The sequence below is a fragment of the Leptospira borgpetersenii serovar Javanica genome (genome assembly GCF_003046425.1).
Taxonomy (GTDB): domain Bacteria; phylum Spirochaetota; class Leptospiria; order Leptospirales; family Leptospiraceae; genus Leptospira; species Leptospira borgpetersenii.
The window spans coordinates 1-57,671 of record NZ_QAJG01000010.1 but is presented as its reverse complement, the minus strand read 5'-3'; the positions used below and the strand labels follow the sequence as shown (position 1 = coordinate 57,671).

The following is a 57,671-nucleotide window of genomic DNA, read 5'->3' as shown; positions in this document are numbered from 1 at the left end:
ATCCACATTTCAAGAAAAGATAAGGTATTTTTGAAATAGGCTATAAAGTAGAAAACATCTTACTGTAATCTGATTTTGAAAATAATTCATAATCTTATAAAAAGTGCATTTCAAAATAAAGGTTTTGGAAACAAATTCTAAAAAGATGAAATATTAACTTTGAACTTATCCCAAGATCTCAGATGCGGGGCTATTACGAGAGTGTCCCAACGATAGAATCCGTTAGAAAATCCATAAATCACCGATCTGTAGGAATTTCCACACTCTATTACAAATTTATGAAATGATTGTACTGATTTCTTTTAAGGTTTTGGGACAAATTCTTTGTTTAAAAGTACATATTTTACTGGAGCTTGTACTTCGAACTAATTCGTTCCACTAGAAAACGTATTTCCTTATTGTCAGAAAGAAGTTCTTCGGTTTTTCGAAGTCCATGAATTACTGTTGTATGTTGAGTTTGAAAGAGTCTTCCGACTTGGGATTTATTGACGTTAAAAACATTGTGTAACAAATAAAAACAAATATGACGTGGAATGATTAATTCTTTCTTTCTGCTTTTGCCCATAATCTCGGCGGCATCCAAATTGAATTCTTTAGCAACGGATTCAATAATCCGATCATGTGAAAATTCCACGTTTTTTTTACGATAAAGACGGTTTTTTACGATTTCCTTTACCTTATCTAAATTTAAAAAAAGAAGCGAATAGGATTTTTTATATAAGTAAATGTCGTTGAGTGCGCCGAGTAAAAGTCTCGTATCTTCTTCGATTTGATCTGCCAAAAAATCTAATACGTCTTCGCTTAAACCGAGATCCATGATTTTAGAATGGGACGTTACAATTCCTTTTCGAATCTCTTTGTTGGGATATTGGATGTCGGCTTGAACACCTGTGACAAATCTGGATTTCAATCTTTCATGAATCGTAAGTTCGGAACTTGGGCGATCCGATGCGATTACGATCTGTCTTTTTCTTTCGAAAAGAAAATTAAACAGTGCAAAAAATTCATCCTGAGTTTTTTCGGCATTTGTCGAAAGAAGTTGTATATCATCCACAAGAAGACAATTATAAGACTGATATTTTATCTTGAAACTTTCGATAAGTTCTCTGGATTGAAGAGCAAAACGAAACTCATTCATAAAAGAAGAAATATCAATATAACATACTGTTTTCCAAGGGTCTTTTTTAATAAGTTCGGATCCGATCGCATGAAGTAAGTGTGTTTTTCCCACTCCTACGCTACCAAACAAATAAAGGGGATTTATTTCCGCAGGTTTTCGAACGCATTCCTTTGCGGCCGTGTATGCTAAACGGTTGCAATCGCCTACGATAAAGGTTTCGAATGTATAATCCGGATTAAATTGAAAATCTTTTTGATCAAAGGATTTTTCGAGAAACGACTGAAGAGGGGAAGTCGCCTTGGTTTCGATCAGAATTTCAACGGGAATTTTATCGCCGCAGGCTTCTAAGATTGCATTTTCGATTATACTCTGATATTTTCTTTCAACATGAGTTTTGATCGTAGCAGAAGGAGCAATAATTGTACATTTTTCGGAGTTAAGGGTTTCTAATTTCAAAGTATCAATGAACCGTTCATAGTATTGAGGGGATATTTTTTTAGATACTTCCTCCAAGATTTTGTTCCAAACTAGGTTCAACACATCCTCCAAAAATAAAAAAACATAAAATTTTCTCCCGAAAAGACTAGTACGAATTTAAATTGAAGATATTTTCCCAATTCAATCAAATAAAACGATCTTCTCACTTCGGATCTAAAACCCTGGATACCTTATGAATGAGAATACAGTGTTTTTTGATAATGCCTTGTACTCAAATGAAAATTCCAAAATCGAAATTCTCTCTCAAAAAAAGAGGATGTTTATGTTTTGAATAATTAATTATGTCTCAAATGTGAAACCCGCTTATTTTTGTGTTTCTGTTAACGTGTATCGATGTATTTTTATGAGAACATATATTCAATTTTTAGAATATATATTAAAGAGAAAGTTGAAAAAATAGTCTTGAAAGTGCGATTGCGTCGATGCCGACAATTCTTTTATGGAGTTCTGCCTTAAATTGAAAGATTGCCTCGATCTTTGAGAGATTATTTTCATAATCGGTTCTCGTATACTCGTAAACTAAAGTAAGACTTACCAACTCTAAAAATTCCTTGTAAGAGAAATTTTCTTTCCACTCTGGATGTTCGTTTTTGTAAGAAGAAATCCACGACTCTAGTTTTAGAAGATCGAGTTTAGTTTCTAATTTATCCTTAATTTTTTCCTGAACCAGATCGATTACTTCTTTCGGACATTCGAACGGTGCGAGGCTTCCTCCTTGAAATGGAAGAGTGGAAAGTCCTAAGTTCGTATTGATTTTTTTCAAGTCATTTTGGTTTAAATATTGGAATGGAACACAAATTGCCCGACTTATGATTGTCTCTTTGAGTGTGTCTATGTTATTTACGATAAAAATGAATTTTGAAAATGATGGAGCTTCTTCCAGGGATTTTAATAAGGCTGTTTCTGCTTCGTTTCCGATGAGGGACGCGTCCGGGAAAACGATAAAACGAAACTTCGAAAGATGAGGGCGATAATTCAATCGCGAACGAATCAACCAACGGATTGTAAATTCTTCTGGATTATCCTCGCTTCCAATCGCTATAATTTTTCCGCGATCTTCCGGAAAACGTATGTAATCCGGATGAGAATTTCGCATGAAAGCTTTACAGGAAGCGCAAGTCCCGCATGAAGTTCCTTCAAAACATAATACATTTTTAATAAACCGCTCCGAAGTAGACTCTTTTCCGGTTCCGTCCGGGCCATGAAAGATAAGAAGAGAAGGAATTGTCTCCGGTTTTGACGTATACCTTTTTAAAAAAGTAAGAGCGACCTCTTGTCCTAAAATATCGTCGAGTTGAAACGCAGAGCGAAACATTCTTTTTCAATAAACCGGAGTCAACCAATGTCTGTATTTTTCTTCTTTGTTAATTACAAGATTGAAGAATAAACTTTGAATCTTTTTTGTAATTGGTCCCATCTTTGAATTGCCAATCTTTCTATGATCGATTTCAGAAACCCATGCGATTTGTACTCCTGTTCCCGAAAAGAAAACCTCATCCGATATGTAAAGTTCACTTCTGGAAATATCCCTTTCGATTACTTCGATTCCATTATCTTTTGCAATTTGAAGAACACTCCTTCTTGTAATTCCTTCGAGCAGAGAAGAATTAATACCTGGCGTAATGATCTTTCCGTCGCGAACTAAGAAAATGTTTTCCGCGGAACCTTCGCTTACAAATCCTCTCGAATCCAAAAAGATCGCCTCATCAAATCCGTTTTGAACCGCTTCCGATTTTGCAAGCGCCGAGTTCACGTAACCGCCGGAAACTTTCGACAAGGTCGGTATTACTGCATCATCGAATCTTCTCCAACTGGAAACCATAGTCTTTAATCCATGCTTGGTATCCAGGTAATCGTTCAACTGAAGAATATAAATTGCGAATTCGGTGGGAACGTCGTGAAAACGAGGTGAAAGTTGCAACGCCGACGTATAAACGAAAGGACGAAGATAAATGTTTTCTTTGTAACCGCACTGACGAATCAAATCAATAGTTATGTCTCTCAATTCTTCTTTTGTTTTGTCGAGTTTCAATTGCATGATTCGAGTCGAGTTTATCAGTCTTTGATAATGATCTAAGATACGAAAGAGATAGATATTATCCGTATCCTTGTCGTAATAACCGCGGAGTCCTCCGAAGACGGTGGTTCCGTACTGAAGTGCGTGAGTTTGAATGCTGATCTTCGCTTCTGATTCTGGAAGGATTTTTCCTTCAAAATAGGATAGTTTCTTGATGGATTCTGCCATAGAACAGGAACCTGATAAGTGATATAATTCCATGAATCAATATATCGGGTCTGTTGTCGATTCATCTTACGATCAAAGGCCAATACTTGTGAAACATCTCATTCTTAAATCAGTAATTTATTTTTAGGAAGTTGAATCTCGATGATCGAATCCAAAAACCAATCTTTTTTTCCGAATCGTTTTGATTGTGTCGTAGTAGGTGCGGGTCATGCAGGTTCGGAAGCGGCTTACATCGCTTCGAAAGGAGGAGCGAAAACTCTTCTTATCACGATGAATTTAGATACGATCGGTCAGATGTCTTGCAATCCAGCGATCGGTGGTATCGCTAAAGGGCATATGGTGAGGGAGGTAGACGCACTCGGCGGTATCATGGGCAAGGTGATTGATAATACCGGAATTCAATTTAAGATGCTCAACACTTCCAAAGGTCCAAGCGTTTGGGCGCCACGCGCTCAAGCGGAAAAAAAAGAATATCAACTGAAAGTAAAACATACTCTGGAAGCGGAAAAGAATCTTTCAATGCGACAGGACACGGTCGAAGAACTTCTCATTGAAAACGATCAAATGATTGGCGTGAAGACCGGTCGTGGTTTTGAGATTTATACGAACCATGTCATTTTAACCACCGGAACATTCTTATCTTCTCTCGTTCACATCGGAACATATCAAAATGAAAACGGAAGAATGTGCGAGCCAACGGTCAAAGGTCTTTCTAAGTCCTTGGCAAAATACAATTTAAAGTTAGGAAGACTGAAGACAGGAACTCCGCCTCGGATTCATAAGAACTCGGTCGACTTGAGTGTGCTTGCGATTCAGGACGGTGATGAGAATCCTTCTCCCTTTTCTTTTTCAACGGAGAAGATCACCCGCAGACAAATTCCTTGTTACATCACTTATACAAATGTTGAAACTCACAAACTCATTCACGAAAATCTAAGTTTGTCTCCAATATATTCGGGACAAATTCAAAGTACTGGGCCGCGCTATTGTCCTTCGATCGAAGACAAAGTGGTTCGTTTTGCTGATCGAGAAAGACATCAAGTCTTTCTCGAACCCGAAGGATATGAAACAACCGAGATCTATCTCAATGGAGTTTCCACAAGCCTTCCCGAAGAAGTTCAATGGAAGTTGGTGCGTTCTCTCAAGGGTTTAGAAAATGCGGAGATTGTGAGACCCGGTTATGCGATCGAATATGACTATGTTGATCCAACCGAACTCAAACCTACTCTCGAAACGAAGAAGATCAAAGGTCTTTATCACGCGGGGCAAATCAACGGAACTACCGGCTATGAAGAAGCGGCCGCGCAAGGTTTGGTTGCGGCTTATAGCGTTCTTCATTCTTTGAAGAATTTAGATCCGTTGTTGTTTAAGAGAAGCGAATCGTACATCGGAGTTTTGATCGACGATTTAGTTTATAAAGGTGTTGAAGATCCATATAGAATGTTTACTTCTCGCGCAGAACACAGACTTCTTCTCAGACAAGACAACGCCGATCAAAGACTGATGAAATATGGATACGAACTTGGTCTCGTCGATCAAGAAAGTTACGATCGTATGAAAGATAAATACGAAAGAGTGAACTCGGTTCGAGAAAAGATTTATCAGATCCCACTTAAACCTTCGAACGAATTTCAGAATCTTTTGGATCAAAAAGGGATCACGAACTACAAGTTCGGTATGAAGTTGGATTCGTTTTTGAAGCGTCCCGAGATTAAAATTGAAGACATAGAGTTCATGCTTCCTGAAGTCAGTTCTTGGTCGGAGTCGGAGAAAAATATTCTCGAGATGGAAATCAAATATGAAGGTTACATCAAACGAGAGCTCGAAACAATTCAATGGAAGAATAAATATTTGGATCTTGCGATTCCGGAAGATATAAACTATGAATCGATTGCCGGACTCAAGAAAGAAGCGATTCAAAAATTAAAAACTCATAAGCCAATGACTTTGGAAAAGGCCGGACAGATTTCCGGTGTGGATCCGAGCGACGTCGACTTGCTGTTGTATCACATTAAAGGAAAAAGAAAACAAGAAGCGGAAGCATCTTGAGCATGGTCTGTTTTTCACGAGGTGAATTGTAGGAACTCCTACTTCGGTTGGAGATTTTTCCTAAAAATTGCGGTCGGAATTCTGACAAGGTTCTGGTTTCTTATTCGCGTTTCACATGAAACGTTTTTCAAAAGCTCAGAATTGCACCGGGTTTTCTTAGAGAGCAAATGTAATGCGATCGAGTTGAATGTTGGCTCACATGTAGGAAGGCGATTGACTTGCTTAAGGTTTTGAGTGAGTCGAAGTAAATTGTCTCAGCCGGTTTACGTTGATTAACGGATCACGATCTTATTTTCTTTTGAATCAACAATGAGCACGTGCTTTATAATGATTTGATTTTTTCGAAACGTCCTAAAGACAAAATGAAGATATCGAGCATTTGAGTTTTAAAGTAACCTTTTGATCTTAGAACCTTCCTTTCGAATCAAAGTGCTTATTATTGGAAACTTTTTCTATATTTGTTAATTTCTTCGATCGTTGATTCATGAAACTTGCGTTTGTTTCGATCATCGACCTTTTGCTGATGACAGGTTAAAAATCTAAGAACAGCTTTGGATTTTTCAAATTGTATCTAAAATTGAAACGAGTGATTTACTTTCGAGTTTTTGCGTTTGGGGAAATTTCTTTTGCGAGGTTTAAGACTTTATACTCCAGTGTGGAATTGTAGATTTGTCCGTTTGATATGAATGTGGAAGATTCTTATTTGAAGATAGACTATCAAAGATTGTTCATAAGCAGAGTCATCGAGATAAGAATTCCGATTTTGAGTGTGAAGAATTTTTCCAAAGGATGTTTTCAAAAAAGATCACTCTTACTCATCGAGCCGTGGCTCTAATTCCAACTTAAAATTAAATCTTGATCTTATTTTTGGTTATAGAAAGCAACTTTTAGAAGGACTTTTAATTGTATGAAGTGTTTATTATCGTGATCAAAGATTTTTCTTCTGTGTATCTCTTTTATATTAATTTTGATTTAGCTTTAAGTAGTTCTGCCGAATGGATTGGCACTGCCGCGTAAAAGAAGAATGAAATGATTTGGAAACCGATGATTCACCAGATCCTGCCCAAAAACGGGATGGAATCTATCTCACGGTTCTAAACAGACCGAAGATTAAAAAACGGTGTGTGGTCTCCTACAGGCTACCCGTTTGGTAAAATAAGATTAAGTCTTAGGGAATATTATAAAATCTGAAATTTCCTAACAAGCCTTCCGTTTTGATTCTCTCTATAATATTGCTTGTGGGTTAATCTTTGAATCTGAAAATCATTAATTTCAACATAGAAAACAAATTACAACGGAAGAAAACCATATGAATCAATCGTTCAAGGAAGCTTTAAAAAAAGGAAATGTCGACTTAGTCAAGGATCTACTGAAAGAAATAGGGGATATAAATCTCAAAGATCGAGATAAAAACACTCCTCTGATACTTGCCTCCAAATGGAACAATTTGGAAGTAGCGGAGTTGCTGTTGGAACAAAATGGAGTGGATCTGGAGATAAAAGGTGAGTTGGAAAGAACCGCTTTGATGTGGGCAGTTTCACAAGGAAATTTGGAAATGGCTTCCTTACTCCTTGGAAAGGGCGCAAATCCAAATGCCAAAGGACTCGCTGGTATGTCTCTATTGATTTACGCGGTCGATGGCGACGAGCCGGATTATGAAATCGTAAAATTACTGATCGATTCTGGAGTCGATGTGAATGCGGCAGATCGCAACGGTGAAACGCCTCTTCGTTTTGCAATAGAAAATGGATTGTTCGAGATCGTTCAATTGTTAGTAGAAAGTGGAGCAGTGATTGAACATCCGGATGCCCGTCCTCATCGTTCTTACCACCATATGGGACATCTTTTCTTAGCGTCTCTATATGGTAGAGCAAACATATTGGATTTTTTTCTGAAAAGAGGATTAGATCCTAATGCAAAGAATGCGGAAGGTGTAACCCTTCTTATGACGGCCATACAAGAGAATAGACAAGGGCATTTGGAATGTGTAAAATTGTTAATAGAACTAGGAGTGGATCTCCAAGCGCAAAACAAAGACGGAGAGAGTGCAAAAATGATTTTAGAAAAACGTTTAAAAAAACAAAAAGAAGAATCAGGTATAGATCCCGATGAAATCAGTTATCAAATGCTACAAATGTTAACTTAGTCTTGTGAGTTTAAAACCCCGTTAATTAACTCAGAGTGAGAACCTTCTTTTGAGGCGTATTTTTAGCTCAGAACTTTCCCTAAGACCTTGGAATTATGGGAGTTTAACGATAATAAAGTCTATTCGAAAGCCGATAAATTGCCCAAGTGGCCTATTGTAAAAGCTCCTTCGCTTTATGAAGGATTCACGATGATATTTCTACCTAAGGTTTTAAAATTTTAAATGTAAAAATTCATACAAAGGAAGTCGTTTTAAAACACAATTTCACTCATTGGTTGAAGGATTTTGAGACAAGCAATAGAAAGTGAATTTTACCCTAATGCGAATGCTTTTGAAATTTTGTAAGTTAACATGGGATTGGAATAACAAATGCGAGAGCACTTCAGTTTGAAAAATTCAGCTGAAACACTTTTTACGAAAGCGTTTCAGTTATGAAATTTGCGAGCGATTCGCCCAAGCTTCTTTATCAAATTCACGTTAAGTAGGGCTGTACAAATTTTGGAGGATTGAAAGAAAAGGCCGGACTTGAAAATTAAGACGGTTATCAGAAACAAATTATTTGTAAATCAGCTCGTGAGTTTTTTGAAGTTCCCATTTGTTGTTTTGTTTCACGTGAAACGTAAAACTCTGGAGTTGGCTATTTGAGCCGTAGTTCAGTTGATTTTTCCTTTCTTGTTCACCTTGGACGTTGGTTCGAGTAAGCAATTTTCCTTTTCCATCATACTCAAACTTAGTGGAAGCAATTTGTTTCTTTTCTTCGTTATAAATATTCTGGATCAATGTTTTTGGGTTTTTTTCATCCTGAGTTAAAATAAACATCTCCATCTCTTTTGAATCTGACCAGTTGGTTTGTCCCGATTTCACGAAATCTTTGTCCCAAGAAGTGATATTTGATTTTAGAAGAAGTTTGTTCTCTTTATTGAAAACTTCTACGAGATTGATTTGCCCTTTGGGATTATATCGAAAAGTTTTTGTTTCAAGTAGGGTGTTATTCTTATCGAAGAGTTCTTCTTTAACCACTTTTCCGTCTTTATATTGAAAGACGGTAGAACCGTCCGCCTTCCCTTCCGCATCCAAATAATTTTCCTTAATCAGCTTTCCGGAAGAATCATATTCATACGATGCTGAATAAATAATTTTACCATTTGTATCCCTAACAATTTCTTTAACAGGTCCATTTGAATTGTTTCCAAAAATATATTTATCGATATGAGACCATTTTCCCGGGGTAATTCCCAAGACAAGACCCGGAAAGATTAGAAAAATAAGTAAAACACGAATCATAGTATAACCTCTACATTACAATCATCGGAAAACGATCCAAAAGGTTAACTCTGTAAATTAAAAGCGCAGCTAAAAAACAAACAAATCTTTTTGTCTAAATCCTTGAAAGGAAAATGGGGTTCAATACTTTCTTACGCACCGAGGAGAATTGCAAATGAGTTTGAAAAAGAGCATGTTGGTCTTTTTAATCGCTTTGGCTTTGTTTTTGCTCTATACGATTTTCGTTACAGAAAAAGGAATCCAAATTTCAACACCTATCACGAAATTTGAAGAACAAGACTATGGAAAACTCGCAGAAGAAGCTTCTAAAGATTTACAAGTTTATCTAAAAATAAAAACGATTCGAGGAAACGAAAGGGAAGCGGTTTTGTTTTTAAAAAGCCTTTTTGATAAACGTGGGATTAAAACTAAGATCTTTAACGTTCCAGGAAAACCGGAGAGAGCAAATATCATGGCCGAAATTAAAGGAACGGATTCCCAAGGTGGCTTAATTCTCACAAATCATATCGATGTAGTGGAAGTTGACTTAAATGAGTGGGATCAACTTCCGTTTTCGGGAGTGAGAAAAGGCGACCGCATTTATGGCCGTGGAGCAATGGATGTAAAAGGTCTAGGAATCATGGAACTCTATACGTTTTTTTTAATTCATGATTCTGGAATAAAACTTAAAAAGAACCTTATGTATCTTGCGGTGGCCGATGAAGAAAGTCGTTCCGAGTTCGGGATGAAATTTTTAATCGCAAAACATAGAGACATCTTTGATGGATATGAGTTTGTTCACAATGAAGGTGGTGTCGGAACTAAAGACATTGTCGTAAAGGGAAGTAAAATATTTAATATTCAACATGCTGAGAAAGGAGCTGTTTGGCTGGATTTGGAGTCCGATGACATCTCCGGTCATGGAAGTACTCCACCGAATCATTATGCGGCTTTGAATCTTGTGGATTTTCTTACGGAACTTAAAAAAATGAATGAAGTCGTAATCATCAAAGACGAGACGGCTTCCTTTTTTTATCAAATGGGCGAGATAAGTCCTTTTCCCAATTCTTTCGTATTAAAAAGATCTCGAAACCCGTTATTAGGGATCATTTTAGGGGGAGTAATCCGGTCCAACAAACATTTGAGAGCGATGACTGGCAATTCCGTGAGCATCACTGGAATTGATACTCACCGCACGGGGATTAACGTGATTACATCGAAAGTAGATGGAACTGTAGACATCAGAATTCTCCCCGGTTTCGACGAAAAAGAAATCTTTAATAAAGTAAAGAAGCTCGGAGAAAAGTATAATGTTAAGGTTGTTGCAAGACATTTGGAAGCGGGAACGATTTCACCGGTGGATTCAAAATATTTTAAGATTCTATCGAGTGTCGTTCAACAAGTCGTTCCGGGAGCGATAGTTGCTCCTTTTTTATCACCCGGAACGACGGATTCCTCTTATTTGCGAATGATCGGTTTCAAATGTTATGGTTTGATTCCCTCGTTAATGAGTTCGGAAGAGATTGATGGAATTCATGGTAAGAACGAAAGTATTACAGTTGAGCACTTAAAAACCGGGATTGAAATTCTTCATAAAACGGTGATAGAATTCAATAATTCTACTGAGTGAATTTTAACCGAATATTATTTAGACAAAATGGCGCCCTTCCGGGCTTAAAAACCGTGTGTTAAATGTGAGCATTAACCACAAAACAAGAAAACCAACAGAAAGAACTAAGAGCTGTCCCAAAACTGTCTTCTGTAGGAGCGGCTTTGCCGCGACATTGTCATTAGTCCCCGAATGTAGGAACTCCTACGGAAGTGTTCAAACAGTAGGCCTATTCAAAAACTGATAAAACTGTCAAAGGGTCCTCTGCAAGAATTCCTTAGTCTGTGAAAAGTTCACGATTCTATTTCTATCAAAGTTTTAAGACAAGTTCATGATAGACTATAGTGTTCTGACAAGTAAGGCTTGTTACTTGCAAAAAGTATGATTTTCTGATAGAGAAAACCACCAGCTTTCTTGACTCCGGTGATTCAAGAATATCTATCTACTCGGAACTACCTTATGTTTAAGAATTATACCAACCTAAGGATCGCGTTAACTCAGCAAACGCTCTCTAAGGATCGCGTTTAGGTAGCTGGTTACTCCTCCATCTAAACTCAGGCGGAGTCAATCTTTTCACGGAGGATTGTCGTAATTCCGACGAATATATCTTGCAACCCAAATATTTGTAGTAACGCAAGATATGCTGACATTTTACTCAAGAATCCCATAAAGTAATGTTTAGAATTCTGTTTTTAAAATTGAGATTCGTTTCAAAATTTATGGTACTCCATATAGCATCGGCAATAGCTTGATATGAAACGTACAATGTGATTACGTGCGATCATTTCGATAAAAAGAAAACCAATTTGTTTAAAAATAAAGACTTCCGAGTTTAGAAAAGAAATTCTTCGAATTGAAAAATAAATCCTCAAAAATGATTCCGAAATCGTATTTATTAAATTTCCAATTCCTAAAAAGAATCTATGACGACAGAATGGATAAAAATTCTATCCTAGCATCATGCAAGATCCCGAAAAGTTTTCAATCGAATCAATTAAAGAAAGATTAAAAGAGCGGTTCCCAAAGGAAATGGATGAAATAATTTATTTCTTTGATTTGGAATTGATTTGTAAGTTTACGTTATTCTTAAAAGAAAAAAACGAAGTCGGAGGATTTTTTTCAAAAAAAGATTCAAAAGAAATTTTAGATCGTCATGTTCTCGAATCGGTTTATCACGTTTATCGAATTACCAAAAAAATAGGATCTTGGAAAGGAACACAATTAGGAGACGCCGGAACCGGACCCGGAATTCCTGGATTTTTTTTTCGTTGTCTTAAAGAACATCCAGTTGTCGTTTTAATCGATTCGCAAAAAAGGAAACTTTCTCATACGGAAAGTTTTGTTCGTTCCAATCGAATTACCGACTTAAAGTTTCAATTTATTCGTACAGAAGAATCTAAATTGTCTTTAAATTATGTCGTATCACGAGGTTTTATTCCCTATCCCTACAGTGTGGAAGCGGTTTCTAATCTTATAAAAATCGGAGGAACTTATGTCCCATTTTTAGGAAAACATGATATTGATGTAAAATTGGAAGAGAAAGTTCTTTCTTATTCCGGTTTTCGTTTGGAATCTTCCGAAGATTTATCTTCTCTTGAATTTTTAGGCATGCGACATATTAAATTCTTGAAAAAGATTTCTAGTCCAAGGCATGGTTATCCAAGAACTTGGAAGGATATCAGCAAGGAGAGTAAGAGCGGTAATGGGAAAGATCGTATCGATTAGTAATCAAAAGGGTGGCGTCGGAAAAACGACAACTTCTATCAACCTTGCAGCCAATCTTGCTTCCATCGGAAAAAAGGTTTTGATCATTGATATGGATCCTCAAGGAAATTCCGGGTCCGGTCTTGGGATTGAAATCAATACTCTTGTAAAAACTTCTTATGAATTACTTTTGGGAGAATCTTCCACAAACGAATGTATTCAAAGAACAAATGTTTCCAATCTTCATATTATTCCTTCTAATATCAATTTGAGTGGTGCAGAGGCGGATCTTCTTGTAGAAGATCAAAGGGAATACAGATTAAAAAACGCCGTCTCCGAACTTCGCTCCGAATATGATTATATTTTGATCGATTGTCCTCCTTCATTGGGAGTTTTAACGATCAATGCACTCTGTGCTGCTGACAGCGTTATGATTACCCTCCAAACCGAATATTTCGCTTTGGAAGGTTTGACTCAGTTGATGAAAATTATTTCTCTCGTTCAAAATCAATTAAATCCTTCTTTAGAATTGGAAGGAGTTCTTCTGACTATGTTTGATAAAAGAACCAATCTTGCGAATCAAGTTGCCGAAGACGTTAAGTCTTATTTTAAAGATAAAGTTTATACTACGATCATTCCAAGAAATGTCAAGTTGAGCGAAGCTCCTTCTTTTGGACAAACAATTATGAGTTACGATCCTGAAGGAGTCGGTGCTCAGAGTTACAGAAGTCTCGCTTTGGAAGTTGCAGGGAAGAGTTAAAAATGGCAATCAAACCCAAAGCCCTCGGACGAGGTCTTGGAAATTTAATTCCGGTTAACGAAAGTAAAACCCCAATTAACTCTTCTGCGGAAGGGGCGCTTCGAGATATACGGATCAGTGAAATTCGTCCGAATCCAAGTCAACCTAGAAAAACTTTTTCGGAAGAATCTCTAAGGGAACTTTCGGAAACGATCAAAGCTCACGGTGTGATCCAACCAATCGTAGTAAAACAGTTAGACGTAGGCTACGAGATTATTTCGGGTGAACGTCGTTATCGTGCGTGCAAACTCGCGGGTTTCGTAAAGATTCCCGCGATCGTTAAAAACGTTTCCGAAAATCAGTCCATGGAAATGGCGATTATCGAAAACATTCAGAGAGAGGACTTAAATCCGATCGAGGAGGCGATCGCTTACAAAACTCTTTCCGAAAAATTGAATTTAAAAATCACCGATATTTCCACACGTGTTGGAAAGAATCGCTCCACGATCTCGAATTTGATTCGTCTTTTACAACTTCCGGATTCGGTTCAAGATTTAATCAAGAATGGAAGAATTTCCGAAGGTCATGCAAGACCTCTTTTATCTTTGGCTGATAAAAAGAAAATTGAACAACTTGCTTATCAAATCGCCGAAAAAGGACTGACAGCAAGACAAGTGGAGGATTTAGTTTCCAATCTTACGGAAGAACGTTCTTCGGTTCCGGAAAAAAAGAAATCAAGAAAAGACGTCAACATCGTCGAACTGGAAAACAAATTTAGAAAAAAATATTCTATGAAAATCGAAATTAGTCATAACCAAAGTTCTGGCAAAGGTAAAATGACGATTGCTTATCCGAATCTAGAAGCGATGGAAAAGATTTTGAATGCGTTGGGTTTGTAAGATACCCTATTTAACTGATAGATAAAAATATACGCAACGAAATAGAGTTTTTGCTTATAGTAGGGAGAAATATGTCATGTTCGACGAATGGAAACGCATTTTTAATTTTATTTTAGCACTTCTTATTGTAATATTCTTTCTCACTTTATATGTGAAATCACCGGTCGTAAAAAGAAATAACAAGAAGTTCTTACATTTCTTTCATAATTATTGGCTGGATTTATTGATTTTGATCCTAACGCCTTTTCTATTGTATATTCAATTGACCGATATTTATAATCCGTCGGGTAATGCGGAAACATTGGTCCGCCGTTACTGGGTTTTATTTTAAGTCTGATATTTATTTCTTATCTTCAATTGACTATGCGTTTTAAAAAAGTAAGAGTGTTTTATTTTTTTATCATTGTTTGTGTCTGTGCGGTTTTAATCAACTTTTCTTTCCTTCTAGAGAAAAATATCTTCTCTACTTGTACAAAACAAACAATTGCATAAACAAAGCAAAGAATGTTTAATAAAGAGGAACCTCTATAAAATAGATTTTAGAATTCTCGAATGTCGTAAAACAGTGGTTTCTCATAAGAATTCTTTATAACGCTCCGTTGTTTTTTGATTTTATAGAGGTTCCCAAAGAATAAAAAAAATTTTATAACAAACTAATTTTGAATAAAAAGGAAAAATTTTCTCCTTTAAAAATTGAAATCATTCCTAATCAAAATCTGGCAAAAGGAAAGATAAGATTGAGTCTCTAAAACTCGGGGTGGTAGAAAAAATCCTAAATATACTAGATTTATAGATTCGTTCGAGGATCGCAGTTTTGATCGCGGATATATTCGAAAAACTGAAAATCGATCCTATTCTTGAATATCCAAAAGAAGACCTCTGATATCGGTGAGAGACTTTAGAAGTTTAAATGCGGAATTTCCTTCGTTCATGATGAGTTCCGCTAAGATTTGGATTTTCTCGTCGATAATTTTCACTACGTGATAAATCTTCTTTGTTTCTCCTTTCATTCTTTTCGCGAGAGTTTCCACCCTCATGTTCTGATCGATGACCGCTTTTGTGATCGATTTGATATGTTTTTGATAAATTTCTAAATTGCCGATGGAAGGGAGATCTAAAAATTTCTTTTCTATGTGCGGAAGATCTCTCCAAAGGGAGTTTAAATCCTTTGTCGTTTCTGAGTCGGATGGAACGATTTCTTCCAAAATATCTAAAAAAGAAGATGAGGTTGCCGGTTCAATTACTTCGGCTTGATTTGAAAAATTACTTCCGTTTAAAGGAAAGATTCCATTTTTCTTACCTTTGGAAGTTTGTCTGGTTTCGGTTTCTTTATGCGGAGGTTGGTAAGGTGGTATGAATACTTTCAATGCACAACTGGGTTAATTTTACAATTGCCTTCAAATTGTACCCCTTCTTCCATTACGATTCTAGGAGATACAATATCTCCTTTCATTCTGCAGGAAGCAAGTAAAGTGACCCGTTCGCTTGCGTAAATATTCCCGTTGATTTCACCGCCGGCGACGACAATTCGAGCTTTGATATCCGTATCGACAATTCCGGATTTGCCGATTAGGACTTTTCCTTCGGTTTTTATGGAACCACGGAAAATTCCATCGATTCTCAAAAGCCCGGTGAGTTTGAAATCTCCGCTGAATTCGGCGCCTTCGCCAATGATACTATTTACGATTAAGTGTTCTTCTGTTGTTGCCATTCAGTCCTGAATTTGATTGAGGAAGGCAAACGGATTGATTGCTCTTGTTCCAACGTGGATTTCATAATGGAGCATATAATTCGGAGAAGCTTCCGTCTTTCCGACAAAACCGATCACTTCAGTCTTAGAGACTTGTTGACCTTGTTTCACTTTCAATCGATCCATGTTCGAATAAATTGTCTTCCATCCGTATTTATGAGAAACTTTTACAAAATGACCTGTGTTTTTTGTATAACCGATTTCATATACAGTTCCGGGTGCGGTCGCGAGAACTTCCGAGCCGGCAAAAGATCCGATATCAACTCCATTGTTATATTCTCTTCTTCCCGAGATGGGATTAAAATAGGAACCATAAGGATAAAGAACGTAACCTTTTACGGGCCAAATAGAGGGAGTTTGTTTGAGAATATTTTTTCTTTTTTTAAGTATTGAAATGATATCTTGTGTAAGCTCATTACTGATTTTTAGATTGTGAACATCTTCTTTCAGTCTGAAAACGGCTGCACCTTCCGGAAGATCATCCGTCTGAAAATTAATAGGCTTTGGTTCTATAATAGAAGGAGGTTGTGTGGAAAGTTGTTCCGCCCCTCCGATTCCTTTGGAAACTTTTGCGGGATCACCGCCTAATCTTATATAGAGTCTAGCTAATCTTCCATAATAGTATTCTACGTACTCGTGAAGAGAATTGATCTCTTCCTTCATTTTGGCCGATTGGCGAATAAAGTCCTTATTGGAAAGATTAAGTTCCGTAAGCTGATGAACAGAACCACTATGACTTAATACATTGATCGAACTGATGATAAGAAGAATAAAAACGGTTCCTATAAAGATTGAAATTGCCCTGTAAGAAATGTGAAAATTGATAGTCTTTTGCTCGGAATGGGGAATTACCATCACGGTAAGTCTTTCTTTTCCTTTTCTGTTGAGCTCGGAAAGTTTTAAATCCAATTTGAGCTTGTATTCTTGGTACTTGTAACGAAGTCTATAATAGATGAGTGCAGAAGTTGCTTTAATATCCACGGTTTATGTCCCGAAACTTGCTCTTTAACCGAATACTTTTTACTTGTCTGAAGAGATCTTAAAAAATCTCTTTTCAGTCAATCGAATTCACAAAAAGTGACTCACTAAAACCGGATTTCTAATGGTTTCTATCGTCGATACACATTGCCATCTTGATATTATACAATCCGAAGGTTTGAAAATTGCAGATTCTTTAAGGAATGCGGCCGAATCGGGAGTGAAAAAAATCATCCAAATCGGCATTGATCTTGAAAGCTCTTTGAGGGCTCGGTCCATTGCAAACGAATATTCGAATGATTTTTTAGAGATTCGGTATTCGATCGGTTGTCATCCTACGGAAACTCACGAATTTCCGAATAAAGGTGAAATTCTAGAATTTATCTATAAAAATTTAGATGATCCTAAACTCTCCGCGATCGGAGAAATAGGACTCGATTATTATCACACCGCAGATACCAAAAAACAGCAGGAAGAAATTCTGGAATCGTTTTTAGAATGTTCCTTTAAAACCGGATTACCGGTTGTTATTCACTCGCGCGATGCGAAAGAAGATACTGTTTCTATTTTAAGAAATTTCCGTGATCGGGCATTCGGAGTGATTCATTGTTTTACTTATGATTATCCTACGGCCAAAGCGCTCGTTGATATCGGCTATTATATTTCTTTTTCTGGGATCGTCGCCTTTAAGAACGCAACGGAAATTCAAGAGGCCGCCTCCAAACTTCCCCTTGAATGTATATTAATTGAAACCGATGCTCCATTTTTGGCCCCTCCCCCTTTTCGGGGAAAAAGGAACGAACCTGCTTATATGAAATTTATTTTGGATAAGATGTTCTCGCTCAGACCAGAGTCCAACATCGAAGTGGAAAATAAACTTTTTGAAAATAGTATTAAATTTATGAATCGTAAGGCGTATCATCACAATGCTTGATTTGCATTATATTACTGAAAACACAGAAGACTTGAAAAAAGTTTTAGAGCTGAGAGGATTTAAAGAGGTCGGAATTATAGATGAATTGAAGTCGATCATTCAAAGAAAACGTGAACTTCAAAGGGAAGTAGATCTTCTTAGAGAAGAAAGAAACAAAGTCAGCAAAGAAGTAGGAAGGATCAAACAATCCGGCGGAGACATTACCGAAATATCCGCATCCGTAAAACTCGTAGGAGAAAAAATCAAGGAAATAGAAGCCAAACTTGAACAGGAAGAAAACGTTCTCATCAATATTAATTTAGGACTTCCTAATATTCTTGATCCTAAAGTTCCCAATGGGAAATCTGAATATGATAACGTAGTTCAATACGAAGTCGGAAAAATTCCTTCTTTTTCTTTTCTTCCAAAACCTCATTTTGAAATCGGTGAAGCTCTGAATTGGATTAATTTTGAAAAAGGAGTAAAACTTTCCGGGGCAAGAGCTTATACATATTGGAAAGATGGGGCAAAATTAGAAAGAGCTTTGATGAATTTTATGTTGGATGTTCATACGAAAGAACACGGCTATACCGAAGTTTGGGTTCCTTCGATGGTGAACGACGAATCCATGACGGCGACGGGACAATATCCTAAATTTAAAGACGAATTTTATAGAATCGAAAAAGACGAACTCAATCTGATTCCTACCGCGGAAGTTCCTCTTACCAATTTATATCGGGATGAGATTATTCCCGAGGATCAGTTGCCAATTTCCGTAACAGCACATACTTCCTGTTTTAGAAGAGAGGCCGGATCTTATGGAAAAGATACTCGGGGGCTCGTTCGGGTACATCAGTTCCAAAAGGTGGAGCTTGTAAAATTTTGTAAGCCTGAAGATTCTGAGGAAGAACATAAAAAAATGCTTTCTCATGCGGAAAATATTCTCAAAAAGTTGAAACTTCCGTATCGAGTTATCATTCTTTGTTCGGGAGATATTTCCGCAAACTCTTCGATTACCTATGATATTGAAGTTTGGATGCCGGGTTTGAATCGTTTTATGGAAATTTCATCCGTATCGAATTTCAGGGACTTTCAGGCGAGACGGGGAAAAATTCGTTATAAATCCAAAGACGGAAAAAATCAGCTCGTTCATACAATCAACGGCTCTGGACTTGCCATTGGTAGAACCTATGCGGCAATTTTGGAAAACTTTCAAGATGCAAACGGAACAGTTCATATTCCGGAAGTGTTAAAATCTTATTTTTAGATTGGTTCGTTATTTTTCAATCTTATTAGTACAGTTGAATATATTGCATCGTATTTATTTTGTTCTGAGTTTTGCTTAGAACTTGTCCAAACCCGTCGAGCGCCAATAGAAGCGAGACGCTGAGTTACCCGAGCGCCAATAGAAGCGAGACGGCTTTAGTTTCCTCAAGCGTCAATATCAGTGTATAAATGTTAGGGTTTACAAACATACATAAGAACAAGGGATATGATCCGCGGGAATCCCTTGGTTTGCGAGAGGTTCACAATTCTATTTCTACCTAAGGTTTTGGGACAAGCTCTAAAGTAATTTTCGGATTTTCATTTTTCTGATTTTTAAACTCAGGTTTTTATCAAAAAAACGGATAATAAGCATAGGGATTTTTTTGAAATCTTTGGGGTTGTTATGTATTCTTTTTTTCTAACTTTGAATGGCGTGTCTAAAAATTTACGTTTACTATATCAAAAACATCGAGTTAAAAAATTTAGCTCCACGTTTATTTACAACACACCCAAAACCCGCGGCTGGACAGGTTTTTATGCCAATTTTCGTTCCTATTTTAGGATAGTTGTTAAATCTTTTTCCGGTTTTCGCGGTATAAAAAAATTATCGTATTTTCCTGCTTTTCATAGAGCTGAATTTCTTTATCGAAAAAAATGGAATACTGATATCTTTGACAAAATGCCGGAGTATGAAAAAAATTTGTCGTCTTATTTCGTAATAAAATCCGTTAAAAATGGGGCACTAAGTTCGAAAAAAGATATCGTCAAATTATTCTCGAATCAATTCGTTCTTTTGTTAATATATGCAGTTTTTTTAATTTTACTACCGATATTTTCCGTTGGCTCTCAGGAGTTGAATGAAATTAAGGGCTCCAGAAATCAAAAACCGGAAAAATTAAAAGGTTCTATCAATACAAATCTAAATGAGTTTGGAATTAGCCTTACGGATAGCGGAAATGTCCTCTATTTTTATTCTAAAAGGGAAAATTCAATTTATACCGATCTTTACAAATCGACTCGCGTAGGAGATAAATGGCAACAAGGGGAGGAAATTGAAAATCTCAATTCGAACTATGATGATCAAAGTCCTTTTATTTTAAATCAAGAAAAAGGGATTATTTTTTCATCCAATCGGGATGGATCGATTGAATTTCAACTTTCTAATGGGAAGACCGGAGTTTCCAGAGATTTGTATTTTTCTAAAAAAATAGATTCTTCCTGGATCAAACCTATAGCTCTTCCTAGAACGGTGAACACGGAAGAGATCGAAGAAAATCCGTTTTTATTTGGCAATCGATTGTATTTTACTCGCTATCCGTTCGGACAAGTTTCTGAAGCGGATATATTTGTTTCGGTTTATAGAAACAAAACTTGGGAAAAGGCGACAAGCCTTCCTGATCCGATCAACACGGTTTATTCCGAAATTGCGGCGACGATTAGCAGGGATGGTAAGACGATTTATTTTTCTTCCAATCGTCCTGGAGGCTTTGGTGGCTATGATTTGTACAAATCCACTTTGCTTGCAAATGGAGATTTTTCAGAACCGATCAATCTTGGACCCGACATTAATACGGCTGGCGATGAGGCTTTTTATTTGGAAGCTGCTGATGGATCTACTTTTTATTTTTGTAGAAGAAGCGGGCATGATTATGATATTTATTCTATTGTTTCTAATCCATTTCAGGAATTAGAAAAAGGTAAATCGATTTCTTTAGACAGTATTCATTTTGCTTTGGGATCTTATGAAATCCTCGAAGATTCTTTTCCAATTTTAGAAAATTTGAATTCTTATTTGAGGGAAAATCCAGGTATAAAAATTAGAATCATAGGACATACGGATCTCAATGGGGATTACCAAGACAATATAATTCTTAGTCATAATCGCGCAAATGCAGTAAAAGATTATCTGGTTAGAAAGGGAATCGATTCGGGCAGAATCGTAACCGATGGAAAGGGAAGTTCGGAACCGATCGTTCCTCGAAAAGATCCGAAAACGGATTATAAAAACAGAAGAACCGAATTTCAGATTGTAAGTCCCTAGAAATTATTTTTTTCTTTTAAAATCCTCTGGAAAAAAATAAGGATTAATCCAGCATTTGTTTCATGCTCGCGATAAGAATTCTATGTTTGTTTTTGGTTTTTCCGGCTGTGTTATTTTCTCAGTCGGAATATGCCGGTTCCAGATTAGAAAGAATTCTTTCTAAAAAGGAACTCGTTGTCGGTGTAAATAAATACTACGAACCCTTTTATATCGAAAATCCGAAAGATGGATATCCAGGTATCGATGCGGAATTGGCTAAGTTCTACGCGGATTATCTTGGAGTATCCTTAAAACTTGTACCTCTCAAAACGTTCAGACAGTTTGCGGAGGATATTCGTATCGGTAAAATCGATCTTGCATTTGCCGGAATATCCACCGATTTAAATCGAGGTAAACAAGTTACTTTTTCCGATCCTTATCTTGTTACGACTCCTGCGGGGCTTGTTAGCAAGAAAATTCTTCCACCGGAACCGGAAGGGAATATAGTTATTTCCAGAAGATTTATGAGCCTTTCGGATCTTGCAAACTTAAGCGGTCTTGTGAGTTTTTCGGTAAGGTCTAATACTACGAATCACATTTATCTTCAAAAAAAATTCTCTAAATTACCGATTTACAGTTATCTTTCGGATTCGATCGCGATCGATAATCTTATCAGCAACAATGTGACTTGTTTTGTGGCGGACAGTTTTTTTATTCTTACTTTACTTCAAAAAAATCCCTCTTTGAAGGCAAATTATCTTCCTCTTTTGGGTACAGTTCAGGAGGAAAATATCAGTGCGGCTCTTCCGTTGAATGATTTGATTTTTGCAGATAATTTAAATTTCTTCATCAAGGAATTGAAACGGACCGGTCTTTTGGAAGAATTAAAAAACCGATACTTTAATCAAAACAGCTGGGTAAAGTGATTCGTGTTCAACAACCTTTCAAAAAAGGCTTACTGCTTCTATTATCTTGCGGTAATTTTATCTCCATCTTTGATTTTTTCCCAAGAAGTTGAAGAGAAAACTAAATTCGATTTTCAGGGAAATTATAGGGTGCGTGGATTCAATCTTGCAAGAGATATATACACGTCTCGTCAAACTTCTGCCACTCCTTACGATAAAGGCGCATTTAAAACCGAACAACAACAACGAAATCAGAATATCGCCGAAACTGAAATTACAGAAAAATTGAAAGGTAATCCTAGCACCTTGTCTCCCCAAAAGGAAGACATTTCATATTTTGATACTAGAATGACGGTAAACATGAATTTTAATACTTCGAAATATTTTGAAGCGCTTTGGGGTGTTCAAGTCGGTGATATTACTTTCGGTGGAAAAGGTTTCGGTCAAAACTCAACAACCGGTCCGGGGCAAGGTGGAGAAGCGAACTCCACTTCTCCGGTAAACATACAGACTACATTTTTATATTTGAATTTTAAACTTCCAGAGGACGCTTTCAGTTTGAGGGTAGGTCAGCAACTCTTTTTTTCCCCAAGAGGGAGAGTGATCTTTGCTTCGGGTACCGGAATTACGATTAACAAAGACTTTCGATTGTGGAACACTACAATTGAATCCGGTTGGTTTGTGGCGCGACAAAACGCTCAACTCGACTTGGATAAAAACGCTTACGCCGATAAGAATTATGTAGGAACGAATATTTATTTTTACAGAATCAAAACGAGTTTCTTTAACAATGTAAAACATGAACTTTATTCCTACTTTTTAGATGATACGATTAAATCCATAGAAAAGACGACTAACGCAAAAGGAACTGTAATCGCTTTGGATAGCGAATTCGGCCAATTGTTTTGGCACGGCTTTATGAACGAGATCAATCTATCGAACTTCGGGTTTGTGGTTCATGGGATTTATAATCACGGAACCGTTCATGTTTTGGAACCGTATCGAGACAATACCGGAAATGTTTTATATAACCGATTTAGTAGGCACAATATATCCGGCGGAATGTTGGATCTTCAGTTTTCCTATCGTTATAGCGAAAATTTTACCTTCAACTTAATAGGAGTTGGCACTACGGGGCGTCCTGGATTTGATAAAGATGGGACAAGGGCGAATCTTCGAGGTGGAGGTTATAAAACTTTGATGCCCGGTTACTCTATATCGAATATTGGGCACGACTTTACGGGAGGGTACGCACTTTTTTCCGGAAAAGATTCGAGCGGTTTGTACGAATACGGAGTTAACGGAGATTTTGTAGTTTATGGTCCCTTGCTCCTAACATTAGGATATTATCGATTGTATGGAACAAAGTCACCTTATATTGAAAACAATCGTTACTTCAATTTTGATAATGGATACAAAACAAGCACTTTCTTCGGGCACGAAGTGAATATCAATTTAAGATGGAATGCATTTCGAGATATGCAAATTTTGATGAGATCCGGTTATTTTATAGCGGGGGATGGATTGAAGGCTTATTTAGATACGACTTACGGGAAAATTCTTAGGGAATTTTTTGTAACTGCAGAACATAGATTCTAAAGTTAAAGCTGAAGACGGGAACGAATGGCTCTCCCCAAAGTGTATTGGTCTGCAAGTTCAATCGAGCCTCCGACCGTAATCCCGTAAGCAATTCGAGTAACGTCGACAGAAAGGGGTTTTAACTGACTCGCTAAATAATCTGCGGTTGCATCTCCTTCAAGAGTTGGGTTCGTGGCGACCAAAACTTCTTTTATTTGTTCTGGTTCGATTCTTTCCAAAAGTTCTTTGATTCTAAGATCTTTCGGTCCAATTCCCTCCAAAGGGGAGATTACTCCGTTTAACACGTGATATTTGCCGTGAAATTCTCTTGTGTTTTCGATAAAAAAAATGTCTTCCGGTTGTTCCACGACACAGAATGTGTGGGTATCTCTTTTTTCCGAGGTACAGATGTTGCAAATTTCCGTTTCCGCATAAGAACCGCATCGTTTGCAAAATTTGATTTTGTTTTTCGTGTTCGTGAGTTGGTGAATGAAATGATTAAAATGACCCTGTTCAAGTCTTAAAAGATGAAAACTGATTCTAAAAGCACTCTTTCTTCCGATCCCCGGAAGCGAAGAGAGAGCATCCACCATTTCTTCAAGAAGATGATTAGCCAAAATTTCCGCCGAACATTTTGGAAATTTCGGAAAAGTCCAAACCACCGGATGCAGCTTGAAATTCGTAAGCGGTCGCTTCTTTTGCTTTTTTGAGGGCGTCATTTGTCGCGGCCATAACAAGATCTTCGAGCATTTTATTATCATCTGAGTCGAAGAGTTGTTTATTGATGAACACGTTTATGATTTGTCCTTCCCCTGTAGCCGTAACGGTTACCATTCCCGCACCCGCGTCTCCTACTACTCGAATGGAGGCGATGCGTTTTTTTACGTCTTCCATTTTTTCTCGGAGGGCTCCCATATTGGAGAGAAGTTCCGACAGGTTTTTTATTTTATCAAGCATAACGTTAAGAATCCAATTTAGGGATTTTACTTTGATCTACTTCGGTTCCGAGAAATTTTTTCTTTATTTCGGTACTCGTATCGAATTTTTGCAAATTTGGTTCGGAAGTTATGGTCGATTTTATTTCCAAGGAATCGTTTCTCAAAGAAGAATCCTGCTGATTAGACTCGAAGCGGGATCCTAAAGAGGTGTCGGAAAACGAATTATCTTTTTTTTTAGAAGATTCTTCTTGTGCCGCACTTTTGGATATAGGAAGTGATTTAGCGTGTTCCGTATCGAGAGTGGAATTTTTAGAACCTTGCATCATAAGAATCAGATGATTGATTCGATCGACCAAACCAGCCAAACTCGGATAGGTAAGTTCTTCCACGAGTTTTTTGATTTGAATTTCCGTGAATACTTTAATCTCAAAAGAGTTTCTCAAACGAATCGTTTTGATTTTTTCGTAAATTTCAAAAAGTTTTCCGGAAAGAAAATTCAATTTTGAAGAATCCACATTTTCAAAATCAGATTTCATTTTTGCCAGATCTTCTTTGGGAAAATTAACGGATTCGGAATCAGCAAGGGAATCGCGGATCAAGTTAAGAGTGTGAGTAAATTCTATGGAATCCCATAAAAATTTGTAGATATCTTGACCTTCTTGATAGAGGGATTCGATGATTTCCAAACTTTTTGAATGATTGTCGGGATCGATAAGACTTTTGATGAACGAAGTTAAAAATTCAATTCCGTGATAACCGATCATCTTGCGAATTCCGGTTCCTGACAATTTGGAATCCGTAAATACGATCGCCTGTTCCATAAAAGAAAGCATGTCTCTTACGGAACCGTCGCCTTTTTTCGCAATCCAGAAAAGTCCTTCTTGATCGTATTGGACATTTTCGATCTTACAAAGTTTTTCGGAATAATCCTGTAAAACGGACAAGGGTACTTTTTTAAAGATAAAATCCTGACATCTGGAAAGAATGGTCTCTGGAATTTTATGAAACTCAGTTGTGGCCAAAATAAAAACAATGTGAGCCGGGGGTTCTTCCAAAGTTTTTAGAAGAGCGTTGAAGGACTGATCCGTCAACATGTGGACTTCATCTATTATATAAACTTTATATTTTCCGCCCATGGGGGCGAATTTAACATTGTCTCTGAGTTCACGAATATTTTCGATTCCTCGATTGCTCGCGGCATCGATTTCAAGAACGTCGCTCGAAATCCCCTGAGTGATTTCGGTACAAGAACTACATTCGTTGCAAGGTTCATTATTGATCGGATTTCGGCAATTCAATCGTTTTGCAAGAATTCTCGCGATCGTCGTTTTACCGACTCCTCTAGGACCGAAGAAAATATATGCATGACCGATTTTTCCGGATTTAAGTGCGTTTTGAAGAGCGCCTATGGCAAGGTCTTGATGAATTACGTCCCGAAATATTTGCGGGCGGTATTTCCGAGAAAGGACTTCGTGAGTTCCTGCCATAATACGGAGTCGGAGAAGCCGGGATTCGAACCCGGGGTGCTTTTGGCACACATGCTTTCCAAGCATGCACAATAGACCACTCTGACACTTCTCCTGTAGCTTTCAGAAATTCCGTCTAGAGGTTGTATGTCAATTGAATTTCTTTCTTCTGATTTTGAAAAACGATTTGAATGCATTTTTAGAAATTTCAGCTGGAATACAAATCAGTTCGGGAAAAAAATTTCGTGAATAAATCATCTCCATACTGAGAGACGAAATTCCTTCTCCTTGTCGTGCAGGTAAAAGATAAATTATTTTCGGAATTCTTGAAAGAAGAATTGTACCTGTGCACATGAGGCAAGGTTCCAAGGAGGTAATGAGTGTACAATCTGTAAGATAGCGAGTTTTTAATTTTTTTTTCGCGTCACGAATGCAAAGAATTTCGCTGTGAAAGGAAGAATCCAAATGTTTCTCGACTTTGTTAAACGTTTCACTAATCAATTCTTCTTTTTGATAGATTCTCGTAAAACTGGGAACTTCTTCTCTTTCTTTTAAGAGTAAGTCTTTCATACTTTTAAAAAAATCGGAGAGAATCCTATCATTTAAAGATTTGTACATAAAGTTAATATTTTGAATTCTTCGATCTCTTTAAGTTGCCCATCTACCCATGAATATTGTTCTTCGGACATTTTCAAATATTCTAATTTTTATCGTAACAGCACGAAACGATTCGTTTCAAATGATCGTATTTTTTATCGTTAAAAAGCGGTTGGATTTGTTGATTCCTTAAATTCGGGAAAGTGCCGTATCTTTTATTCGCTTTACCTTATTTGGAAAATTAATATGAAAAAGCTTGTATCAAGCATGAAAGTGAATTTTAGCTTTTTACTTCGTTTTCGGCTTCGATAACTGCTTTTTTGATTTCGTCGTAGAGTTCTGGTGGAATTGCAATTCCTTTCTGAGTCGGCTTTTTTTCTCCGTCTTTATCTGTGTACCAAATTCGGAGATTGAGGTACTTAATCCCTTTGTATTCTGAAACTTCCACCCGAATCACTTCGCCTCTGCCTTTATCTACGTCACGAATAATGATTCCCATATTTAATTCTCCCGATAAAATTTATAATTATCTCAAAACTCAAATCTTCTATACAAAAGGACCAAAAGTTGTAAAGCTAATGCTCTCCTCTTGCTAAATTCAGAGCAATATCACCTATGGAACTAATTCTTTTACCAATATAAATAAGGGATACGAATTTCCTCGAATTTTTTTTATAATATTCTTTGGGATTATAAAATAAAAAAGCCGAAAGAAATCGAATTTCCTTGGCTTTTTTGAATTAGAGTTTTTGAAAAATTAACTCTCCATCCGTTTTTGTTTTATGAAAACGATGGATGGAAGCGGTTTTGTTGATCTGAACTATGGAATTTTCAACAACTCTATTGAATGCGATCAGTATGTTTCGACGAATAACTGATGGGCACCTTCCAGGTGATGTTTAAACTCTTCGTACGTTCCTGCATGTTCGGCGGTTTTTTGGATTTCTTCAATTACACCTTTTTCCATTCCTTTCGGTCCGCCGCAAATATAGAAACGCCCGCCACCGTTCAAAATCTTTTTTACTATTTCTGCTTGTTCACGAACTCGGTGGGAGATATACATTCTTCCGCCGTCGAAAGGATTTTTTTCTTCTCTGGAAATTGCAGTAATAAGTTTAAAATTCTTGTGTTTGGATTCTAAACCTCTAAGGTAATCCATCATTACAAGTTCATCGGAATAAGGCGCTCCATAGACAAGAGTAATATTTCCGGTGAATTTGATAAGTTTATGTTCTAAAAGTTCCTCACTCATTCCAATGAAAGGAGCGATTCCGGTTCCTGTTGCAAGAAACATAATATCTTTTTCGAAATCCGTGGCGGGAAGAAGAAATTTCTTTCCGGAAGGTCCGGTCATTATGACTTCGTCGCCGGGTTTCAGATCACACATATAGTTCGAACAAACACCTTTGAATTGAAGGTTTCCATTTTCATCGTATACGTTATCTCTTTTAATAATGAATTCGATATTGTCTTCTTTCATTCCAAAGGAATAACTTGGAGAAGCGATGGAATAAAGTCTTACTGTATAACTCGCATCGGCTAAACCTTTCGCTTTTTTTTCAGGATCTTCACCTGGAGGAATTACTCCGCCGCTTTGTCCGATTAAGTATGGATAAGCGGAATGATCGAGCGCTAAAGTTATTCTATGAACAAGCGCTTCTCCTTCTTTTTTGGGTCTTTTCCCGGTTCCGGCTTCTGGAGTTAATAGAACGTTGCTGATTACTTTGGCTTTGTAGGGATTGGATTTTTTAAATAAGTTAATCTGGGGTTCTCTAATCGGTTTCATAAGCGGATACAATTCCTAAAAATGAAAAATTTTTTGAATTTCCTACATGGTTTTCAGACAGACCATTTCGTCAAACGGGATATTTATATCGTATTTCCGACGAAATAGTAATTCTTATAAATCGATAATTTTCTATGTACAACCTTTCTTCTTTTTTGCGTGACGATCGGAATTGTCCATTTCTCCGTGTAATAACGAAATAAAACGAGGAAACATGTCCCAGATCAAATTATCAGAATTAACGAAAAAAATAAGCGGGTCTAAAATTATAAACACCCAGATACCGGACACGATCATTCTAGAGAAAATCGTCTCCATCTTTCCCGGAGCAAAAAATTCCGTAAGTTTTCTTTCCAATAAAAAAATGTTAAACGAAGCCAAAAAAACTATTTCCAGCGTGATATTAACTACCGAAGAACTTGCAAAGGAATTGTCTATTCCTTGCCTTGTGGTTTCTAATCCGGAACTAAGTCTTGCAGAAGTTCTTAACGTTCTTTATCCCTCTTACGTTCCTTCCGGAAAAATTTCTTCCACTGCTTCTATTCATCCGACTGCTAAACTAGGTTTTGGAGTTACGGTAGGAGAATTTGTGGTGATCGGAGAAAACTCTGTGATTGGAGCGAACACCTATCTTGAGGACGGAGTTAAGGTTTCCAGAAATGTAATCATTGGAGAAGATTCTCACATCGGTCTTAATTCTTCCATTCAACACGGAGTCCTGATTGGAAAGAGATTTATCTGTTCCGGAAATTGTTCGATCGGTGGAGATGGATTTAAATTTGTTACCGCAAATGGTAAACACCATAAAATTCCTCAAGTGGGCGGAGTAAAAATAGGAGACGACGTTGAAATAGGATCTTTGTGTACAATCGATCGAGGTGGTTTGGAGGACACGATTATTGGAGACGGATGCAAATTTGATAATATGGTTCACGTTGCTCACAATTGTGTATTGGGAAAAAACATCATCATCGCTGGACAAAGTGGTGTTGCTGGTAGTACGATTGTTGAAGACGACGTGATTATTGGAGGAGCTTGTGCGGTCGCGGATCATCTTCATGTTCCGGCGGGAACGATCCTTGCGGGTGGAACTTCTTTGAGAAATTCCCCGAAGAAAAAAGAAATTTTCGTAGGTTGGGATTACGGTTTAACTTTTCCCGAATTTCAAAAAGTTCGTGTAAATATTCACAATCTCGTGAATTTCCAGAAATGGGCCAAAAGAATCAAAGAGTTGGAAAAACACGCTGGAATTAAAGTAGAAGAAAAGGAATGAGCTTGACAGGACTTGAAATTGGAAAGCATTCTTTTTCTACATCTTATTTGGAGGATTTCCCTTGTATTCCCGAGCAAACGAAGATAACCCGGAAAATAAACCGGACAAAATCTCCCGTAAGCCGGATTTTTCCCAAAGTAAAAAAATAGGAAGGTTGCTGGAAGCTCTTGCCGATAACATTTTAGAAAACGATACAAAGAATATTGTTTTTTTGAATGAGATTCAAAATAATAGATCGAAGAGTTCAATTCAAAGATAGAATCCAATCTTGATCGGTTCCTCCTTATGGAACCGATTGTCTTACCTTCAAGGCCCCTCAAAACTCTAGAATCATAGGAACTTCTATGAAAACATTCCAACAATAGGCTTAGAACTTGTCCCAAAACCTCAGATGTTGGAACTCCTACTAGAGTGTTCCAACGATACAATTCGTTAGAAATCCATAAATCACCGATCTACCGGAATTTCCTGGCTCTATTACGAACTTATAAAATGGTTGTGCTGATTTCTTTTCAGGTTTTGGGACAAGTTCTTAAGTTTTGGGATAGTTCTTACGGACTGGATGATTTGTTTTAGGTAAATTTTTATATAAAGATACATCGACCGTTTTTAAGAATATTTGAGTATCACCGTATCAAAATCGCTTCAATTCAAATCAGTACTTAAAGTTTTGCAAAAACCGATTCCATTGACGACAAATATATTTTTGCTTTGCAAACTATCAAAATTATAAAATTTTTTAAAGTAATCGTATTTTCGTTTAACAAGCATTATATGAATTAGCTTATTACTTTTATTATCCATTTTTATAGGAAAATTGAAAAAATTCTCCGCCTTTTTTATCATGGCAACTTTACTTCAAAGCGGCTTCCTTTAACCTCTAGACACAACATTTGCTCGGGAATGCTTCACCAAGTTGGGTCGTTGTTTGGTTTTTTCGAATTTGTGTTCGAGTTATTCGTTAGGAATTATCTTAAAAATGTTTTAAGATAATTGAAATCGAGGGACTCCGCCCTCTTCGTAGTCTCGCATCCTTGCTCGACTAACTTCGAAGCACTTCGCTTTGTCCTCGGCACTTCGTGTGCTTCGGTCGCATTTGTGACGCTCCTACGGTCGCTACAAATGCTTTCCAAAGCTCGCGTTCGAGTCATCAAATAGTAATTTCAGAATTTTATTGTGTTTAAAGGAAGTTTTGCGGGCAGAGGGACTCGCCCTCTCCGTAGTCTCGCATCCTTGCTCGACTAACTTCGAGGCACTTCGCTTTGTCCTCGGCACTTCGTGTGCTTCGGTCGCATTTGTGACGCTCCTACGGTCGCTACAAATGCTTTCCAAAGCTCGCGTTCGAGTCATCAAATAGTAATTTCAGAATTTTATTGTGTTTAAGGGAAGTTTTGCGGGCAGAGGGACTCGAACCCTCACTGGAAGCTTGGAAGGCTACAGTGCTAGCCATTACACCATGCCCGCGATTCGTGCAAAAATCATTTTTTTGTGGTTAGGGTACTTGTCAATCTAAAAGAAGAATTTTTACTATCCACTGAGATGAAAGAGTATGAAAGCCTTTTTACCGAGCAGATTCGTAACGAGTTAAAGTATTTTACGGAATATAGAATCGCTTACCAGGAAATTTGGACCCTTAGGAATGTTCTTAATGTGCTTCAATGGGACTCGGAAATTATTTTGCCTGAAGGGGGAAGAGTGGAACGAGGTTTCCAGATCGGACTTCTTTCCGGGTTGATCCATTCGAAATATGCCGGTGAAAGTTTTTACAAACTTGCGGAAAGGGCGAGAGAAGAAAACGAACAAAAAAATCTTCCAGGTCGAGAGGAACGAAAAATCGAGTTTGAAAGATTATTTCAAGACTTGGATCGTTCTCGTCGTCTTTCCCAAGAACTTGTCGAAGAATTTTCTGTTACTACAAGTAAAGCGCATTCGATTTGGGCTAAAGCGAAAAGGGAAAATCGATTTGTGGATTTTGCACAAATTCTTTCTAAGATTGTTGAATTAAGTAAAAAACAAACCGAATGTTACGGCTATCAAACGGAGGCATACGACGCGTTACTTGAAAATTATGAGCCCGGTCAAACCGCAAAAGATTTAGATAAATTATTTTTCAATTTAAAGAATAGTTTAAAACCTTTAATTGCAAAAGGAAAAAAAGTCGCGAATCCGTTTTTAAAAGAAATTCCAATCCTTCTTCAAAAGAAATTAGGGGAAGCTCTTCCCGGTATTTTAGGGTTGTCTTCTCGTGTTTCACGTTTGGATGCAAGTGAGCATCCTTTTTCTGCTTCTCTTGGAAGTAAGGATAAAAGAATCACTACGCGTTATGATCTAAAAGATCCGCTTTCTTCTATATTCAGTATTTTGCATGAAACGGGACATTCTCTTTACGAAGTTGGAATATCCGAAATTGTCGGCGGCCCTTCCCCTTTACACGATTCCGTCTCTTTGGGCATTCACGAATCGCAGAGTAGACTTTGGGAAAATCAAGTGGGAAGATCTATGGAGTTTTGGGAGATGTATTATCCGATTTTACTTAACGTTTTAAACATTAAAGAATCTGAATTGTCTTTTTCCAAACTTTTTTCTTATATCAATCAGTCTTCTGCTTCCTTAATTCGGGTGGAGGCTGATCAAATTACGTATAATCTTCACATTATTCTCCGATTTGAGATCGAGAGAGAATTAATCAACGGTAAAATACAAGTTCCGGAACTTCCGGAAGTCTGGAATTCTAAAATGAAAGAACTGTTTGGAATTACGGTATCTTCCGATAAAGAAGGAATTTTGCAAGATGTTCATTGGAGTGCAGGGGCTTTTGGTTACTTTCCGACTTATACGCTGGGTAATATTTACTCGGCTCAACTCTTTCAGGCTTTTTCGAAAGAAAATTCGAATTTTCGATTGGAAGTGAAAGAGAAAGAGGATTTTTCTTCTCTCCTGAATTGGCTTAAAAGAAATATTCACTGGAAGGGAAAATTTTATTCCGCTAAAGATTTAATTCGTTCCGCTACGGGCTCCGATCCGGATTCTTTTTATCTGGTACAATATCTTGAGAAAAAACTTGTTGAACAGGAATCGATCCATCATGGATGAAAAAGAAGAGCTTACAGTCAAATCTTTTGGGGAATTTTCTTACTTTGATAATTTAGCTCTTTATTATCTTTGTAATGAAACTCCGCCCCAAACTCTCGCGTTAGCCTTTCTTATCGGCGATAACAAGGTTTGTGGTTCCATGCTTGGGGTTCTCGAAGGAAAAAGAAGGGAATATGTGCATCAACTTATGGCCGAACAAAAAGATACGGAAATCGCCAAAAAAGAATCCGCTGTCCAAGGTCTTTTGATTATTGCGGAGGGTTTGATTACGAGAAGATTAATCGAAAAAAAAGGTAAATTCTATTACGGAATTAAACGTTAGTTTTCTTCGATAGAACCGCGTAAAAACTAAGAAGTCCCCAAGCGATTAAAAATGCGATTCCTCCAATTGGAGTAATTGCTCCTAACGCTCTAATTCCTACGATTGCCAATGTGTATAAAGATCCTGAAAATACTAGAATTCCTATGAGAAATAGAATAGAAGAAAACCAGATAAGTCGACTGTTATTTATGTATCCCGTTATTGCTAAAATCAAAGGGGGAATGCTGTGAATTAGATGATATCGATTTCCTGTTTCATAAATTGCGAATAATTCGGGAGTTAAAATCGGTTTTAAAGCGTGAGCGCCAAATGCGCCTAAAGCGACTCCGAAAAATCCCGATAAGGATGAAAGTATAAGAATTGTTCTTTGTTTTCCTGTCATGTACTCAATGAACTCAATTCAAAATTCTTGAATAGCATAACTTTTAAATCGAATACATTTTTTCTGAATTAGCCAAAATAAATAAGCCGTTTGTTCTATGTCTAATTTGGAATCGAAAAGAGCTTTGATTTTATTTTTTTTCATTTCTTGCTTGAGCTCGTCGTAGAAACTCGTTTTTCCAAAAACGAAGGATACCGGAACTAAAGCTTCCCGTTCTCCTTGTCTTAAAGGAAGAATCAACGTTACTCCTCTTTGGCAACCTTGGCTTTGCCCTTCAAAACGAATAATCCTGTGTTTAGACCAGTCCCAATCATCCAATGAGCCGTGAAACATATCTTTATGCGGAAGAGAAGAGGTGGAATGTATAAATCCGTCGAATCCAAACAAACGCAATCGGGTAGAAGCATTTCCATAGTGAATTGAAGGATCTCTAAAATAAGTTCCCGTTATGGACACACGGTTTTCGGGCGATAGGATTGCATCTGTCGGGTAGGGCATTGGATTTCGTTTAACAAGAGTTCTACGATTTCCAATCGGTAACGCACATCCTAAGAATAAAATCCCACTTAAGTAAAATAAGAAAAAGATTTTGATTTGGGACTTCATCTTATTTTTTACTCTTTTTTCATCAGCCGTTGCGGAAGTTTAACGCCGATTCCCGTTACCCGCGTGCACTTATAAAAGTAGAGATTGAAAAATATTGATTTGACATAATAGTCAGTTTGCACGTCGAAAAGAAGATCTGCTTTGTCCTGAATTGCGTTTTGGACCGCGGCTTCATAACTTTCATCCCCTGTATAAACAAGCCAAAGCCAACCTTCGCCACAGGCCTGCCCGGAAAGTTTTCCGATAGGGTCCATTCCGCGAACATCAGTGTAACTTTGGGAATAAAACCAACCGGGCGTTTTAACGTTTGTGTAAAGGCAGTTCCCGATTGTAATCAGCGTAGTAAAAAAAATAAAATAAATTCTCATTGATAATAGCTTCATTTTGCATTCCTAAATCGTTTTGAAATTTTCAAAAAGTTTGAATTTAAGAAATCAAAAGTCAAGGTAAAAGAATCGATGACATATCTTCGAAGGGAAAAAATAAAATGCCGAAGGATTTCTTTCTGAATGAGTGGAATTTTTTCGAAAAAGAACGTATCTTCTTAAATCCAAGTACAAAACAAATAGTTTCATTGTATGGATTTAGAACCCTTTCCAAAATCTGCGGAAGCGATTCGTAGAGAGCGGTATTTTAGTTTCCTGTCTTATCGGGAAGATCAAGCTGGCAACTAAAACGTCTCGCTTCTATGGTTGCTCGACGGGTTCTTATATCAAATTCACGTTAGTTAAAATAAAAAACGAAAAATCCTTAACGAATGATATTTATAGAAAATTTTTAAGTTTAGGTATTCTTACAAATATTGTTTATAATTACACAATTCGATTTGTCGCCGATTATCATTTTTATCAATGAAATGAACGAGGTTTAGGAATATTATCGAGTTAACGATCCAGTTTTGTCTTGACTAAGAAAAGATTGTCATTATCCAAATGAGATATGCAAACTGACGATAAAAAATACGTCCGAGTTTGGAAGAAGTTAAGCGTCTCCCAGGTTTCTTCCCAATTGATGTTAATCGACGACTTGTATGGGACTTGCGGGAACTGCAAACATCTTGGTTTAAATTATACGAAAGATAAAAATTGTCCCGAATGTAAAACGAAGTTCCGTTATTTGGCAACCAACTCTAAATCTCAAACTGAAATCGCAAAAATTCTCAGTCGCCTTGAAAAGGAAAATCTTGATCTAATATTGATCGATCGGGATGATTTCAATCAGTCTAAGGCGAAAGATGCCATAAAGGATTTGTTTAAACCGACAGAATGAATTTTTGAAATCGACTTTTATTCTTTTTTAGAATCGAGAAAATTTTTCAGACCTTGAATCGTTCTTTCTAGGTCCCTAACTTGTTCTTTCAATACATTACCGTCTAGGTAGAGTTTTTTATCCGTGGAATGAAGTTCCTCGTAACCTTTTGCCATCAAATTGTGAAATGATTCTTGAATGTTCATCAGACCGTTTTCGAAATCCTTCGGACTCAGTTCCCGTCTTTTTTTGTAAAATCTTTTTAATGAGAAAAAAACAAAACGAAATAAAAGCACAGAATATGCAGGAATTAAAAGATAAATCGCGGTTAAAAATACAGGTCCGAGATTCCAAGTTTGAGAAATGGATTTATGGAAGAACACTCGGAGTGTTGAGACGACTAATACGCTTAAGGTATAATTCAGACGACTTGTGGTCGGTGAGATCGTGTTGAGTAAAAATACTAGAATCAAAGAAAAGATCAAGACCAGGAATAAATCCAAAGGAACGATGGAAAAAAGAATCTTTAAAAAAGAAGTGATCGTTCCGATAGTGTCGAGAAATGATTGGATCGACTGAGATAGGCTGTTAAAACTCGCTTTCAAATCTAAAAAAAAATCGGTAATCTGACTCATGAAATGGCTCCTAAAAATTCCAGCTTGGAAGAAATTCCAAGCTTTCCTCATGAAACTGCAAGAACTTTCCTTTTTGCGAAAGCTTTATCTGGTTTACTCCGTTATCGGAATTTCTTTTCTTATCTTGCACGAAAGTCATCTTCCTATTTTTTTTATTTTGCTTTTGGTCACCGGAACTTATTTAATTACAACGATTTTTTTCTTTGTGATTTCTTTTGCGTTTGGAAAGCTTCTTAAGCAAGAGCCTATTAAAAAATATAAAATAGGTCCTAACTCTGCGACGGCTTACGATACAGTTCGAATTTTTTTAAATCCGATCGTAGAAGGAACCGTATTCATTTTTTGTATATTATCGCTTTTCTTTACGGATTTTTATTCCAATCGATCCGGTATTATCTTTATCACGGTTTATTGTGTCATAGGCTTTATTCTTCGCTTTTTAGAAAGTACAGTCTTTTATAGAATTTCTTTGCTTGGCCTCATGGTTCTGACGGCCGGACTTTTAAGCTTTAAAGCGCTTCAACAAGCCGAGATATTAACCTCCTATCTGCTTTTTAAACCGACTTGGGAACAAAAAGAACTTACAAATTGGAATTACGATTCGGAATCCAAGATTCTGAAAAATTTAGATATTCAAGTCCAACTTTCTTTACCAGAGGATTTTTACTTTCACAATCCTAAGAATCTAACTTTAAAGGATCAGACCGGAACTGGACAAATCGCGGGAATTATTTCTTCCAGTGAAACTGATCCGAATCGTTATCCATCGATTCGGATTTTTTATTTTCCGGAACCATTTTTAGAAATCGATAAGGTCAAATCCGAGTTCATAAAATTTTTGAATTTATCTGTCAATCAAGGAGAAGTGATCGAAGTTCACGAGCTTGGCGAGGAAAATTTTGAAAGGAAAATGGATGGAGTTTTTTGGACTTATTACGATAACCTAAGACCCAGGTACGCTAAAACCGGTTTTTTTATAGCCTCAGGGGATAAACTTCCGGATTCTTTTTTATTTCATATTTCGGAAAGTTTGGTTAAAGGAAGAGTTCACGAGGAATCCGTGGAGAAAATTCTGCAAAGTTTTAAAAGAGAATAATTAAGGTTTTCCGATTTTTAAAAAAATTGAAATTTTAATATATGATTCTTGTCGGTTGATTTTTTGTTATGACTGTTATTGTGTTTAAGAACTTATTTTTTTGGAGAAAGTAAAACAACAATTTTGAAATTCAATGCGGATGACTCAGTAATTCTACTTTCATTGATATTATGTTATACGACCGAGATTTCAAATGGATAATCGTAGTTTGAGGCGATTATCAAGTGTCTAAAAATTATGGGGAATCAATCGTCTGCTCAATTTCATCAATTTTTTATAGAAATAAAAAAACACAAAAAGGTTTGGACTTTGCAGGATGAAAGTGGTTTTCCTAGTCCTATAACAGTTTCCGGAAAAAGAGCTATGCCTTTTTGGTCATCCCTAAATCGGGTGCAAACGGTTATCGATCATGTGGATGCATATTCTTTATTTAAAACTTATGAAATTTCCTTTCAGAATTTTATGGACCGTTGGCTTCCGGGTTTGAAAAACGACAATTTATTGGTGGGTATAATTGGACCGGATCCGAAGCGACCGGGTATGATCATAACGTTACCCACAAATACTTGGATCTGAAGATAAATCTGTCGGAATTACTACAAATCCTCTGTGAAACTTACACCCCACCCTGATTTTGGGTGGAGGGGAGAGGCGGTTGGGAAGACTCGGGAGGTTTTCTTTACCACAAAATCATACTTCTTGCAAGTAAAAAGCCTCATTCTTGTCGGAACACTTGAAAAAATGTGCGTTTTTGATCCTTATGATCCCAAAAGCCTTCTTAATTTGTGGGTAACGTTATGGGTATGATCTTGAGCTAGAAAAAGTATTAGAATATTTGAATGATTTAATTTTTAATATTTTTTGCTTATTCGTTTTTGTTTAGAAAACCATATAAAATGAATGTTTAACTGATGTAGAAACGGAGGTTTATATATAGGTTTAGTTTTATAGAGAATTCTTTTAGGCAAAGTTTTACTGAAACATGATATTCCTACAAACTATGTCGCACTGTGTAATTTACGTCTTTTGGGAATTCCTTTCTTGTTCTCGCTTTTATACGAGTTTCTACATTAGAGTTGTTGAAAAATTCCATGATTCGGATTAACAGAACCGCTTCAAGCATCCATTTCAACGAAGCAGAAACGGACAGAATTAATTTTTCAACAACTCTATTATCATAGCAGTTACTTTCTACTCATACTCTGAATAATTCATTAGGTGTAATAAATTTTAAAATCCGTCAGTCCCGGTCTTGAGCCCTATCCCTATTATACCGCCATAATACGAAGGGGGTGAAAAAAATATCGATTGCGATCGTAACCGGATACATCAAATAACTTGCTCCATAGACGACTACTTTCCCCAAGTCGAACGTTTTAGACTGGGGATTGAATTCTATTTGTAGGATTTGTGAAGTAGTCTGCGACGAGGTTTGGTCGGATAACCAAACCGCAATATTTTTACGGTAATCGTTATAGAAATAATACCCTATCGCATATACATTTTTAGAACTAATCATAAAATAAGTCGGAGAGGTTTTTGGAATTTCCGATAAAGTAAGCGAGCTTGTATTTGGTTGTTTCGAACAGTCGATTTCAGTTTGTGTGCAAGTATATCGCAAAAAAAAAGTCGTTGTCAATTTCTCCTTTAGAACAATCCAATGCAACAATTCTATTTTTCGAATCCGAAATACAAAGTTTACGATCAAAATAACTACTTTGTTTTAGGTCTACGGTCCAGGCTTCCCGAACATCGGAAATTTTTTTTCGAATTGGCTGTCCACGGTAGATAAAGAGCCCTCCGCTATCCTTATTCTTCCAATTTAAATGAATCGCCGTTCCAAGCTCATAAAGAAATAATTTTTTTTTCTGTATTTTCAATTCGAGCGTTGAGATTGGAATCTCCGGCCTTGAACTCACATTCTTGATTCAGTTTGCGATTTTGAACTTCATAGGAATATTCGTTACTTTGATTCCCATTTATTTCGGAAAGAGTCAAGCAATAATGACGGAACTTCTTTTCTTGTCTGATTAAATACGATAGTTTTAATATAGGACGGTTATTTTTTTGTAGAATTCTCATTCCATCGTAAAGAGGGCTTTCAAATTTATAAGGTGAGCTAATCTCCTTTTGATACTCCCTCAGATAGGTAGTAAGACAATTTATAAAAAACAGGGGAATAAGAAAAATACAAAAACGTTTATAAATATCTGTCATCAATTGATATAGTAACGTTTTATTAGGTACTTTTTCAAGTAGCATCTTCTTCAAATTGAACAGAACTCACAAATCCTAATGACAAATGAGATCTCTTTTCCTAGAACTAAAGAAGGATTGATTTTTTGTTGTCTACAAAAATTGTCTGTTGCAACAAAAAATCGACGTCAGTATTTATTTTATAAGGATTAGTAGTCGTATAAAAGCGTAGGAACTCCTACATTTGATTGAAGATTCAGAAATAATTCTTTCTAAGGTTTTGAGAAAGATTCTTTATAGTTCTGAGTAGTGATAGGAGTTTTTTAGATTGCAGAGTATTTTAAATTTTGCGTTTAATTGCGACTTCTTATTAAAATTGCTCGTCGATTTATCGTGTAATAATTTTAAAATACTCAAAAACTTTTAATCAAAAAATTTTTGACCAATTGCAGAAAGTGGATCAACCATCGTTCCTTGAACTCGTAGACCTAAATGAAGATGAGGGCCTGTGGACATTCCTGTGGAGCCCACTTTACCGATTTGACTTCCTTTTTTTACTTTGTCGCCTACTTTTACGTTTAATTCGGATTGATGCATATATAAAGAATAAACTTCTAAGCCGTGGTCGATTACAGTAAGATTTCCTTCGTAATACATCGGTCTGGACAAAATTACTGTTCCATCGTTGATCGCGTAAATTGGGGTTCCCACTGCACCTTTAAAGTCAACTCCGCCATGAGGTTTTCCTTTGGTTTTGTTATAAATACGTCTTTTATAAAATGGACTCGTAAAGTGAACTTCCTGAACTGGGTAAATGAAATCGGATACAATTTGTAAGTCGGTTTTTGACTGAAATGCTTCAGCCTTTGCTTGAGAGCAAGCGGCGATGAAATTCAAAGTTTCCTGAGAAAGTTCCTGTGAGGTATATTTTTTATCGATCATTAGAGAAGAAATTTTTGTTTCAGAAAAGTTCGTTTTATGGATGGGAATTTCATATTCTTTATAGTCGTTTTTTCTAAAAAGATTTTTATTATGAATTTCTAATATGCCACTTTTTTTATTAAATTCTGGAGAAACCGGAATCCATGCATATAGAATGAAATCACTCATTGTGTGAGGAATTTCTTTTTTTTCCCAAATAATTTTGATTCTATCCAATTTGGAAAGGACCGTTTTTTTAGGGATAAGCTTGAGAAATAGCAGTTCGCCTTGCGCGAACTTTCTGGTTTGAATGGAAAAGAAAAAGAGAGTTTCTTTCTTTTTGATGATTTCGAATTCGTAATTTTCTTTTTTTCGATTTTTTTTTGATTTTTCTTTCTTGGAGCTGTAATGGGCGGTGTCTATAAGGTTTACTTCTTTTGTTTTGGTTCCGGGCTTATCTTTGGGGGAGATCGTTCCAGTATTTAAAAACTGAGTTAGAAAAATAATATAAAAAATTCTAAAATATTTTTGCATCGTATCCTACTATAATTTTAGAAATGTTCAATAAGTACAATCTAAAAACGATTTGGAAATAAATTATGAACCTGCTTTTTAGCTTTCATATGGCTTATATTAAGCAACTTACTCTAAATGTTAAAATATAAAACTCCATAAAAATTTAATAACGAAAAAGATGCGTTTAAGGGTTTATGCTACTCAAGAGACGTAATTTGTGGGGGTGCAGTGTTTCAAATTATCAAAGTCAAAATGAATGTGCAACTGTAATATTCTACTCAGATCTTGAAGCATGGATTCTCTTATTTTGTTTTTATGAAAAAAATGAATGTATAAAAGAAAACTGCCGAACTCACGTTGGGCTTAAAGGCGGGCTTTGAGTGAAAAACGAATATTCGGTTCGGAAAAATTTTTTTATGATAACGTGAGTGACGTAACGAATGCAATTATGCTGCGATCTTTAGAGAGCAGAACTTTAGTTTCAGCTCGCGAACGATTCGCCCAAACTTTCTTACAGCACGTCCCAAAACCCGAGTTTACTTTGTCAGAAAGATCAAGCTGCAAGATTCTGTCCTAGTTTTGGGACAGAACCTTATATCGAATTCAATTTAAACAATGATAAATCTGGTTCGAAAATCCGTAAAGAGACGTAATTTGTCGAAACTACCATTTTATTATGAATCGCTTAGGGAGCGTAGTCGTAGTTTTTACAAAGATTTTGAGACAAGTTTTGAATTTGCTGCAAGATTTTAAGTTTTGGGATCGAAAACATAATTTAATCTTTTTTATATCTAAAAGCCATTTCTCTATTTTCTTTGAAAAGTATCTAAGCAAATTTTCGATTTTACCGATCTTTGAAAGCGGGAAACGGATAAAACGATGAAACAAGAGGAATGGCTGGGGCAACTTACGAAACTGTTTCAGGATGAGATAGGTCTTTATACGGATGTTTTGGAATTAGAAACTCAAAAATCGATTGCAGTCGTTCAAGCCGACGGAAAGTCTCTCGAAGCGATTACTAAAAAAACATATGAATTGCTTGTGATGGCCGCCGAAATCGAAAGAGTTAGAATGAAATCGATCGAGGACGTATATCGTTCCAAAAACTTTGCTTTTCCGGAAACCGGAACGATTACGTTATCCGATTTTTTAAACCGACTCGACAGAGATTCCAATTTTAAATTAAAAGAATATGGCTCCTCACTAAAATCTGTACTACATCGTTTAAAAGAAAAAATTAAATCCAATGAAAAATTAATTCTGACTCGTCAAGAAATTCTTTCCAGAACGATCGACGCAATGAAAGAAAAAGCGATGGAATCCGGTATAAACACATACGGTTCGGGGAAAGATCCTGAACGAAAACAAACTAAAAGACAAGCTTTGATGCTTAACGCATCGGCCTAAATTGATCGGAATTTTCGTAATAGGAGGAAACCATGGGTTCCACATTTTCAGGACTTGAAATCGGAAAACGGGGTTTAACCGCACACCAGCAAGCGCTTCAAACGACGGGTCATAATATTTCCAATGCGGATAACAAACATTATGCGAGACAAAGAGTTACGATGACCGCTATGGATCCATTGTATGATCCTTCTTTAAATCGTGCCAATCTTCCCGGACAAATCGGGCAGGGAGTTGAAATCGCTTCGATCGAAAGAATTCGAGATAACTTTATCGATGATAGAATCATAGAAACTTCAGGGAATAAGGATTATTGGGCGGCACGTAACGAATATCTATATCAATTAGAGACCGTTTTTAATGAACCCAACGGAACCACCCTCAGAACTTTGATGGATAAGTTTTGGTCTTCTTGGGAAGATTTGGCGAATTATCCCGAAGATAACGCACATCGTTCCGTCGTTCTTGAAAAAGCGAACGGACTAGGAAGTAGAACCGAAGACGTGTATCGTAAGCTTGCGCAACTACGTGATCAGGCAAATCGTGAGATTGAAACCAAAGCCTATCACATGAATACGATCGCCGAGAATATTCGTACTTTAAATGAGAGAATTGGTAAGTCGGAAGCCTTGGGTGATAAACCGAACGACCTCTACGACAAACGAGACGCTCTTTTGCAGGAACTTTCTTCCTTAGTTGATGTCACGATTGGTCGTTCCGACGAGGATGAACTGATGGTTTTTATCGGCCAGCAAATTCTCGTTCAAGGTAATAAGGCGAACAAGATCGATATTATAGGAAATCCTTCCAAAGACGGGCTTTTGGATCTATATTGGTCGGCGACAGGAGATCCGGTTCTTTTGAGAAAAGGAAGATTGCAAGGTCTCATCGAGGTTCGTGATAAGATCATTCGCGAGAAGATTGATCAAGTGGATTCTCTTTCCATCAACGTAATGGACGCTGTGAACGAAATCCATAAAGACGGATTCGGGATCAATGGAAATACAAATCAAGCTTTCTTTAATATTCGCTCCTTATCCATCAACACATTCGGGGAATACGATTCCAATGGAGACGGGCAAAACGATATCACTGCGATTTTTAGAGTCACCGGTAGAAATACAATCGATCCTGACAGGCCGATCGGAATCAACGGAGCGATTACTTTCAATCAATCGGATGTTAAAGAAGCTTCTGTGTTGATTCCTTATTCTTCCAACGATACATTAAACGGAATCATTAAAAAGATCAACGCTTCCCGTTCCGGTGTTGTGGCTTATATGAATCACGATAACCAGTTGGCTTTGAAGGCGACGGTTGCCGATGATCATCCCAATAAGAATTTTATACTCAGACATTTGGAGGATTCGGGAGACCTTCTTGTGGGAATGACCGGTATCTTAATGGCGTCCGGCCCTTCCGGCGCTTACGATTATAAACGTCTTGGCGAAATCAACAAGCTGCAAGCGCGTTCCGAAGATATCACGCTAACTCCTCACTTTCATCCTTCTTCCCATTTTAGGGTGGCGGATTCAATAGCGAATAACGTTGCAAACATCGCCGCCGCTCGAGGTAAGGACGTGGGTGGAACCGGAGATTATAATTCGCCCGGTGGCCATAAAGACGGAAGAAACGCTTTGATGGTCGCATCCGCTTTGAGAAATAATCCGGTTATGGTTGATTATTCTAAAACGACCGATGATTTCTACAATACTCTCATCTCGAAACTGGGAACGGAAGCGAGAGAGGCAAAACAAGAATTCGGAATTCAAAACGATCTCATGACTGAACTTGAAAACATGAGACAGTCGGTCATGGGAGTCAACTTGGACGAAGAAATGGCCAATATGGTTCAGTTCCAGCATTCTTACAATGCATCCGCAAAGATGATTAACACTATGAATGAAATTTTGGATACGATCATCAATCGATTGGGCGTTTAATCTCGCGATAATATAAGCGGATAAGGAGAAAAGTTTATGATGCGCATTACGAACATGATGCAGAACAACAGTCTGATTCATAATTTAAACAGACATCAGCTCAACATGGATGAGACGCAAAATCAGCTTTCCACAGGACAAAGAATTCGTCTTCCTTCTGATGAACCTGGTCGTGCTACAAATCAGATGTTTTTTCGTTCTCGTTTGAATGAACTCGATACGTTCCAAAGAAACATCGACGACGGAAATTCCCGTCTTCAACAGATCGACGGAGAATTGGATCGGATCGGCTCTTTGTTTCAAAGAGCGCGAGTTCTGGCCGTTCAAGCGTCCAACGGTATTTATCAAGGCGATAAGGGTTTCGAACTCGAAGTTGCGATTGGAAAAGAGATCGACGAAATTCTAAGAGCGTTAGTCGACATTGCAAACACAAGAGATGCGACCGGGCGTCCCTTATTCGGCGGTCATGTGATTGAAAGACCTCCGTTCGAACCGATAGAATCCAAGATTAAAGGTCTTCAAGGAATCGAATTAAAAAACCAATATATCGGTGTCGAGTATCGAGGTGATATTGGAGAACAACTGAGAGAGATTGAAAAGGGAGAATACATTCCCGTAACCGTACCAGGGAACAAAGTTTTCTGGGGAACGAACATGAGTATCACGAGTAAAGTGGATAATTCCGGTTACGTGACTTCTTCGGATCAAAAATTTAAAATCGACGGAGTTGAAATTCACGTTTCGGCTGGAGATACAATTGATGATATTATCGACAAGATTAACAATTCTCCTTTGGAAGTGAAAGCAAACAAACTTGCTCAGGATAACATCAGTTTGAGTTCAACGGCTCCACATCAAATTTGGATGGAGGACATAGAAGGAGGAACGATATTAAGGGATATCGGTCTTGTGGATTCCGCTACTTCTGAGCCTCCGAATAATTATTCAAAATCCGCCACTGTAACCGGCCTTTCCGTGTTCGATGTGATGATTCAATTCAGAAACGACCTTATTCAAAAGGATCAAGAAAGAATTTCTGGACGTGATCTTCAGGATTTGGATTTAGCGATGGAAAATATTCTTCGTTATCGTGCGGTCGTAGGCGCTAGAATGAACCGAATGGAAGAACACGCTCAAAGAGTTGACTTTGATAAATCTTATATGACGGAACTTCTTTCCAAAAACGAAGGGATTGATTTTCCGGAGACCATTATGAATATGAAGTGGTTGGAAACCGTACATCAGTATGCTCTTAACGTCGGATCAAAAATTATTAAACCGACATTGATGGATTTTCTGAGGTAATCAAAAATGAGTTGGGCCTTACAGCGCGTCCCAAAACCCGCGGAGCGACCCTTAGGGAGCGAACGTGGCTTGAGTTTTTTCGTTTTGTCAGAAAGATCAAGTTGCAAGGTTCTGTCTCAGGTTCTTATAACTTTGATTCTATTTTTAAAGTTAGTTCGGTTTTGATGATCCGCCGTAAAATATTCAGAAGGGAAATTCGAAGGTAAAAATTTAGAATGGAAATCGAGATTCAAACAAAACCGTTTGGAAAAATGCAAATATCCGAAAAACAAATCCTTTCCTTTCCGGAAGGTTTGCTCGGATTTGAAGATTATAAAAAATTTGCACTCATAGAAGAGGAGGAAGAATCCGTTTTTAAATGGCTTCAATCTGTAGAAGAAGTGGATCTTGCATTCGTGGTCATTCCGCCTTCCCTTTTTAAAAAGGAATATAAACCTTTGATCCCGGAACAGGAATTACAAGGGATAGGAATTACTGATCTCGAAGATGGCTTGATGTTGGTGATCGTAACGGTTCCGGGGGAAGATCCGGCTTTGATGACCGCGAATATGCAAGGTCCGATTTTAATTAATAAAGAAACTCTTTTAGGAAAACAATTTATTTCAAGAAATGAATCTCATTCTGTTCGGGAAAAAATTCTTGCATCAGCTGCAGTGGAGATGGATTAAGTGCTGGTCTTAGCAAGACGAACCAACGAATCGATTATGATCGGTGATGACATAGAGATTGTCATTGTAGATATAAAAGGTGATCAAGTGAAAATTGGAGTTAAAGCTCCAAGAAACGTTTCGGTACATAGAGCTGAAGTTTACAAAGACATTCAGGAGGAAAATAGAAAGGCGGCGGAAACAAAAATTAAACCGGAAGATCTTGGTAAGATCGGAGACATTTTAAAAAAGAAGGATTCCGGGAAAAAAGGCTGACGGTACTTTAAGAGTTTATAAACGATTAATAGACTTACAGGAACGAAGTGTAAGGTCTTATCTTGGCTATTACACTTAGAGCCGGTCTCAAAACCTTAGGAATGTAGGAACTATTACAATTTTAAACGACGGGAGAAAACCGCCAATGCGACGGTTTCTGTGGGAACTCCCACGTTTTTTAAAAATTTGCCGGATCGTTTAGAGATATTTTTCTTTAGGTTTTGATACCGGCTCTTATTTCAATTTGTGGTCATTGCCATTTTGATTTCTGTATTCATCATGATTTGTCGTCACAATAGTTCGCTTAATTTTTATGGTTCTTTGCAACGTTAAGACCGTGCGTTTTATCCCATATCGTGTTTGATAAGAATAAGATTGTTTTATCTTTATTCGTCAAAATTAGAACTTGTCCCAAAACACTAGAAAAAATCAGCGCAATCATTTCATAAGTTCGTAATAGAGCGTGTGAATTTCCGCAGATCGGTGATTTATGGATTTTCTAACGGATTTTATCGTTGGAGCATTCTCGTAGAAGTTCCTACACCCGAGGTTTTGGGACAAGTTCTAATTTTAATCTTATGTCTTTTCTTTTTTTCGGAATAGAATCTTTTTGTAAATCTTATCCGTTGTCCTTTCTGTTCCTTCTATGATTATATACTTCAGTTTCTTTAACTTTCTTTTGAGATCAAAAATTTCATTTGTGGGAAGAATGTTGATTGAATTAAGTGAAAGAAATAAAGTATTCGCAGAAGCTTCACCAACTTACAAGCAATACCCATTCCAAAAAACCGCTCCCAATATGTTGTAAGTCGGATAAGTTTTTATTTCTTCTTTCAAAGATAAATACGCAATACTAAATGGAACACAGAATAGTTGGAATAGAGTTTGGCGGAAGTAGCTTGTGGGAACTACTACAATCGATATTTGTATCGATTTATACCGTAGTTAGTTTATAAAAGAAGGATTGAATAGCTTGAATTTAAAATGGCTGCTTTCATTTTTTGAGAAATTCACAAAAGTTTAAGAATTCCACTCATAAATTATGTTAATTCCTGCAGATTAAGTCCCATTTTTGAAAATGGTTGTAGGTGAAAAGGGAGCGTTCGTTGAGTTTGTTATGAGTCAAGTCATGGTTCTGTTTTTTATTATTCTTTCGTTTTCCTGTTTTGCAGGGATCCGTAAAGAACTGAATTATTTCTCTGATTCGATTGCATTCTATTCTTTTGAGAACAGTCCTGAACTTCCTTCATGGTTGGATCGTAGTGCTACCTATCTTCAAAATGAAGAGAAAAATAATTTTAGAAGTCTGATCGCAAGTGCTTTATATCAAATGGGAAACAAAAATGATTCTCTGATCAACGATTCTGCATTTAGAATTTTTTCAAAGGAATTGAGTAAGGAAATCGCTGAGCGTTCTTATGAAAAGTTTGAACATTCTCCATATCATACATACCAACTTTGGATATTAAAAAAAGAGGACACAATCAATCCGGGGCGGAGAATTCGAAGGACGGTGTTTTTGCTTTATCCGAAAGTCGATTCGATTCATTTCGTCTTTTTTGAATTGAATCAATTCATAGATTTTCAAATACCTTATACGTTTCAAGATTGGTCTAATTACTCTCTGTCCGAATCGAATATTCGACCTTCCCTGGAAGTTTATATTCCAGATTCTGCAATCGGAGCTTTATCTTATTATAAGGATTTTCAAGGAAAATCCGAAAAATTTCACGTCGTTTTTCAAATTCATCCTTCTATATTAGAAAAGGCTACGGTAGAAAAATCGCAAAAAGAAAAGGACTCGAAAAATATCGAGAAAAGACTCATAGAACTGAAAAACTTGTTCGATAAGAAATTAATTTCCGAAGAGGAATTTAAAAAGAAACGGGAAGAAATTCTAAAATCACTTTAAAATTTTTGAATTTGGAAAAAGTTTCAAAAAATCGGAGCGGCTTTGTAAAAAGCCACTCCGCAGAGAATAGTGAAGAGAATTGGATTTTCCCACCTTGAATTCTTGCGAAGTTTAAGATGGAAAAGCTTCCTATAATGGACATATCTGTCGAACTGGATCTAAAATACAGAGAAAAATAAATTATATTGTTATATTTTTGTTAGTTTTTATAAGATCTGAATTGAAATAATTTATTGACTAATTTGAGTACGATGAAATGTCTTCCTATAGAATGAGACGATTGTATTTTATAAAGAAGACAGATTTTGATCTGATAATTTTCCTTCTTTTTCTTGGCGGTCTGCTTCAAAAGCGACCTCCAGTTGATGCATTGAGTTCTTTGAAAATTTAATAAATTCTTTTTCGTCGTTTCGAATTTGAAACTGCCCTTTCAGGGTTAATTCGTCGTGGGCTCTAAATTTTTTAATTTTCTTTTCCACCTCCGAGTCCATAAAACCTAATTTTCTCAGAGTTTCTCCCGCTAATTCAAGTGCGGAAGCGAAGGTATCTCTGCGAATGATTTGAATTCCGAGTTCCATCAATTTAAAAACGTGTTCTCGATTTCGCGCTCTTGCGATAATCGTTAAATTCGGGAAATGTTTTTTTATTAACTCGGCGACTTTTATGGAGATATCTATATCCTGAACTGCTAATATAAATAGGTCGGCTTGTTCGGCGCCCGCTGATCTTAAAAGACTCAACTTACTTGCGTCTCCGTAATAGATCTTATAACCGAATTTTCTTGCAACGTTGACCTGATCCGGATTGTGTTCTAATGCGGTAAAACCGATTCTGTGAACGAAAAGCATCCTTGCAATAATTTGTCCAAATCGTCCGAATCCCGCTATGATGACTCGATTCTGTTCTTCGATCGTATCTTCTTTGAAATTTTGGTCTTTTTTGAAAATCAATTCCGCAATTTTATCTTTGAAAATTCCAAGGATCGGAGTTAAGCCCATGGAGAGAGTGACGATCGCAATGACTAAGTCGGCTCTTTCTTTTGGAAGAATGGACAAGGAAACGCCCACTCCTAAGATTACGAATGCGAATTCTCCGCCTTGGGCGATTGTCACAGAGAGATTTAAGGAAGTTTCGTTGGAATGGTTAGAGATTTTTCCTATGAAAAAAAGCACTGTCGCTTTAACGAGGATTAAAATGAGCGCAGAGAAAAGTACAAGAATCGGATCTTTTAAAACTTCACTAAGATTAATCGACATTCCCACGGCTAAAAAGAATAACCCGAGAAAAAGGCCTTTGAATGGTTCCAAATTTGATTCCAATTCGTGCCTGTATTCTGAGTCTGCAAGGATCACACCGCCTAAAAAAGATCCAAGTGCCATCGATAGTCCTACCTGGTCCATAAGTAATGAAGCTCCGATTACGATCAGTAAGGATAATGCTGTGAAAATTTCATGATTCCCACTGGAGGCTACGAGTTTGAACAAAGGTCTCGCTAAAAATCTTCCTGCTAAAATAACCGTGAGAATTGTTCCGGTTGCAACTGCAACTTGTTTTATACTTCCTTGTGATCCTGGATCGGCGACTGATTCCGTTAAAAAAGGAAGTATCGCCATAATCGGAATTACGGCAAGATCTTGAAACAGGAGAATTGCGAAAACGCTTCTTCCGTGCATAGTTTTGAGTTCGTTTTTCTCTCCCAATAACTGAAGGGCAAAAGCAGTAGAAGATAATGAAATACTAATACTGATCACGATTACTTGGGATTTTTCCATGCCTAAAAAAGAAAGGATCGTGAAGAAGAAAAAAAATGTAAGAATTACCTGAAGCCCGCCTAAACCGAAAATGGGTTTTTTCAAAATCCAAAGTCTTTGGGGTTTTAACTCCAAACCTATCAAAAATAAAAGTAAAATAACCCCAAATTCGGAAATATGAAGAATACTATCCACATTAGTTATCAGACCGATTCCCCAAGGGCCGATAATAATTCCACCGATAAGATAACCTACGACGGAACCTAATCCGATTTTTTTGAAGAATGGAACCGAAATGACTGCTGCTGAAAGAAATACGATGAGAGTCACAAGTAAGTTATCTTGCATTCTTTATCCTCGAATACTTAAATCCGAACTTTTTCTCTTGAGATCTGGAAACAATTTCATGAAAGAAATTATGAAAGAGTGAGCGTCTCCCGGCCATCGTGAAGAAACGTAATTTCCGTCCGTAACTGCATGACCTCTTTTCAGTTTTTTATGATTGTCTCTGAAAATCGGTTTTGGGCCGAAGTGAAAATCTTTTGGATCCCTTAAGGCCAATTTTACTTCTTCTTCTACGGTTTGGGGATAAGTTCGATAGTAATTTCCCAACCACAGTCTTGTAAGATTCCAGGCCGCCATCTCTTGCGATTTCAAGAGTGCCGTCGTTTTTTTTCCATAAAGGATGGATCGATCCGTTCCAGGTATTTTACTTCGAGCTGCTAAAACGACCCCATGACAAATCGCCCCTAAAGGTTTCCCGGTTGCAAAAAATGAACCTACAAATTCTTGTAGCTCCTTTGATTCTAAGTATTCTTTCATTCCGGGGGCGTGTCCGCCGGGAAGAATTAGCCCTTCAAAGTCTTCTGGTTTTAAGTCCTTATAAGAAAGTGGGTTTTGAAAATGAGAGTCGGAAATCATTTCATTGTAGGCCGTTCTCGCTTTTTTATGAGCAATTAAAAGGGGCTTCCAAATTCCGAGGCCTTTGCCGGTGAGCATTCTAAAATCCGCCGATCCTGGTTTGCCGTTAGGGGTTGCAAAGAATACTTCATAGCCGTTTTCTTTTAGAATTTTCCAGGGAATGGAGCTTTCAGATGGATCAAAATCAGCGGATGGTAAGGGAATGAGAATTTTGTACTTAGGGGTCATAGGATGATTTTAACTTTTCTCTAAAAAAATCAACACCTTAAGGATTTTCATTTCTAATTCACAATTTGTTCAAAAATTATAGAATCAATTTTAACTCAATTCTACGCCTTACTTTTGAGTTCGACATTTTTTTGATTGTATTATGATTATTTGATAAGATCGGATTTTAAATTTTTTGTAGAATAGGATTAAGCTTCTATAATGAAATGAGCCTCAAAAATTTTTCCTGACTAAAAAAATTGTATCTTTTAAAATTAAATTGTGCACAATCTAAATAGAGGTTAAAATGACCCAAACATTATACGATTTAACGGCTACTTTGAATAGTGGTAAAGAGCAGAGATTGGAAGATTATAGGGGAAAAGTTCTCTTGATCGTAAACACTGCGAGTGAATGTGCTTTTACTCCTCAATATGCGGGCCTGCAAAATTTATACGGTAAATACAAAACGGAAGGGTTAGAAATTCTCGGATTTCCTTGCGATCAGTTTAAACATCAGGAACCGGGTTCGGATGAGACGATTAAGAATTTTTGCCAAAAAAACTATGGAGTTGAATTTCCGATTTTTAAAAAAATCGATGTGAATGGAGATAGCGCCCATCCGGTGTTTCGGTTTTTGAGAAAGAAAGCTTCCGGATTTTTCGGAAACTCGATCAAATGGAATTTTACGAAGTTCTTAGTAGATAAACAAGGAAATGTAATTAAACGTTATTCTCCCATTACCACGCCGGAAAAGATCGAAAAAGTTATCCAAGACCTTTTAAAAAAATAAAAACCGAATTCATATCATAAAATGAAACAGGTTTTTTATGAGTACAAAAGATCTTTTTTTAGAAAATCAGATTTGTTTCCCTCTTTATGCTTGTTCTAGGGCGCTAACCTCGCTCTATCGTCCTATATTAGACCAATTGGGTCTAACGTATCCTCAGTATCTCGTTCTCTTGGTATTATGGAAAGGAGATGGATGTAGTGTAAAAGAAATTGGGAGAAAACTGTATTTGGATTCCGGAACTTTGACCCCTTTACTGAAACGTCTGGAGGATTCAGAACTCGTTGTTAGAAAGCGTTCCGAAAAAGACGAACGTTCGGTGCGAATTTTTCTTTCTTTGAAAGGAAAAAAATTAAAAGAAAGAGCGGTTGGTATTCCGAGCAAACTTCTTGAAATTTTAGAAGTTGATAAAAAAAGTCTCATCGATTTAAAGAATAGTTTGGATCGATTGTGGCTTATCCTTTCCGAAAAGACCGAATGAATCTTTTATTCAGAATGTTTTCTGAATTTATTGAATCATAAAATGGAGTTTTTAATTCGGAAAATTTTAAAAACGTTTCAGTATTATTGATCTCTATAAAATAGAGTACCGTTAATTTGAGCACAAATCCAACATTTAGACACGGAATTCTAGACACTCTATTATGTAGAGATGAGTAGTTGAAATTTTACTTTTTTATCAAACATTCAGATTGGTTCGACGATTTTGTTTTATGAACGGGTTTAAATTGTGTTGTTTAGAACACTTTGGATTCCTTCTTCGAAATCCATTTTGAATTGAAAATCTAATTCTTTTTGAATAAGGTCCGAAATTACGACCGAAGATTCTTGAATATATTCCAAGTTAATTTTCTTTTTAAAAATATTAGTTAACAAACTATTCGCTAGGTTAAATAGAAATAGGATTAAACCCTTGAATTTTAATCTAAAAAAATTTTTTCCGGGTTTCAATTTTAAAAAAAGAATTTCGATTTCTTTTGAAGATAATGCCCTCGGATATGCGACGTTGAATATTTTTCCGGATGCTTTATTCCATTTTTTTAATATAATCAAAATAATTGCGACAACATCGGAAGAATGAACCATGGATTTTTTAAAGTTTGGATTTCCGGAATAGAGAAGAATTCCGTATTGAAATAGTTTTAAGAGTTTGTTTAGAAAGCTTTTACTGGTGGGTCCATAAATGGATGCGATTCTAAGAATCACAAAAGGATTTTTGGATTTTCGTACGAGAGATTCACATTCTATTTTTGAAATCGCGTAAAAAGTATTTCCGTTTAACACCGAAGTTTCGGTAACTGGTTGATTTGAAAAACCGTAGACGGAGGAAGAGCTCGAAAATAAAATCTTGGTTGTTCGACTTTTAGAAGCGAATCGAAGGATCTTCTGGGTCGAAAGTTCGTTTCCTCTTTTGTATTCTTCTAAAGAAGACGCTTGGCCGCTTACCTTTCCTGCAAGATGAATGATAAATTCCGGTTTTTCGTTGATGGAAAATTCTGGATCGTTTTCAAGATCAACCTCGTAAAAAACAAAATTGGAGTGAAATCGAATCGAATCGGGGAAAGAGGAAAGTTTTCTTCCGATACAAACTACTCTGTAATTTTTAACTAATTCTGGAAGAAGTACCAGACCTAAAGAACCGCTGCCGCCGGTAACTAGGACAGTTTTTATAAAGTTCCCTTTATCGTTCATGGAGCCATTTTGATTTTTTGGTGAGGATAAAGAAGAATTTTTTGAATTCCAACTTTATTTTTACTCTCGACGGTTAAAAATAGAAATCGTACTTTGTGGATTGAAATTTAGATTTAGGAGCATAACGGTGAAAAAGATATTTTCAACGTTTTCGATTTTAGTTTTTATCTTGGTTCTTTTCTTTTGCAGTTCTGAAAATAAAAAGCAACCTCCGAGACAAGAGTATCAGCCTAATTCCGATATTAGGATGTTCGAAGTAGGGATGATAAAAGAGGGAGATAAACGGATTAAAGCGGAAGCCGTTTTGGGGACTCCATCGGTGGAACTGAATACGCAAGACGGCGCGATTCTAGAGTGGTATTTGGTTTCCACTGATTATCAAAAGAATTCTTATAAGACCTTGGCTGAGAAGCCCGAAACGATATCGGAAGATACAAAGTTCATCAGACTTATGATAGATAAGAAAGGTGTGATCAAAAAGATGGAATATAAACTCTAATGGAAAAAGTTTAATTCGCAGTATCGTCTTCTAGTAAATCCAATCCCGCGAGTCCGACTAAAAAGTCGAGAAGTTCCGCGGGATTAAATCCGATTCTAAGTCCCACGTAAATACCAAAATAAACTTCGATCTGATAAAGAAAACTTTTCGGATAACCGTCTTTTCGTTTATTAAAAGTTTGTAATGCGTTTTGTACCGCGGGATCGTTCCGATCGAAATTTTGTTCTTCTATGAATTTTTTGTAAAATTCTTCCTTTTTTCTCTTTCGTCTTTCCGCAACGGGAATATTATAAAACGAAAGATAACGGAGTTTTTGACTTTTGATGTTGTATCTTTCATTTAAAAACTCGGGGACCAGATCTCCCGGTGTTTTCGAGTTCTTCAAACTTTTTAATTCTTCTGCAGTTTCCGGAGAAATTGTTTCGGATGTCTCTTCCGTTTCGGACGTTTGTGTTTCTGCTTCCAAAGGAAAAAAGGTATCACCTCCCAAAATTCCGAAAATCAATTGTTGAGATCGGTATAAACCGAAATAACCGCTGCGAAGTCCGTAACCTTTTCCTAAATCTCTTTTACCTGGGGCGGATTCTCCGCCTTGAAAAACAAAACCCGCCGCTAAAGGGCCGATTCTAAGTCCTGCACCATAACCTGGAGTTTCTGCTCCCAAGGTAAAGATGTCTTTTAGATCGTTTTTCCTATTTTGAAAATATGTGGCACAGTTTATGAAGCTGATGAGAAAATAACTTAAGAATAGAAAAAAAAGAAAGAATCCGTTGTGTTTTTTAGCGGCACTCGATAAAGTCACAGACCCACTCTCTTGTAATTTGTCGGTTAGGCAACCCGGAAAAAGAAAGCAAAAGATCCATTTTCTGATTGTTTCCCGAATTCTTAGCGTCTCAATAGCAATCAGAATGGAAAAAATAAAATCATCCGCAATTATATCTGCTAATATCGCAGTTTTGGGAGGCGGGCCGATGGGGATCTATCTTTCCACGTATCTTTCTCCTAAGGCAAAAGAAATTTTTCTTTGGTACGATGATCGAAAAAAAGCTGCAAAAATCGAAAAAGAAAGAATAGCCTCGGTTCTCGAAGATTCGATCGCGCTTCCTGAGAATGTTCACGTCAAAAGCGAATTTGACTTTTTAAAAAGCGGTTCTTGGGTCCTTGTGATAGCGGTGCCTTCGAGATTGATGGAAGGCATTTTGGATGAATTGATCAAAATTCTGGATAAAAATTCCTCCCATTATGTCTTTGCGTTTACGAAAGGACTTTTATCTATCTCCACAAGGAGAAAAACAAATTGCATTACATATTCTGAATATATTTATAAACTTTCCGTTACGGGAGAATTAAAAAATATCGAATACACCGCGGTTAACGGCCCGAATATTTTGGGAGAATTAAAACGGGGTCATCATAGTTTTTATTGTTTGGCTTCTTCCGGAACTCAATCGGTCGAAATTTTTGAAACGTTATTCGGCGATTCTCGTAGTCATACCAGAACATACGAAGATCTCATGGGCTTAGAAGTGTTCGGGGTGATGAAAAATCCGATCGCAATCGCTTGCGGAATCGCTTCGGGAATTCCCGAATGCGGAAGTAATTTTGAAGGAGAGCTTATCAGCCTCGGTTATTCGGAAATTATTACTCTTTTGGAAGCGCTCGGAATTCCTACCAGACCTGTACAAGAATACGGCCTTGCGGATTTGATTGCTTCTTGCACTTCCCGTTATAGTCGAAACAAAGCATACGGCCATAGATTTGTACATAAATTGATTTCCGGGGAAGACCGGCCTAATCTGATTGAAAGAATCGAATTGTTTTTTAATCCTGCCGAGTTTATTCAAAAAGAAGTCAGTCAGAGTGAAAGCCACGTAGAGGGAGCTTTTGCGCTTGCTTCGATTATTTCTTTGGCGGAGGAAAAGGATGTCGATATTCCACTCTATAGTATTCTTTTTCAAATACTTACTAGGAAGGGTTCTCCGACAGAATTGATTCGTTTCGTTTCCAAGTCTACTTCCGACGAGGTTCGTCACATTTCTAAAACCACCACAAAACGTTCCGGCTTGGGAACGGCTTCCGGTAAAAAGTTTCAGGAAGCATTGAGTAAAAATGTATTAAGACATATCAACAGTCAACCGGGAATGACGGAGCGTATCGTTAAACAATCCTCGCTTCTTGTGAAATCGTTGGAAAAAAGGTATAAAGAAGCGGAAGAATCCAAAGATATTACGGATCTCCTGCAAATCCCAAAAGAGATACAGCTTTGGAACGAGGTGGAAAAGAAGTTTCAGGAAAAGGGAAATAAGGATCTAACAAAAATATTAGATTTTTATGTTTCTGAAATTGCAGATGATTACAAGCCGTTCTTGCGTGATACACTCATAAATCTGATCATCCCAATTCGTTACATTTTAAACGGCTTTAAATCGGGAACTGGATTGCCTAAGATTGGCGGTTGTGTCAAGGAAGTGAAAGCTCTTGCTTCGAGATACGATATTCTTTATACGCCGACTCACAGATCGCATTTGGATTCGCTAGAAGTCGCTTTCGGTTTAAAATGGCTTGGACTTCCAGTACCGCGATATGCCGCCGATAAAAAGGTAATGGCTACCCCTGGGCTTGCCAACGTATTGAAGTCCCTCGGCGCTTACATGGTGGATAGAAAAAGAAATCGGAATATTCTATATTTGGAATGTTTGACACAGTATTCTACGATGATGTTGGAGGCTGGAATTCCGACCTTGGTGTATCCGGAAGGAACTCGTTCTCGAACGGGAGGTATTCTTCCGATTAAAACCGGAATTTTATCCACTTCCGTGGATGCCTATAAACATACCGGCTCCGAAGTTATCATAGTTCCGATTGTGTTATCTTATGAAAACGTTCCGGAGGATGAGGAGTTTTGCGGAAAAGGTAAGAAGTCCGGCTTTAGGGATTTCTTCTATAAGAGAAAAGAAGTATATATGGATCTTTGTGAACCGATTCCAGTTTCAAGATATATACATGAAGAAGATCCGGTGGGAGTAATTGGATTTGAAATTACACAAGGTTGGAGAAAATACAGGAGGATTTTACCAAATCAACTTGTAGCGCGTTTGATCGTGGAAACGGGAACGGAAGTAAAGATGGACGAGTTGAGGAATTTGATTAAGGAAACGATTTTGACTAAAAAGGGAAATTATCTCATTCGGGATTCCGACGAAATTTTAAAACGAGGACTTAAGATTTTAAAACAAAGAAAAATAGTCTTTTTGGAGAATGAGAACGTAAAGGTATTGGATCATGATCTGATCCAATATTATGCAAATATGTGTGTGGACGAAATGTCTTAGACAAAATGGCGCCCCTTCTGGGCTTGAAAAGCGTGGGTTAGATGCGAGCATTTACCACAAAACAAGAAAACCAACAGAAGGAACGCAATGAAAAGAAAATTATATGTAGGAATGGATGTCCACAAAGAAACGATCAGAATCGCGTATTTAACGAGCAATTCAAAGGAAATATTGAAAGAGCAACAAATAAAATAGGAAGAAGTGCAGATCAAGAAATTCATCAATCGGTTAA

The 57,671-nt window shown here is 37.1% G+C and carries 51 protein-coding genes, 2 tRNA genes and 4 pseudogenes; 31 read left to right on the top strand and 26 right to left on the bottom strand.

What is annotated here, in order from left to right; all coding sequences use genetic code 11:
* Positions 1–343 precede the first annotated feature (343 nt).
* From dnaA to CLV95_RS09795, 3 genes are all read right to left on the bottom strand, one after another.
* Positions 344–1,657: a chromosomal replication initiator protein DnaA gene (gene dnaA / locus CLV95_RS09810; RefSeq protein WP_002728089.1), complete on the bottom strand. Its 1,314-nt coding sequence runs from the start codon at positions 1,655–1,657 to the stop codon at positions 344–346.
* Positions 1,658–1,994: 337 nt separating this feature from the next.
* Complete coding sequence (locus tag CLV95_RS09800; protein ID WP_002732471.1) at positions 1,995–2,933, bottom strand: hypothetical protein; 939 nt, start codon at positions 2,931–2,933, stop codon at positions 1,995–1,997.
* 6 nt (positions 2,934–2,939) lie between these two features.
* Positions 2,940–3,863 (bottom strand): branched-chain amino acid transaminase, encoded by a 924-nt coding sequence (locus CLV95_RS09795; RefSeq protein ID WP_002728000.1) that lies wholly within the window; start codon positions 3,861–3,863, stop codon positions 2,940–2,942.
* Positions 3,864–4,004: 141 nt separating this feature from the next.
* Here CLV95_RS09795 and mnmG point away from each other — a divergent pair, with 141 nt between their 5' ends.
* Positions 4,005–5,912, top strand: a complete 1,908-nt coding sequence (mnmG, locus tag CLV95_RS09790; RefSeq protein WP_002728053.1) for a tRNA uridine-5-carboxymethylaminomethyl(34) synthesis enzyme MnmG — start codon at positions 4,005–4,007, stop codon at positions 5,910–5,912.
* A gap of 1,309 nt (positions 5,913–7,221) precedes the next feature.
* Positions 7,222–8,058, top strand: a complete 837-nt coding sequence (locus CLV95_RS09780) for an ankyrin repeat domain-containing protein (RefSeq protein ID WP_002732413.1) — start codon at positions 7,222–7,224, stop codon at positions 8,056–8,058.
* 555 nt (positions 8,059–8,613) lie between these two features.
* Here the strand turns inward: CLV95_RS09780 and CLV95_RS09775 are convergent.
* Positions 8,614–9,342: a hypothetical protein gene (locus CLV95_RS09775; RefSeq protein ID WP_002727985.1), complete on the bottom strand. Its 729-nt coding sequence runs from the start codon at positions 9,340–9,342 to the stop codon at positions 8,614–8,616.
* Positions 9,343–9,496: 154 nt separating this feature from the next.
* Here CLV95_RS09775 and CLV95_RS09770 point away from each other — a divergent pair, with 154 nt between their 5' ends.
* The 5 genes and pseudogenes from CLV95_RS09770 to CLV95_RS19355 all read left to right on the top strand — a co-directional run bounded on the left by CLV95_RS09770 (position 9,497) and on the right by CLV95_RS19355 (position 14,764).
* Entirely contained in the window at positions 9,497–10,951 is a 1,455-nt protein-coding gene (locus CLV95_RS09770) for a M20/M25/M40 family metallo-hydrolase (RefSeq protein ID WP_002732743.1), read from the top strand.
* A gap of 939 nt (positions 10,952–11,890) precedes the next feature.
* A complete protein-coding gene (locus CLV95_RS09765; RefSeq protein ID WP_002727980.1) occupies positions 11,891–12,655 on the top strand; it encodes an RsmG family class I SAM-dependent methyltransferase in 765 nt (254 codons plus the stop codon).
* Positions 12,633–13,394 carry a ParA family protein gene (locus tag CLV95_RS09760; RefSeq protein WP_002727971.1) on the top strand — a complete coding sequence of 254 codons (762 nt, stop codon included), beginning with the start codon at positions 12,633–12,635 and terminating at the stop codon, positions 13,392–13,394. Before CLV95_RS09765 ends, CLV95_RS09760 begins: the two co-directional genes overlap by 23 nt.
* A 2-nt stretch (positions 13,395–13,396) precedes the next feature.
* A complete protein-coding gene (locus CLV95_RS09755) occupies positions 13,397–14,272 on the top strand; it encodes a ParB/RepB/Spo0J family partition protein (RefSeq protein ID WP_002727989.1) in 876 nt (291 codons plus the stop codon).
* 76 nt (positions 14,273–14,348) lie between these two features.
* Positions 14,349–14,764, top strand: a pseudogene (locus CLV95_RS19355) (hypothetical protein).
* A gap of 359 nt (positions 14,765–15,123) precedes the next feature.
* Here CLV95_RS19355 and CLV95_RS09745 read toward each other — a convergent pair.
* The 3 genes from CLV95_RS09745 to CLV95_RS09735 are packed head-to-tail and all read right to left on the bottom strand — an operon-like array spanning position 15,124 to position 17,003.
* On the bottom strand, positions 15,124–15,639 hold the full coding sequence (locus CLV95_RS09745; RefSeq protein ID WP_002728026.1) for a YaaR family protein: 516 nt from the start codon (positions 15,637–15,639) through the stop codon (positions 15,124–15,126).
* Positions 15,636–15,983 carry a bactofilin family protein gene (locus CLV95_RS09740; RefSeq protein ID WP_002728037.1) on the bottom strand — a complete coding sequence of 116 codons (348 nt, stop codon included), beginning with the start codon at positions 15,981–15,983 and terminating at the stop codon, positions 15,636–15,638. Before CLV95_RS09740 ends, CLV95_RS09745 begins: the two co-directional genes overlap by 4 nt.
* Complete coding sequence (locus CLV95_RS09735) at positions 15,984–17,003, bottom strand: M23 family metallopeptidase (RefSeq protein WP_011671193.1); 1,020 nt, start codon at positions 17,001–17,003, stop codon at positions 15,984–15,986.
* A gap of 121 nt (positions 17,004–17,124) precedes the next feature.
* On the opposite strand from CLV95_RS09735, the gene CLV95_RS09730 reads away from it, so the two are divergent.
* The 5 genes from CLV95_RS09730 (at position 17,125) to CLV95_RS09710 (ending at position 23,703) form a co-directional block, all read left to right on the top strand.
* Positions 17,125–17,934 carry a TatD family hydrolase gene (locus CLV95_RS09730; RefSeq protein WP_002727994.1) on the top strand — a complete coding sequence of 270 codons (810 nt, stop codon included), beginning with the start codon at positions 17,125–17,127 and terminating at the stop codon, positions 17,932–17,934.
* Positions 17,927–19,180, top strand: a complete 1,254-nt coding sequence (gene serS, locus CLV95_RS09725) for a serine--tRNA ligase (RefSeq protein ID WP_002732321.1) — start codon at positions 17,927–17,929, stop codon at positions 19,178–19,180. The genes CLV95_RS09730 and serS overlap by 8 nt, the downstream gene beginning before the upstream one ends.
* Before the next feature lie 402 nt (positions 19,181–19,582).
* Positions 19,583–21,220 carry an OmpA family protein gene (locus CLV95_RS09720; RefSeq protein ID WP_002732497.1) on the top strand — a complete coding sequence of 546 codons (1,638 nt, stop codon included), beginning with the start codon at positions 19,583–19,585 and terminating at the stop codon, positions 21,218–21,220.
* Between the two features lie 62 nt (positions 21,221–21,282).
* Complete coding sequence (locus CLV95_RS09715; protein ID WP_016757471.1) at positions 21,283–22,125, top strand: transporter substrate-binding domain-containing protein; 843 nt, start codon at positions 21,283–21,285, stop codon at positions 22,123–22,125.
* Between the two features lie 3 nt (positions 22,126–22,128).
* Positions 22,129–23,703, top strand: a complete 1,575-nt coding sequence (locus CLV95_RS09710) for a hypothetical protein (protein ID WP_002732707.1) — start codon at positions 22,129–22,131, stop codon at positions 23,701–23,703.
* Between the two features lie 2 nt (positions 23,704–23,705).
* Here CLV95_RS09710 and recR read toward each other — a convergent pair whose 3' ends face one another.
* From recR to CLV95_RS09675, 7 genes are all read right to left on the bottom strand, one after another.
* Entirely contained in the window at positions 23,706–24,299 is a 594-nt protein-coding gene (gene recR / locus CLV95_RS09705; RefSeq protein WP_002732275.1) for a recombination mediator RecR, read from the bottom strand.
* On the bottom strand, positions 24,292–24,639 hold the full coding sequence (locus tag CLV95_RS09700) for a YbaB/EbfC family nucleoid-associated protein (RefSeq protein WP_002730501.1): 348 nt from the start codon (positions 24,637–24,639) through the stop codon (positions 24,292–24,294). Before CLV95_RS09700 ends, recR begins: the two co-directional genes overlap by 8 nt.
* Before the next feature lie 4 nt (positions 24,640–24,643).
* Positions 24,644–26,107 carry a DNA polymerase III subunit gamma/tau gene (dnaX, locus tag CLV95_RS09695; RefSeq protein ID WP_002728021.1) on the bottom strand — a complete coding sequence of 488 codons (1,464 nt, stop codon included), beginning with the start codon at positions 26,105–26,107 and terminating at the stop codon, positions 24,644–24,646.
* A gap of 10 nt (positions 26,108–26,117) precedes the next feature.
* A tRNA-Ser gene (locus CLV95_RS09690) sits at positions 26,118–26,201 on the bottom strand.
* 35 nt (positions 26,202–26,236) lie between these two features.
* Positions 26,237–26,704, bottom strand: a complete 468-nt coding sequence (locus CLV95_RS09685) for a nucleoside deaminase (protein ID WP_002732480.1) — start codon at positions 26,702–26,704, stop codon at positions 26,237–26,239.
* A 259-nt stretch (positions 26,705–26,963) separates the two neighbouring features.
* The gene (locus tag CLV95_RS09680) at positions 26,964–27,182 is read right to left on the bottom strand and encodes a transcriptional coactivator p15/PC4 family protein (RefSeq protein WP_002728008.1); all 219 of its coding nucleotides are present in this window, start codon (positions 27,180–27,182) and stop codon (positions 26,964–26,966) included.
* A 354-nt stretch (positions 27,183–27,536) separates the two neighbouring features.
* Entirely contained in the window at positions 27,537–28,469 is a 933-nt protein-coding gene (locus CLV95_RS09675) for a ferredoxin reductase domain-containing protein (RefSeq protein ID WP_002728004.1), read from the bottom strand.
* Positions 28,470–28,683: 214 nt separating this feature from the next.
* Between CLV95_RS09675 and lpxD the strand changes: the two genes are divergently transcribed.
* Together lpxD and CLV95_RS09665 are read left to right on the top strand one after the other, a co-directional pair.
* Positions 28,684–29,742: a UDP-3-O-(3-hydroxymyristoyl)glucosamine N-acyltransferase gene (lpxD, locus tag CLV95_RS09670; protein ID WP_026054814.1), complete on the top strand. Its 1,059-nt coding sequence runs from the start codon at positions 28,684–28,686 to the stop codon at positions 29,740–29,742.
* 61 nt (positions 29,743–29,803) lie between these two features.
* A complete protein-coding gene (locus tag CLV95_RS09665) occupies positions 29,804–30,001 on the top strand; it encodes a hypothetical protein (protein ID WP_002732573.1) in 198 nt (65 codons plus the stop codon).
* A gap of 1,133 nt (positions 30,002–31,134) precedes the next feature.
* On the opposite strand, the gene CLV95_RS09655 is transcribed toward CLV95_RS09665, so the two are convergent.
* Positions 31,135–31,206 (bottom strand) — tRNA-Gly (locus CLV95_RS09655).
* Positions 31,207–31,230: 24 nt separating this feature from the next.
* Between CLV95_RS09655 and CLV95_RS09650 the strand changes: the two genes are divergently transcribed.
* Together CLV95_RS09650 and CLV95_RS18835 are read left to right on the top strand one after the other, a co-directional pair.
* Positions 31,231–32,835: a carboxypeptidase M32 gene (locus CLV95_RS09650; RefSeq protein WP_002732526.1), complete on the top strand. Its 1,605-nt coding sequence runs from the start codon at positions 31,231–31,233 to the stop codon at positions 32,833–32,835.
* Positions 32,828–33,157, top strand: a complete 330-nt coding sequence (locus CLV95_RS18835) for a hypothetical protein (protein ID WP_002721747.1) — start codon at positions 32,828–32,830, stop codon at positions 33,155–33,157. The genes CLV95_RS09650 and CLV95_RS18835 overlap by 8 nt, the downstream gene beginning before the upstream one ends.
* Here CLV95_RS18835 and CLV95_RS09645 read toward each other — a convergent pair.
* The 3 genes from CLV95_RS09645 to CLV95_RS09635 are packed head-to-tail and all read right to left on the bottom strand — an operon-like array spanning position 33,147 to position 34,528.
* On the bottom strand, positions 33,147–33,539 hold the full coding sequence (locus CLV95_RS09645; RefSeq protein WP_002721772.1) for a DUF423 domain-containing protein: 393 nt from the start codon (positions 33,537–33,539) through the stop codon (positions 33,147–33,149). The two genes, CLV95_RS18835 and CLV95_RS09645, sit on opposite strands and share 11 nt — an antisense overlap.
* 18 nt (positions 33,540–33,557) lie before the next feature.
* Positions 33,558–34,145, bottom strand: coding sequence for a hypothetical protein (locus CLV95_RS09640; RefSeq protein ID WP_002732762.1), 588 nt, complete (start codon positions 34,143–34,145; stop codon positions 33,558–33,560).
* A gap of 8 nt (positions 34,146–34,153) precedes the next feature.
* Complete coding sequence (locus CLV95_RS09635) at positions 34,154–34,528, bottom strand: TRL-like family protein (protein ID WP_011669189.1); 375 nt, start codon at positions 34,526–34,528, stop codon at positions 34,154–34,156.
* A gap of 556 nt (positions 34,529–35,084) precedes the next feature.
* Here CLV95_RS09635 and CLV95_RS09620 point away from each other — a divergent pair.
* The gene (locus tag CLV95_RS09620) at positions 35,085–35,414 is read left to right on the top strand and encodes a hypothetical protein (protein ID WP_002721723.1); all 330 of its coding nucleotides are present in this window, start codon (positions 35,085–35,087) and stop codon (positions 35,412–35,414) included.
* A gap of 17 nt (positions 35,415–35,431) precedes the next feature.
* Here the strand turns inward: CLV95_RS09620 and CLV95_RS09615 are convergent, their stop codons facing one another.
* Positions 35,432–36,028 carry a hypothetical protein gene (locus CLV95_RS09615; RefSeq protein ID WP_002721711.1) on the bottom strand — a complete coding sequence of 199 codons (597 nt, stop codon included), beginning with the start codon at positions 36,026–36,028 and terminating at the stop codon, positions 35,432–35,434.
* Here CLV95_RS09615 and CLV95_RS18830 point away from each other — a divergent pair.
* Together CLV95_RS18830 and CLV95_RS09605 are read left to right on the top strand one after the other, a co-directional pair.
* Entirely contained in the window at positions 36,027–37,124 is a 1,098-nt protein-coding gene (locus CLV95_RS18830) for a hypothetical protein (protein WP_002732547.1), read from the top strand. The genes CLV95_RS09615 and CLV95_RS18830 overlap by 2 nt on opposite strands.
* A 237-nt stretch (positions 37,125–37,361) precedes the next feature.
* Positions 37,362–37,669: pseudogene (locus CLV95_RS09605) on the top strand (DUF2750 domain-containing protein); the annotation flags it as partial.
* A 695-nt stretch (positions 37,670–38,364) separates the two neighbouring features.
* On the opposite strand, the pseudogene CLV95_RS19350 reads toward CLV95_RS09605, so the two are convergent.
* Positions 38,365–39,341 (bottom strand): annotated as a pseudogene (locus CLV95_RS19350) (hypothetical protein).
* Positions 39,342–39,743: 402 nt separating this feature from the next.
* On the bottom strand, positions 39,744–40,775 hold the full coding sequence (locus tag CLV95_RS09585; protein WP_002732678.1) for a M23 family metallopeptidase: 1,032 nt from the start codon (positions 40,773–40,775) through the stop codon (positions 39,744–39,746).
* A gap of 658 nt (positions 40,776–41,433) precedes the next feature.
* Here CLV95_RS09585 and CLV95_RS19785 point away from each other — a divergent pair.
* The 7 genes from CLV95_RS19785 to CLV95_RS09545 all read left to right on the top strand — a co-directional run bounded on the left by CLV95_RS19785 (position 41,434) and on the right by CLV95_RS09545 (position 48,247).
* Positions 41,434–41,640, top strand: coding sequence for a hypothetical protein (locus tag CLV95_RS19785; RefSeq protein WP_002730392.1), 207 nt, complete (start codon positions 41,434–41,436; stop codon positions 41,638–41,640).
* A complete protein-coding gene (locus tag CLV95_RS09575) occupies positions 41,637–42,164 on the top strand; it encodes a flagellar protein FlgN (protein WP_002732538.1) in 528 nt (175 codons plus the stop codon). Before CLV95_RS19785 ends, CLV95_RS09575 begins: the two co-directional genes overlap by 4 nt.
* A gap of 32 nt (positions 42,165–42,196) precedes the next feature.
* Positions 42,197–44,107 carry a flagellar hook-associated protein FlgK gene (gene flgK / locus CLV95_RS09570; RefSeq protein ID WP_002732400.1) on the top strand — a complete coding sequence of 637 codons (1,911 nt, stop codon included), beginning with the start codon at positions 42,197–42,199 and terminating at the stop codon, positions 44,105–44,107.
* A gap of 39 nt (positions 44,108–44,146) precedes the next feature.
* Positions 44,147–45,412 (top strand): flagellar hook-associated protein 3, encoded by a 1,266-nt coding sequence (locus tag CLV95_RS09565; RefSeq protein ID WP_002730519.1) that lies wholly within the window; start codon positions 44,147–44,149, stop codon positions 45,410–45,412.
* Between the two features lie 215 nt (positions 45,413–45,627).
* Positions 45,628–46,080, top strand: a complete 453-nt coding sequence (gene fliW / locus CLV95_RS09560) for a flagellar assembly protein FliW (RefSeq protein ID WP_002721750.1) — start codon at positions 45,628–45,630, stop codon at positions 46,078–46,080.
* Positions 46,081–46,335 (top strand): carbon storage regulator CsrA, encoded by a 255-nt coding sequence (gene csrA / locus CLV95_RS09555; protein WP_011669197.1) that lies wholly within the window; start codon positions 46,081–46,083, stop codon positions 46,333–46,335. It begins immediately after the preceding gene.
* Positions 46,336–47,452: 1,117 nt separating this feature from the next.
* Positions 47,453–48,247: an LA_1326/LA_4305 family lipoprotein gene (locus CLV95_RS09545; RefSeq protein WP_016749330.1), complete on the top strand. Its 795-nt coding sequence runs from the start codon at positions 47,453–47,455 to the stop codon at positions 48,245–48,247.
* On the opposite strand, the gene CLV95_RS19780 is transcribed toward CLV95_RS09545, so the two are convergent.
* The 3 genes from CLV95_RS19780 to CLV95_RS09530 form a co-directional block, all read right to left on the bottom strand.
* Positions 48,210–48,389, bottom strand: coding sequence for a hypothetical protein (locus CLV95_RS19780; RefSeq protein WP_002721780.1), 180 nt, complete (start codon positions 48,387–48,389; stop codon positions 48,210–48,212). The genes CLV95_RS09545 and CLV95_RS19780 overlap by 38 nt on opposite strands.
* Positions 48,390–48,534: 145 nt before the next feature.
* Positions 48,535–50,346, bottom strand: coding sequence for a monovalent cation:proton antiporter-2 (CPA2) family protein (locus tag CLV95_RS09535; RefSeq protein ID WP_002721757.1), 1,812 nt, complete (start codon positions 50,344–50,346; stop codon positions 48,535–48,537).
* Positions 50,347–50,349: 3 nt separating this feature from the next.
* On the bottom strand, positions 50,350–51,147 hold the full coding sequence (locus CLV95_RS09530) for a type 1 glutamine amidotransferase domain-containing protein (RefSeq protein WP_002721729.1): 798 nt from the start codon (positions 51,145–51,147) through the stop codon (positions 50,350–50,352).
* 286 nt (positions 51,148–51,433) lie between these two features.
* Here CLV95_RS09530 and CLV95_RS09525 point away from each other — a divergent pair, with 286 nt between their 5' ends.
* A complete protein-coding gene (locus CLV95_RS09525; protein WP_002730518.1) occupies positions 51,434–51,919 on the top strand; it encodes a glutathione peroxidase in 486 nt (161 codons plus the stop codon).
* Between the two features lie 37 nt (positions 51,920–51,956).
* A complete protein-coding gene (locus tag CLV95_RS09520) occupies positions 51,957–52,397 on the top strand; it encodes a MarR family winged helix-turn-helix transcriptional regulator (protein ID WP_002721716.1) in 441 nt (146 codons plus the stop codon).
* A gap of 242 nt (positions 52,398–52,639) precedes the next feature.
* Here CLV95_RS09520 and CLV95_RS09515 read toward each other — a convergent pair whose 3' ends face one another.
* Positions 52,640–53,608 carry an NAD-dependent epimerase/dehydratase family protein gene (locus CLV95_RS09515; RefSeq protein ID WP_002732574.1) on the bottom strand — a complete coding sequence of 323 codons (969 nt, stop codon included), beginning with the start codon at positions 53,606–53,608 and terminating at the stop codon, positions 52,640–52,642.
* Positions 53,609–53,735: 127 nt separating this feature from the next.
* On the opposite strand from CLV95_RS09515, the gene CLV95_RS09510 reads away from it, so the two are divergent.
* On the top strand, positions 53,736–54,107 hold the full coding sequence (locus CLV95_RS09510; RefSeq protein ID WP_002721759.1) for an LIC13410 family lipoprotein: 372 nt from the start codon (positions 53,736–53,738) through the stop codon (positions 54,105–54,107).
* Positions 54,108–54,117: 10 nt separating this feature from the next.
* On the opposite strand, the gene CLV95_RS09505 is transcribed toward CLV95_RS09510, so the two are convergent.
* Positions 54,118–54,909, bottom strand: coding sequence for an LIC13411 family adhesin (locus CLV95_RS09505; protein ID WP_002721737.1), 792 nt, complete (start codon positions 54,907–54,909; stop codon positions 54,118–54,120).
* Between the two features lie 106 nt (positions 54,910–55,015).
* Between CLV95_RS09505 and CLV95_RS09500 the strand changes: the two genes are divergently transcribed.
* Positions 55,016–57,439, top strand: a complete 2,424-nt coding sequence (locus CLV95_RS09500; protein ID WP_107694938.1) for a 1-acyl-sn-glycerol-3-phosphate acyltransferase — start codon at positions 55,016–55,018, stop codon at positions 57,437–57,439.
* A gap of 87 nt (positions 57,440–57,526) precedes the next feature.
* Positions 57,527–57,631: pseudogene (locus CLV95_RS09495) on the top strand (IS110 family transposase); the annotation flags it as partial.
* Positions 57,632–57,671: the final 40 nt, after the last annotated feature.

Bases quoted from the DNA above. Each gene is read 5' to 3' on its own strand.
- CLV95_RS09800 (WP_002732471.1), bottom strand. From the start codon at position 2,933: ATGTTTCGCTCTGCGTTTCAACTCGACGATATTTTAGGACAAGAGGTC.
- CLV95_RS09795 (WP_002728000.1), bottom strand. From the start codon at position 3,863: ATGGCAGAATCCATCAAGAAACTATCCTATTTTGAAGGAAAAATCCTT.
- mnmG (WP_002728053.1), top strand. From the start codon at position 4,005: ATGATCGAATCCAAAAACCAATCTTTTTTTCCGAATCGTTTTGATTGT.
- CLV95_RS09780 (WP_002732413.1), top strand. From the start codon at position 7,222: ATGAATCAATCGTTCAAGGAAGCTTTAAAAAAAGGAAATGTCGACTTA.
- CLV95_RS09775 (WP_002727985.1), bottom strand. From the start codon at position 9,342: ATGATTCGTGTTTTACTTATTTTTCTAATCTTTCCGGGTCTTGTCTTG.
- CLV95_RS09770 (WP_002732743.1), top strand. From the start codon at position 9,497: ATGAGTTTGAAAAAGAGCATGTTGGTCTTTTTAATCGCTTTGGCTTTG.
- CLV95_RS09765 (WP_002727980.1), top strand. From the start codon at position 11,891: ATGCAAGATCCCGAAAAGTTTTCAATCGAATCAATTAAAGAAAGATTA.
- CLV95_RS09760 (WP_002727971.1), top strand. From the start codon at position 12,633: ATGGGAAAGATCGTATCGATTAGTAATCAAAAGGGTGGCGTCGGAAAA.
- CLV95_RS09755 (WP_002727989.1), top strand. From the start codon at position 13,397: ATGGCAATCAAACCCAAAGCCCTCGGACGAGGTCTTGGAAATTTAATT.
- CLV95_RS09740 (WP_002728037.1), bottom strand. From the start codon at position 15,983: ATGGCAACAACAGAAGAACACTTAATCGTAAATAGTATCATTGGCGAA.
- CLV95_RS09730 (WP_002727994.1), top strand. From the start codon at position 17,125: ATGGTTTCTATCGTCGATACACATTGCCATCTTGATATTATACAATCC.
- serS (WP_002732321.1), top strand. From the start codon at position 17,927: ATGCTTGATTTGCATTATATTACTGAAAACACAGAAGACTTGAAAAAA.
- CLV95_RS09720 (WP_002732497.1), top strand. From the start codon at position 19,583: ATGTATTCTTTTTTTCTAACTTTGAATGGCGTGTCTAAAAATTTACGT.
- CLV95_RS09715 (WP_016757471.1), top strand. From the start codon at position 21,283: ATGCTCGCGATAAGAATTCTATGTTTGTTTTTGGTTTTTCCGGCTGTG.
- CLV95_RS09700 (WP_002730501.1), bottom strand. From the start codon at position 24,639: ATGCTTGATAAAATAAAAAACCTGTCGGAACTTCTCTCCAATATGGGA.
- dnaX (WP_002728021.1), bottom strand. From the start codon at position 26,107: ATGGCAGGAACTCACGAAGTCCTTTCTCGGAAATACCGCCCGCAAATA.
- CLV95_RS09685 (WP_002732480.1), bottom strand. From the start codon at position 26,704: ATGTACAAATCTTTAAATGATAGGATTCTCTCCGATTTTTTTAAAAGT.
- CLV95_RS09680 (WP_002728008.1), bottom strand. From the start codon at position 27,182: ATGGGAATCATTATTCGTGACGTAGATAAAGGCAGAGGCGAAGTGATT.
- CLV95_RS09675 (WP_002728004.1), bottom strand. From the start codon at position 28,469: ATGAAACCGATTAGAGAACCCCAGATTAACTTATTTAAAAAATCCAAT.
- lpxD (WP_026054814.1), top strand. From the start codon at position 28,684: ATGTCCCAGATCAAATTATCAGAATTAACGAAAAAAATAAGCGGGTCT.
- CLV95_RS18835 (WP_002721747.1), top strand. From the start codon at position 32,828: ATGGATGAAAAAGAAGAGCTTACAGTCAAATCTTTTGGGGAATTTTCT.
- CLV95_RS09645 (WP_002721772.1), bottom strand. From the start codon at position 33,539: ATGACAGGAAAACAAAGAACAATTCTTATACTTTCATCCTTATCGGGA.
- CLV95_RS09640 (WP_002732762.1), bottom strand. From the start codon at position 34,145: ATGAAGTCCCAAATCAAAATCTTTTTCTTATTTTACTTAAGTGGGATT.
- CLV95_RS09635 (WP_011669189.1), bottom strand. From the start codon at position 34,528: ATGAAGCTATTATCAATGAGAATTTATTTTATTTTTTTTACTACGCTG.
- CLV95_RS09620 (WP_002721723.1), top strand. From the start codon at position 35,085: ATGCAAACTGACGATAAAAAATACGTCCGAGTTTGGAAGAAGTTAAGC.
- CLV95_RS18830 (WP_002732547.1), top strand. From the start codon at position 36,027: ATGAAATGGCTCCTAAAAATTCCAGCTTGGAAGAAATTCCAAGCTTTC.
- CLV95_RS09615 (WP_002721711.1), bottom strand. From the start codon at position 36,028: ATGAGTCAGATTACCGATTTTTTTTTAGATTTGAAAGCGAGTTTTAAC.
- CLV95_RS09585 (WP_002732678.1), bottom strand. From the start codon at position 40,775: ATGCAAAAATATTTTAGAATTTTTTATATTATTTTTCTAACTCAGTTT.
- CLV95_RS19785 (WP_002730392.1), top strand. From the start codon at position 41,434: ATGAATCGCTTAGGGAGCGTAGTCGTAGTTTTTACAAAGATTTTGAGA.
- CLV95_RS09575 (WP_002732538.1), top strand. From the start codon at position 41,637: ATGAAACAAGAGGAATGGCTGGGGCAACTTACGAAACTGTTTCAGGAT.
- flgK (WP_002732400.1), top strand. From the start codon at position 42,197: ATGGGTTCCACATTTTCAGGACTTGAAATCGGAAAACGGGGTTTAACC.
- CLV95_RS09565 (WP_002730519.1), top strand. From the start codon at position 44,147: ATGCGCATTACGAACATGATGCAGAACAACAGTCTGATTCATAATTTA.
- fliW (WP_002721750.1), top strand. From the start codon at position 45,628: ATGGAAATCGAGATTCAAACAAAACCGTTTGGAAAAATGCAAATATCC.
- CLV95_RS09545 (WP_016749330.1), top strand. From the start codon at position 47,453: ATGAGTCAAGTCATGGTTCTGTTTTTTATTATTCTTTCGTTTTCCTGT.
- CLV95_RS19780 (WP_002721780.1), bottom strand. From the start codon at position 48,389: ATGTCCATTATAGGAAGCTTTTCCATCTTAAACTTCGCAAGAATTCAA.
- CLV95_RS09535 (WP_002721757.1), bottom strand. From the start codon at position 50,346: ATGCAAGATAACTTACTTGTGACTCTCATCGTATTTCTTTCAGCAGCA.
- CLV95_RS09530 (WP_002721729.1), bottom strand. From the start codon at position 51,147: ATGACCCCTAAGTACAAAATTCTCATTCCCTTACCATCCGCTGATTTT.
- CLV95_RS09525 (WP_002730518.1), top strand. From the start codon at position 51,434: ATGACCCAAACATTATACGATTTAACGGCTACTTTGAATAGTGGTAAA.
- CLV95_RS09520 (WP_002721716.1), top strand. From the start codon at position 51,957: ATGAGTACAAAAGATCTTTTTTTAGAAAATCAGATTTGTTTCCCTCTT.
- CLV95_RS09515 (WP_002732574.1), bottom strand. From the start codon at position 53,608: ATGAACGATAAAGGGAACTTTATAAAAACTGTCCTAGTTACCGGCGGC.
- CLV95_RS09500 (WP_107694938.1), top strand. From the start codon at position 55,016: ATGGAAAAAATAAAATCATCCGCAATTATATCTGCTAATATCGCAGTT.